Source organism: uncultured Aliivibrio sp., from assembly GCF_946479765.1.
GTDB lineage: Bacteria > Pseudomonadota > Gammaproteobacteria > Enterobacterales > Vibrionaceae > Aliivibrio.
This window is the reverse complement of sequence record NZ_CAMLHO010000004.1, coordinates 57,672-100,568: the sequence shown is the minus strand read 5'-3', so window position 1 is coordinate 100,568 and position 42,897 is coordinate 57,672. Positions and strand designations below refer to the sequence as shown.

Here is a 42,897-nt window from a genome sequence, read left to right as displayed (position 1 = left end):
ATCCCAGCGACAGCAAGCTGATCACTGGGTTTTCTCGCCTAACATGCTATAAAAAGAAAGGCGATGAAGTTTACCTCCATCGCCTTTTTTGTCTCTACACTCTATGGTTTACATCAATATTACTTATCGCCAAGTAATACTGAATCAAGCGCTATTAACATCATTTCATCAAATGTCGTGGCACGTTCATCTGATGTCGTTTGCTCACCTGTTTTGATGTGATCAGACACTGTACAGATAGCTAATGCTTTTGCACCGTATTCAGCAGCAACACCGTACATACCAGCCGCTTCCATCTCTACGCCTACAATGCCGTATTTGTCCATTAGGTCAAACATGCTTGGATCTGGTGTATAGAACAGCTCAGCCGAGAAAAGGTTACCCACTTTTACATCGATACCACGCGCTTGAGCAGCTAACTCCGCATTACGAACCATTTCATAATCAGCAATTGCTGCAAAATCATGATCTTTAAAACGAATACGGTTCACTTTTGAATCAGTACATGCGCCCATACCGATAACAACATCACGTAGTTTGATGCCATCATTCACCGCACCACAGCTGCCGACACGGATCACTTTTTTAACGCCAAAATCTTTCACTAATTCAGTCATGTAAATAGAGCATGATGGAATCCCCATACCATGACCCATGACTGAAATCTTACGACCTTTATAGGTTCCAGTGTAGCCAAACATATTTCGAACGTCACACACTTGAACTACATCATCAAGAAAAGTCTCTGCAATGTATTTCGCACGGATTGGGTCACCAGGCATCAGTACTACGTCTGCAAAATCACCCATTTCAGCATTAATATGTGGAGTAGCCATAATTTGTATCCTTTCTTTTAACTTTAAAATAGAAAAAAAGCAGCAGAGCGAACTCTACTGCTTATTGATTTTATAGGAATGATTTTCCATATTCCATATCAGAGATTTCAAAATACTCTGCGAGGGTTTGACCAATATCCGCAAACGTATCACGACGGCCTAATGAACCCGCAGGCACTTTGTGTCCATAAACAAGAACAGGGATATACTCACGCGTATGATCAGTCCCAGGCCATGTTGGATCACAACCATGATCCGCCGTTAAAATAAGAATATCGTCTTCTTTCAACATATCCATAATCTCAGGAAGGCGACCATCAAAATACTCAAGCGCGGCAGCATAACCCGCCACATCACGACGGTGACCATACGCTGAATCGAAATCGACAAAATTAGTAAATACGATGGTGTTATCACCCGCTGTTTCGATAGCTTCTTTTGTTGCATCAAATAGCGCAGGAATGCCTGTTGCTTTGGTTTTTTGGGTAATACCGCAACCTGCATAAATATCAGAGATTTTACCTATTGAATGAACGTGGCCATTCTTCTCTTCAACTAATTTTTGCAAAACAGTTATTGCTGGTGGCTCTAGTGATAAATCACGACGGTTACCTGTACGCTCAAATTTACCTTTGCCTTCACCAATAAATGGACGCGCAATAACACGACCAATATTGTAATCTTCAAGCTCTTCACGAGCGATTTGGCAAAGGGTTAGCAAATTATCTAAACCAAACGTTTCTTCATGACATGCTATTTGGAATACTGAATCTGCTGAGGTATAGAAGATTGGCATGCCTGTTTTCATGTGCTCTTCGCCCAAATCATCAAGCACTTGAGTTCCTGATGCATGACAGTTGCCTAAATAACCAGAAAGGTTTGCTCGAGCAAGAATACGATCGGTTAATTCTTTAGGGAAGCTGTTTGTTTTATCAGAAAAGTAACCCCAATCAAACAACACTGGAACACCGGCGATTTCCCAGTGACCTGAAGGCGTATCTTTACCTGAAGACAACTCAGCCGCATGACCGTAAGCACCAATGATCTCTGCGTTTGCATCTAAACCAGCAGCAAATTGACCTGTTGATTCTTTACCTGCCATCGCTAAACCAAGCTTAGACAGGTTTGGAAGAGTTAAAGGTCCTTTACGGTTGCTGTTGTCAGCTAGGCCTTTATCACACTGCTCAGCAATATGACCCATGGTATCTGAACCTACATCGCCAAATTTTTCAGCGTCGCCTGCGGCACCGATACCAAATGAATCTAGTACTAAAATTATTGCACGTTTCATGTTTTCTTCCTTACACATCTTCAGGGCGAATTTTGCGATAAATTTCCGGAGTCATTTCTGGTTGTTTATCACTAATCACGATTGCTGCTTTTACAGCATCCGCGGCTTGCTGCCATTGTTCTTCATTACGCGCGTGGATCATCGCTAATGGCTGTTCCGTATCTGCGGTTTGACCCAAACGGATCATATCACTTAAACCAACCGCGTAATCAATAGTATCGGTTGCTACACGACGACCACCACCCATACCAACGACTGCCATGCCTAAATCACGAGTATCCATCGCGTTAACAATACCTGCTTTATCAGCAAAAACAGGTTTAATAATTTGAGCTTTTTCTAAATGGTTATCGTAGTTTTCAATAATGTCACTTGGACCACCAAGACCACACACCATCTTACCAAAACATTCTGCTGCTTTGCCGTTATCTAGTACTGCTTGTAGTTTAACGCGCGCTTCTTTTTCATCTTTTGCCAAGTTAGAAATCACTAGCATTTCAGAACACAGCGCCATTGTTACTTCGTATAAACGAGGATTACGGTACTCGCCAGTTAGGAAACGAATCGCTTCACGCACTTCAAGTGCATTACCTGCCGTTGAAGCCAGCACTTGGTTCATATCTGTCAATAATGCCGTTGTCTTAGTTCCGGCACCATTAGCTACTGCTACAATAGATTTAGCCAGTTCTTCAGACGCTTCGTAAGTTGGCATAAATGCACCAGACCCTACTTTCACATCCATCACTAATGAATCTAAACCTGCTGCTAATTTCTTAGATAAAATAGAAGCTGTGATCAATGAAATATTATCAACCGTTGCCGTAACATCACGAGTGGCGTACACACGTTTATCAGCAGGGGCTAAATCACCGGTTTGACCAATAATTGCCACGCCCGCTTCTTTAGTTACTTTTCCAAAAATCTCATTGCTTGGCATAATATTGTAGCCAGCAATAGATTCTAGTTTATCCAACGTACCGCCAGTGTGACCTAAACCACGACCTGAGATCATTGGAACATAACCGCCACACGCTGCCACCATAGGGCCAAGCATCAATGAAGTCACGTCACCAACACCACCTGTTGAATGCTTATCAACAATAGGTCCGTCAAAGTTCATGTAACTCCAATCAATCACCATTCCTGAATCACGCATTGCACACGTTAATGCGATACGTTCTGGCATTGTCATTTCATTAAAATAAACTGCCATTGCAAAAGCAGCAATTTGACCTTCAGAGACGGTATTTTTTGCAACACCTTGAATAAAAAAATTAATTTCTTCTGTTGTTAGTACTTTATTGTCGCGTTTTCTACGAATAATCTCTTGTGGTAGATACATTAGTGCCTCCCCAATCTTGGTTGGGTAATTAATAATAGGTAGGGTTGAGGTAGGTGAGACGGATAATGCCCCACCTAAGTCGATTTATTTTTTGTTATAAATCAAGTAACAAGAAACTAGTAAGCTGATGGGTCAGCTGTTTCTTCTGTTACTTCTAATGTATTTAAAAGATTAGTTAGCAAGCTTGATGCACCAAAACGGTAATGCATGTTATCAGCCCAATCGCCACCTAAAATATCATCAGCCATTGCTAGGTATGCTTGCGCATCTTCAGCAGTACGAACGCCACCAGCAGGTTTAAAACCAACTGTTTTTGCTACGCCCATATCACGAATTACTTCTAGCATCATGCGTGCATATTCAGGTGTTGCGTTAACTGGCACTTTACCTGTTGATGTTTTAATAAAGTTAGCGCCTGCTTCGATACATATTTGAGATGCTTTCTTAATAAGTGCTTCTTCTTTTAGTTCACCCGTTTCAATGATAACTTTAAGCAGAATGTCGCCACACGCTTCTTTACATTGTTTAACCAGTTCAAAACCTACCGTTTCATCACCAGCAATCAATGCACGGTATGGGAATACCACATCAACTTCATCTGCGCCGTAAGCGACAGCGGCTTTAGTTTCAGCAACAGCGATAGCAATATCATCATTACCATGGGGAAAGTTAGTAACTGTTGCAATGCGTACTTCTGGTGTTCCTTGCTCACGCAGCGTTTTCTTAGCGATAGGAACGAAACGTGGATAAATACAAACGGCAGCAGTATTGCCTACCGCAGTTTTTGCATTCTTGCATAACGCGATTACTGCTTCGTCTGTGTCGTTATCGTTAAGAGTCGTTAAGTCCATTAATTTTAATGCACGTAGTGCTGCTGCTTTTAGATCGCTCATTGTTATCTCCAAAATAGAATAAATTTTTTGATAGTTTTGCTGCTCATGTATTAAGTTCAACAGCAAATGAGCGGACTTGATTCCCTGAAGACTTGAGCGAAATTACACTCAATCAATATCCATTTTGCCGCCAGTACTTACTTCATACGATGAAAGAGTACCGCTATTCTGTTTGCCTCATATTTCATTATGAGACACCGTTGAAACATACTTTATTTTACCAATACTTCTTCAGAGGCACTAGTGAAAGTATGTTTCCATATAAAGACACTGGGATTATGAAAAGAAACGCTCAATAATCCATTGATAGCCCACTGCACCAAGATAAACACCGACGATACCCATAACGCCAGATAATACAGGTGGCGCAGGAATTGGTAATTTAATCGCTGAAAAAACAACACCAACAATTAAACCAGCTAAGATAGATAACAATACTTCATTCAACATAATTCACTCTCAAATTGCTTTGTGTGTGTGTATTAAATGTAGTTTAATTTTCAAAATCTAGCTGTCTTTCTCCTTGCTATGGATCTCATTATATCAAGATTAATTCTATGTAATGTTTCTATCTGGTAACGCAATCGGTTTGCATCTCAAACTTTTTGCTTAATATTCGTGAAATAAATCCATTTTTCATTGCTGCTAAATATTTTTGACACGCATAAAAAAAGCCCGCTGTATAAGCGGGCTTTTTATCATCTAACTTACTCTATAATGATTATAGAGATAGGAATAGACCTGCGATTGTTGCAGACATTAGGTTTGATAATGTACCAGCAGCAACGGCTTTCATACCCATCTTAGCGATGTCATGACGACGTTCAGGAGCAAGGCTACCTAAACCACCAAGTAGGATTGCTACAGAAGAAAGGTTAGCAAAACCACATAGTGCGAATGAAATGATTGCTTTCGTTTTATCAGAAAGAATAACTTCAGCGCCTTCAGCTAGGTATGGTGCAAAGTTTAAGTAAGCAACGAATTCGTTAACTACTAATTTTTGACCTAAGAAAGAACCTGCAATTGTAGCTTCTTCCCACGGCACACCGATTAGGAAAGCAACTGGAGCGAACACGTAACCAAGAATAAGCTCTAGCGTAATTTCTGGCATACCGAACCAACCACCAACACCACCTAGGATACCGTTGATTAGAGCGATTAGACCGATGAATGCAAGAAGCATTGCACCTACGTTTAACGCAAGTTGCATGCCTGTTGCTGCGCCAGCTGCTGCTGCATCGATTACGTTAGCTGGTTTGTCAGCACCTTCATTATCAAGTGCATCAAATTGGTCAATCGGTGTTTCTGTTTCTGGTTTAAGAATTTTAGCAAATAAAAGACCACCAGGAGCCGCCATGAATGACGCTGCGATTAGGTATTCTAGAGGCACGCCCATAGAAGCATAACCAGCAAGTACACCACCAGCAACAGAAGCTAGACCACCACACATTACAGCAAACAATTCTGATTGAGTCATTTTTGGAATGAATGGACGAACAACTAGAGGTGCTTCTGTTTGACCAACGAAAATATTCGCTGTAGCAGAAAGAGATTCAGCACGAGAAGTGCCAAGTGCTTTTTGTAGAGCACCACCTAAGAAGTTAATCACAACTTGCATGATACCAAGGTAATAAAGTACCGCAGTTAATGATGCAAAGAATACGATTACAGGAAGTACACGCAGTGCGAATACGAAACCGCCGCCACCAAATACTTCGAACATTTTATTCGATACTAAGCCACCGAATAAGAATTCGATACCTTTGTTACCGTAGTTGATTACATTAGCAACCGCTTCAGATGCCCCTAACAGTACATCACGACCTACAGGTACGTATAGTATGAATGCACCTAGAAGAAATTGAATGGCAAAAGCGCCACCGACAGTACGTAGATTGATTGCTTTACGGTTATCAGATATTAGAACTGCAAATGCAAGCAGTGCTACAATCCCAACCAAGCTCATTAACAGGCTCATAGTTAAAAGTTTCCCTAAAATTGATTGTTGGCGTGTTTCAAATTAGCGGAGGCGATTATACTCATTGAATCACTAATAAAGTAATACTGTTGTCACATAATCGTCCCCCATACATCATGTATTCACTCATAATTGTGAACTTTATCACTAGTTGCAATCTAAATATTCATCAATTGCATCTAAAGTAATGACCAGCAACTCAAATATCGAACAAATGATTAGTATTTCTACAAACAGTATTTGCAATCGTTTCCCTTGACTCTTTTCTCAACAAAATTAAACATTCTAGAATATTTTGTATTTTATCTGGTGAGTTAGGTACCCCCTGAAAACCAGATAATGGCATGTCAGGCGCGTCTGTTTCTAATATTAAATGCTCTAAAGAAAGCTCAGAAATTGTACGTTTTGTTTTAATCGCTCGCTCATAACTGATCACACCACCAACACCAATATAGAAGCCCAAGTTAATAAATTGATTAGCTTGTTGTAAGCTGCCACTAAAGCCATGGATAACGCCACCTTTCTTTGGCTTTATTTCTCGCAGTATTTTTAAAATATGATCGTGACTTTTTCGGCTATGTACAATTAAGGGAAGTTGGTAGGTTTTAGCTAATAAGCATTGCTCTCGAAACACATGAATTTGGATATCGCGATTGCATTCAGAACCCAAAAAATCTAACCCGCACTCACCAATAGCAACGCACTTATCTCGATGCTTTTGAACGAACTGCTTCAAAAGTTCTATTTCATTCTGATAATCATCTAAGATAAATAGAGGGTGGACACCCAATGCATAATAAATCGATTCATACTGTTGTGATAACGATACGACACGAGTCCAATTCGATTGATTTACACTAGGTACAATAAATTTACTCACGCCTTTCTCTTGAGCTTTCTGAAGATAATAGGCCTCATTACCCGCAAAAGGAGAAAAGTCCAAATGACAATGAGAGTCGATAAGTTCAAATGACATTATTTGCGTTCCACATTAAAGCTCTCCTGTTGCTCTTATATCGACAATATAAACTTAGCATAATTATTTGTTCAGACAGCAATAAACTATAGATACAAAAACGGAGTCCGCTAAGACTCCGTTTCATTTATTTGATAAACAGCTAATTAGTGTTCGCGAGTTGCTCTGAATTGAACCTCAGGGAAACGCTCAGACGCTAAATTCAAATTAACCATTGTAGGAGCAATATACGTTAAGTTATTGCCACCATCTAACGCTAGGTTACTTTGGCTTTTACGCTGGAAGTCATCCATTACCTTGCCGTCAGAACATTCAACCCAACGAGCGGTTGCTACACTGATACCTTCATAAATAGCTTCAACGTTATATTCAGATTTCAAACGAGAAACAACCACATCAAACTGAAGTACACCAACCGCACCAACAATCAGATCGTTGTTTTGCAGCGGACGGAATACTTGTACCGCACCTTCTTCAGAAAGCTGAACAAGACCTTTAAGCAGTTGTTTTTGCTTCAGAGGATCTTTTAGACGAATACGACGGAATAATTCAGGAGCAAAGTTTGGAATACCTGAGAACTTCAAGTTTTCACCTTGCGTGAAGGTATCACCAATTTGAATCGTACCATGGTTATGTAAACCGATGATGTCACCTGCATAAGCCGTTTCAGCACGAGAACGATCACCCGCCATGAAAGTTACCGCATCAGAAATACTGACGTTTTTACCGGTACGAACGTGGTTCATTTTCATACTTTGAGTATAAGTACCCGACACGATACGCATGAAAGCAATACGGTCACGGTGCTTAGGATCCATATTTGCTTGGATCTTAAATACAAAGCCAGAGAACTTCTCTTCTGTTGCTTCAACTGGACGTTCAATCGCTTCACGCGTTTGTGGTGCAGGAGCCCATTCAGTCAAACCTTCAAGCATATGGTCAACACCAAAGTTACCTAATGCTGTACCAAAGTAGACTGGCGTTAGCTCTCCCTTAAGGAATAACTCTAAATCAAACTCATGTGCAGCACCAATAACCAGTTCAAGTTCTTCTCGAACACTGATCGCAAGTTCGTTACCGATTGCAACGTCAAGTTCTGGGTTATCAAGACCTTTAATCGTACGCACTTCTTGGATCTCATGGCCATGGCCAGATTGATACAAGATCGTTTCATCACGGTGAATGTGATAAACACCTTTAAATTCTTTACCACAACCAATCGGCCATGAAATAGGAGCACAAGCCATACCTAGCTCGTTTTCTACTTCATCAAGCACTTCCATTGGGTCTCGTACTTCACGGTCCATTTTATTCATGAAGGTTACGATTGGTGTATCACGTAAACGCGTTACTTCCATCAATTTACGCGTACGGTCTTCGACACCTTTCGCGGTATCGATAACCATCAAACAAGAATCTACCGCTGTTAATGTACGGTAAGTATCTTCCGAGAAATCTTCGTGTCCAGGAGTATCAAGAAGGTTAACAAGGCAACCGTTAAATGGAAATTGCATTACAGACGTAGTTACCGAGATACCACGTTCTTTTTCCATTTCCATCCAGTCTGATTTTGCGTGCTGGTTTGAACCACGACCTTTTACCGTACCCGCTTTTTGAATCGCGTTTCCGAATAATAATACTTTTTCAGTAATGGTTGTTTTACCCGCATCCGGGTGAGAAATGATGGCAAACGTTCTACGTTTACCCACTTCTTGTAAAAAAGACATAAGCGTTGATAATCCTGTAAGATTTCAGAAAGGATGTAATTAGGCGAGATTATACTCAAAGACGTTCATTATCTAAAGCGCCGAATTAAAAGAATATATAACTCATGATAATTGCGTCTTCTTTACCATTAGCTGTTGGGTAGTAATCATGGCGACGAGTGACTTCATTAAAGCCTTCAGACTCATACAATGAAATGGCTGCGATGTTGCTTTCACGCACTTCAAGCCAAGCCGATTCTGCTTTTTGGTCCATACACATATCGATAAAAAATTCAGTTAACTTGCGACCAAATCCTTTTCTTTGATAAGCAGGGTCAATAGCCACATTAAGTAAGGTAACTTCACCCACTACGTTTTGAGCATAGAAATAGCCTACAACTTGATCGTTATCTAGCATGACTCGATGTTGTGCACAGCGACTATTTAAATCGCGGATCATTGACTCTGCCCAAGGGTGTGAATGTGCAGATCTTTCAATTCGCCAAATATCATCAAGGTGAACATCTGAAATAGGTTGAATATTAATGGTCATAGGAACAAATCTGTCGCCATAAATCGCGTCGTGATTGAGTATTGGTGTGCATTTCAGAAAGAAGTGGCGAGCTCAATGCTCTAACCTCTTCCAGTTCAGTGACAGAAACACCAGAAAACCAACACCATGTTAAATGATGTTCAGCTAGATACTCTAACGACTCAGAAGGAAGAAATAACGCCTGCTCTGGTAATAATTTCATACTCGCAAGAACTTTTCCAAATAGAAAAGCATCACGCTCAGTAGGAACCGTAGGAGCGACGAAAAGTAACTGACAAGTTTCAGGTAACGATATGGTTTGGGTTTCTAGTGCTGAAAAGTACTCTGGTTGTCGTACTTGCCAAACTGAAACATCCATTTCATTTAAAAACTGTAACGCTTGCTTTGGCATATCAATTCACCTGTCAATTTAAGGTAGAGGATATTATCAACATTCTAGGTGGGATGCTACTTGATGGTGCCTTACATGAGAGATATTGAATGGTACAAAAGAAGAAATGTAAATCAGAACTCAAAAGCTAATTAAATATGAATGCTCATCATCAAAAATGAGCACTCTATCGATACATTACAATGAATCAAATTCAGGGCAATATTCAATCAAACCCGTTTTCCCTTCAATAAACTCAGGAGAACATGCTTTGATCATAAATGCACCTTCTGGGGCTTCCCACTTACATGTCATACCGTATTTGGTCGCTGATTCAAAACCAAAGCGTTGGTAGTAAGCTGGGTCACCTAAGACGACAGAAACGGGATAACCTAATTCGGCCAGTGTTTCTAATCCTTCCTTAACTAAAGCTTGAGCAATGCCTTGTTTTTGGTACTCACTTTGAACACACAAAGGAGCAAGTCCTTGCCAATTAAAGTCTTCACCATTAAGCATAACTGGACTAAATAGGCAGTGTCCGACAACTTCACCTTCATCAGTGCAAGCCACTAATGACAATGTTAAGTGACTATTTTCACGTATAGACATCACCAATTTTGCTTCAGCTTCTGTTTCAAAGGTTTCACGAACTAATCGATCAATCGTTAAAATATCCGCTGGAGCTTCAGTTCTAATAAGCATTTATCGTCTCTTTTACTTCAGGCTTTTGCAAACCTTGTTGGACAAAATTAGCCAACGTCATTAATGCTTGGTTTAAAGGTTTTGGTAATGAATCAAGATCGACACTGTCCATTAAGTTTTTCACTTCAAGCCCAAGCTCTGTATCACCTTCTATTTTCAGGCGACGTTGAAAAAATAGAGTATCAGGATCTTCTTTACGGCCAGCAATCAAAATTAAATCATTTAGCGGGCCACTAAAGCTTACATCTTCATTCTCTGTTTTATTTGAGACTATCAGTTTTTCATCTTGATAGCTGATAAACCAGTGTAATTCGAGATCAAGGATTGAAACTTTTAGCCATTTATCTTCTAAGAATTCAAAATCACCGTCTTCAAGAGCTTCATGAAAAACTTGTTTTAATCCTTCGAGTAATACCTTCTGCTGCATTGAAACAGGAACTAACTTTGCTGGTGTTTTTAAGATCGATGCCGCATTTTTTACTAATGTTGAACGAATTTGATTAATCACGCTTAATTTCCATTACATTTAGTCGATAACTATAGGCAAGTATAAATTGATTGTCCGATATCTAACCTGTTTCTTATCAAAAAAAGCACTTATTACAATTTAGGGTAGAAAGTAGGGATTAATTCAATGTATATTTTGTTGTTCGACTTATAAATACTGATAATTATTATTAATTCTGGAAGTTATTTGTCTTCTTTTACTAAAAAGCGGTAACACTATGTCTCTCTCTCAAATACAACATTGGTTTCCTTTACTAACAGATAACAGTCCATTTCTGTTTGCTATTCTGGACTCGGATCATAATTATGTGACCGTTAATAATCGTTACTGTGAAATAAGTGGATTAAGTAGAGAAGAGTTATGTGGACGCTCAGACTCTGAGATTTTAGGCAGCCATTTCTATGCCTCACTCAAAAACTATTACATTAGAGCTCTCGAAGGCGAAAAGATTGAAGCTGAAATCACCTTAGACGATCACCGCTTTGATACTAGCCTTCATTTTAGTTTATTCTCTATCGAACAAGACAATAACACCTATCTCGTTTTTCATGCTGCCGATACCTCCGAACGACAACAACTACTCAGCTCTTTAAAAGAAAGTGAATCCAAATACCACAAACTCACAGAGCTAATTAATGACGCCGTCTTCTTAATTGAAGGAGATATAATCGTATCAGCAAATACCGCATCTGCGAAAGTGCTTGGTTTCAATAAAGCGAGTGAATTTATTGGTGAAAGTATTGAACAATTATTAAGCCCTGCAAATGAAAATCAATCCTTATTAGACATAATTATAAATTTAGCATCCGACCAACAACTAACTGTAAAAACAACAGTGAACTGCGGAATACGCACCGAACTAATCTTAACCGTTGAAGAAACAAACATTTTAGGCAGTCCTGCTCATTTAGTGGCCCTAAAAGAACATAAAAAACAAATTGAAGTAACAAACAAAGTTGCCGCATCACAAATCGATTTATTGACGGGGATCTATAACCGACACGGTTTCACCCATGTGATTGAAAAAACGATTAAAAATAACATTCCTTTTTTCATGTTTTATTTAGACATCGATAATTTTAAAAATATTAATGACTCTTTAGGCCATCATATTGGTGACCGTGTATTAAAAGAGATCTCTACTCGTTTACAAAAATTACTACCAAAACACGCTATTGTCGGTCACTTAGGGGGCGATGAATTTGGTATTATTTTCCCAAAACCTGAACACAATCAAATACTCGATCAATTGGCTGACAAAATCATTGCTTTAATAAACCAACCATTTGATTTAGTACATTTTTCGAAAAGACTAGCCTGTTCAATTGGCAGTGTTCAATACCCAATAGATGGTACTGATGCTCGAAGCTTATTACAAAATGCCGACACCGCTATGTATGAAGCAAAAGATCGAGGTCGCAATCGTTTAATCAAGTTTCATGACCAAATGAACAAAGAAGCTAGAATGCGATTATGGTTAGAAATCGAACTTCAAAAAGCATTACAAAATAATGGCTTAGAAGTTTGGTATCAACCAAAAGTAAGCGCTCGTGATTTTAGAATCAATGGCGCAGAAGCCTTAGTTCGATGGAAGCACCCTGTAGAAGGCTACATTAGCCCTGCTCGCTTCATCCCTGTAGCTGAACGCTCTGGCTTGATTGAAACCCTAGGAAAAGTGGTCATGCGTGAAGTTTTCCAGACAGTTAAAGAATGGAAAAACCAAGGGCTTTTACCGGGTCGAATTGCCATCAATCTGTCTCCTGAGCAATTTGGTAACCCTCAACTGCTTGAATATATGGAGCGATTACTAAAAACGACTCAAGTGGATCCAAACGACATCACACTCGAATTGACTGAAAGCGCTGTAATGAGTGATGGTGAGCATGCTATTCAAATGCTTGATGCCATTAAAAAATTGGGCTTTACCCTCTCAATTGATGATTTCGGTACGGGTTATTCCTCGTTAGCTTATCTTGCTCGCTTCCCACTTGATGAATTAAAAATTGACCGTGGCTTCATTAGTGAAATAGATAGACTACCAAAACAAATAACGATTATTGAAAATGTAATTAACTTAGGGAAAAGTCTTGATATGGACATTGTGGCGGAAGGGGTTGAAACAAGGCAACAAGCAATGCTGCTCTCCAGCCTAAATTGTGATTCAATCCAAGGATTCTATTTCCACAAACCTCAGCCAAAACATGAGATTGAAGCGCTATTAGTACAAAACAAACGCTCAAGATAACCAAGAAAAAAAGAACTTAATACCTAGAATACATACACCACTTTCTAGGTATTACAGTCTCTTAAGCATGAATAAACCTCTAAAACATCTATTTTTTATAATTCTAACTCAAGTCTTCATTTAGAAAACAAAACAACCAAAAACCTGCCTTAAATCAAGTTTCAAAATTATCTTATCATTATCATAGACCATCAGATTTTTTGTAACTAGGTATTCTTATGGAACTCCTCTGCCCAGCCGGTAATTTACCTGCTCTAAAAACCGCGATTGATTGCGGTGCCGATGCCGTTTATATCGGTTTTAAAGACGATACGAATGCTCGCCATTTTGCAGGCTTAAACTTCACAGGTAAAAAACTTGAGAAGGCTGTGCAATATGTTCATGACAACAATAAGCATATTCATGTTGCATTAAACACCTTTGCTCATCCTGATGGTTTTAACCGTTGGACTAAAGCTGTTGATAATGCCGCAGCCATGGGAATCGATGCATTAATCATTTCAGATATTGGTGTATTAGAATATGCAGCAAATACTTATCCCGACTTGGAGCTTCATTTATCAGTTCAAGCGTCTGCAACCAACGTAGCGGCAATTGATTTTTATAAGAAAAACTTCAATATTAAGCGAGTTGTATTACCTCGTGTATTATCAATTCACCAAGTAAAACAGTTATCACGTAATCTAACTTCTGATGTAGATTTAGAAGTATTTGCGTTTGGTAGCTTATGCATCATGTCAGAAGGTCGCTGTTACTTATCGTCTTATATGACGGGTGAGTCACCAAATACCGTCGGTGCTTGCTCTCCAGCAAAATACGTTCGTTGGCAAGAAACAGAAAATGGTCTTGAATCTCGACTCAATAATATTTTGATTGATCGCTATGGTGAAGGCGAGAACGCAGGCTACCCTACACTCTGTAAAGGACGCTTCGATGTAGAAGGGAAGATATTCCATGCATTAGAAGAGCCGACCAGTTTAAATACTCTGTCTCTTGTTCCTGAGTTGTTTGCTGCTAATGTGGCCTCGGTTAAAATAGAAGGCCGCCAACGTAGTCCTGCTTATGTAGAGCAAGTGACTCGTACTTGGCGTGCAGCGATTGATCGCTATAAAGCAAATCCTGACAGTTACTCTGTTGAACCAAAATGGGATGCAACATTAGCAAACGTATCTGAGGGGACTCAAACCACCCTTGGTGCTTATCATAAGAAATGGCAGTAGGAGAACATCATGAAATACGCATTGGGTCCACTGTTATACTTTTGGTCTAAAGAAAATATCGAATCGTTTTATCAAAAAGCGACAAACAGTGAAGCTGACATCATTTATTTGGGTGAGAGTGTTTGTTCAAAACGCCGAGAAATGAAAGCAAAAGATTGGTTTGAGATAGCTAAAGAACTGTCTAACTCCGGTAAGCAAGTTGTATTATCGACGATGGCGTTGTTAGAGGCCCCTAGCGAAGTCAATGCGATGAAAAAATACATTGATAACGGTGACTTCATTATTGAAGCTAATGACGTATCAGCGATTCAATTGGCTTCAGAAAGCAAAGTTCCTTTTGTGGTTGGCCCAGCAGTTAACTGCTACAACGCCCAAACGCTAAATTTATTTTTAAAGCAGGGCATGACTCGTTGGTGCATGCCTGTTGAGTTGTCACGTGAATGGCTACAAAATGTGTTAATTCAATGTGATGATTTAGGCATTAGAGGGAAATTTGAAACTGAAGTCTTCAGTTATGGTTACTTGCCACTCGCTTATTCAGCTCGATGTTTTACTGCAAGAGCTGAAAACAAAGCAAAAGATGAATGTGAGACTTGCTGTATCAAATACCCAAATGGTATTACAGTAAACAGCCAAGAAGGACAAGAAGTCTTCACCTTAAACGGCATTCAAACTCAATCAGGCTATTGCTATAATTTAATCAATGATTTATCAAGTATGAATGACTTAGTTGATGTGGTTCGCTTAAGTCCATTAAGTGTTGAAACTTTTAGTGAGGTTTCTAAATTTAAAGCCAATGAAGTCGGTATTGAAAAGTTTTCATTAAAAGATGCACGTCAATGCAATGGCTATTGGCATAATATTGCAGGACTCGATGTACACATCTAATTATTAGTATGGTAATTATTCCGTTTAATAAATAGAAAAAAGCCCTTACTTATCTTTAGGTCAGGGCTTTTTCGTATGCGGATAAAAATAACCTTATTCAGCTAGAGCTTCTTCTTTTAACGCTTCTTTTTCAGTACTTTCAGATACTGGTGTTTTTTTCGCTTCTAGTGCTTGTTGCTCTTTTATCTTCTGCTCTTGTAACTCACGCAGTGATCGGAAGATCTTACCAAGCTCGACGAACGAATAACGATGCTCAACAAACTCATACACGTTACCAGCCATCGCTAATTTGTATAAAGCTATAGCATTTGGGTAATCACCGTCATTCTGATAACTTTTCGCTAAGTAAAAATAACCTTCCGTTAGTTTTTCCGCTAACACGACATTATTACGTGTCGTAATTAATATCTTTTTAAAAAATTCGTCTTCTGTGGTTTCTTTTAAGATAACACCTGCAAGCTCCCAACCAAAATCATCATCTACACGTTGCTGATATTGAACTTTGAATTCTTCTGTCGCCTTAACTGAATCAATCTCAAGACCTATCCAATATAGCCAAATTGCACGATACGGATCTGTCGGCGCATCGTTGTAATGTTTTTTTGCAATTTCATACGCTTGATCGTAGCGCTCACCATAATAAAGGGCTATCGCTAAATTTCGTTCTGCAAATTGATTATTCGAGTCTAACTCTAATGCAGAATCTAACGCTTCATAGGCTCCGTCAAAATCGGTATTTTGTGTGTAATAAACACCTAATATGTTAAATACATCACTTTGATCTGGCTTCAAGTTTAAGGATTGAGTGAAATCAACACGCGCTAAATCACGTAATCCCAAGCTGTCATTAATTAACCCACGCTCATAAAACATTTTCGCACGAGTCATATCATCAATATTAGGACGCAGTAATAATTGATCCAAACGAGATAGCTGTATCTCTTGTTGAATACTTGCTTGTAAAGGCACTGCCATTGGAGGGTAACTCCACCCTGACGTGTTATTTGTTGATGCACAGCCTGATAGGGCCATGACTGCGCCTACTACCGCAACTCGAATCCAATTCACTCTTTCTCTCCTAATAATAAACCTAAATCTTTCAGTAAGAGCTTTCTCATACCAAAAGAAAAGGGAGCATTTCTGCTCCCTTTATAACATGCTTTAAATCAAAAGACTGTAATCAATCAGATTATTCTGCGTCTTTTACTTCAGTCGCTGCTGCTGGGTTTAACTCAGCAGTTGCTTCTTTGATACTTAGACGGATACGACCTTGACGGTCTATTTCTAGTACTTTAGTTTGAACTTCTTGACCAACTTGTAGGTAGTCAGCTACTTTCTCAATACGCTCTTCAGCGATTTGAGAAATATGTACTAGACCTTCTTTAGGACCAAGAACCGTTACGAATGCACCGAAATCAACGATACGCATAACTTTACCTGGGTAGATTTTACCCACTTCAACTTCAGCAGTAATTTCTTCGATACGACGGATAGCTTCTTTAGCAGCAGCACCTTCAGTCGCAGCGATTTTGATTGTGCCGTCGTCTTCGATTTCAATCGTTGTACCAGTTTCTTCACAAAGAGCACGGATAACCGCACCGCCTTTACCGATAACATCTTTGATCTTATCAGAGCTGATTTTCATTGTGTGGATACGTGGAGCGTATTGTGAGATATCTTCACGAGCGCCAGAGATTGCTTTATCCATAACAGTTAGGATGTGCTTACGCGCACCTTGTGCTTGGTTTAGAGCGATCTGCATGATCTCTTTAGTGATACCTTCAATTTTGATGTCCATTTGAAGTGCAGTGATACCTTCATTAGTACCCGCTACTTTAAAGTCCATGTCGCCTAGGTGATCTTCGTCGCCAAGGATGTCAGAAAGAACAACGAAATCATCGCCTTCTTTAACAAGACCCATTGCGATGCCAGCAACAGACGCTTTAATTGGAACACCAGCATCCATAAGAGCTAGAGATGTACCACATACAGAAGCCATTGAAGATGAACCATTAGATTCAGTGATTTCCGATACTACACGTACTGTGTATGGAAATTCTTCAACAGAAGGCATAACTGCTGCGATACCGCGTTTAGCTAGTTTACCGTGACCGATTTCACGACGCTTAGGAGAACCAACAAAGCCAGTTTCACCTACACAGTATGGAGGGAAGTTGTAGTGTAGAAGGAAGTGATCTTTCTTCTCACCCATTAGGCTGTCGATGATTTGAGCGTCACGTTGTGTACCAAGAGTTGCAGTAACAAGCGCTTGAGTTTCACCACGAGTGAATAGAGCTGAACCGTGTGTACGAGGAAGTACACCAGTACGTACGTCTAGCGCACGAACCATGTCTTTTTCACGGCCATCGATACGTGGGTGACCAGCAATGATACGGCTACGTACTACGTTTTTCTCTAGAGAACCAAGCATGCCACGGATTTCGCGTTCATCTAGTTCTTCATTTTGAGCTAGAAGTGCTGCCACTGTTTCAGTTTTGATTGCGCCAACTTGCTCGTAACGTGCCATTTTCTCAGTGATTTGGTACGCTTCAGAAAGACGAGTTTCTGCAAGTTCAGCAACTTGTGCTTTAAGCTCTGCATTTACTACAGGTGCTTCCCAGTTCCAAGACGGAGTTGCAACTTCAGCAGCAAATTCGTTGATTGCTTTGATTACTACTTGTTGTTGGTCATGACCAAATACAACAGCAGAAAGCATTTCTTCTTCAGATAGGTTATCTGCTTCAGATTCAACCATTAGTACCGCAGCTTCTGTACCAGACACTACTAGGTCTAGTTTAGAGTTTGCAAGCTCAGTGTTTGATGGGTTAAGAACAAGCTCACCGTTGATATGACCAACACGTGCAGCACCGATAGGACCATTAAATGGAACACCAGCGATAGAAAGCGCAGCAGACGTTGCGATCATAGTGATCATGTCTGGGTTTACGTCTGGGTTGATAGAAACAACCGTTGCGATAATTTGAACTTCGTTTTTAAACGCACTTGGGAAAAGTGGACGAATTGGACGGTCTATTAGACGAGCCGTTAGTGTTTCGCCTTCAGAAGGACGACCTTCACGCTTAAAGAAGCCACCAGGGATTTTACCAGCAGCATATGTACGCTCTTGGTAGTTCACTGTTAGAGGGAAGAAATCTTGACCCGCTACTGCTTCTTTCTTAGCAACAACAGAAACGAATACTGATGTATCGTCCATGCTTGCCATTACAGCAGCAGTTGCTTGACGTGCCATTACGCCCGTCTCTAGAGTTACGGTATGGTTACCGTACTGGAATGATTTTACGACTGGTTTCTCGAACATTTGTTTTCCTTCATTCTTAATTATCAGGGGGTTTCTGACTGACATTAAGAAAAATTAAGTGATAATTCAATCTATTACCAATCGCGACTAGTACAAATTTACTTAGTTGAAGATAACTTGTAATAGTCGCGACCTAGTGGCCGACTTCGGTGACTGTAATAGCTGAATGAAATTATAGCGTTAAGCACGCACACTGCGATTTTAACCGCTATAGTATACCCCAATCAGGGCAATATGCGAGGTTCAGAAATGAAAAAGAGGAATTGCAGGCACAAAAAAAGGAGCGATAAACGCTCCTTTTTGTCAAACTGTCTTTACAGACATCGCAAATTAGCGACGTAGGCCTAAACGTTTGATTAGATCTTGGTAACGAATACTGTTTTTACCTTTAAGGTAATCAAGAAGCTTACGACGGCTAGAAACCATACGTAATAGACCACGACGGCTGTGGTGATCGTGCTTGTGATTAGCAAAGTGACCTTGAAGGTGGTTAATAGAAGCAGTAAGTAATGCTACTTGTACTTCTGGTGAACCTGTATCGTTTTCACATTGTGCGTATTCTGCAACGATTGCTGCTTTAGTTTCTGCATTCAGAGACATAAATCTCTCCTGAGTAAGAGTGTTTAATATTTGCAGCAGCCAATCTCTGATTCAGCCACTACGCGAATGGCGAATTATACGGATGTACAATAATAAAGCAATAAAAAAAAGAGCAAAACCGCAAGGCTTTACTCTTTCTCAATCAGATCACTTCAACGTGTTTATTTATCTTCTTCGACTTCATCTCGAAAAACAACTAAACGCTTTGGTGCAACACGACCGTCATCATCAATATGTCCAATACCAATAAATAAACGCTCTTCACCAGAAGTCATTCGTACAATGCCTTCTTGTGGCGCACCAAATACTTGAACAGGCTGACCATGTAAAACATGATCGGCTAATTCGGTGATCATATTAACTTCAGGCAAATCTTGTACTGCTGAATCCATCGGCATCAATAGTGGGTCAAGTAACTCACGAGGAGCTATCTCTTCACGATGCGCTTTTTCTAGCAGAGCTTCAAGGTGTTCAATCGTCACCATATTTTCATATGGGTAATTTGATACTCCAGTACGACGTAAGTACGTTACGTGAGCGCCACAGCCCAGCATCTCGCCAAGATCATCCGTAATAGTACGAATGTAAGTACCTTTAGAGCAATGTACTTCCATCTCGACTTCGTGGCCTTCAAAACGAATTAATTCAATTGAATAAACCGTGATTTTACGAGACTTACGTGGAACTTCAATGCCTTCACGTGCGTATTCATACAAAGGGCGACCTTCATGCTTTAACGCAGAAAACATTGATGGAATTTGATCTGTTGTGCCACGAAATTTAGCAATACAACGCTCAAGCTGACCACGGTCAACCTTTACTTCGCGAGTTTGAACTACTTCACCATCAGAATCTGACGTGTTAGTACGTTCACCAAGTTTCGCAACTACACGATAGCGTTTATCAGAGTCTAATAAGAACTGAGAAAACTTCGTCGCTTCACCAAAACAAAGAGGCAACATACCTGTAGCAAGAGGGTCAAGTGCACCAGTATGGCCAGCTTTCTCTGCAAAGTAGATGCGTTTTACTTTTTGCAATGTATCGTTCGACGTAATTCCAGCCGGTTTATCAATTAAGATAACACCATCAATAGGACGACCCTTACGACGACGAGCCATTACTCTTCCCCTTCGTCAGATTCAGTACGGCCTGATTCTGCCATTTTACGCTTATCTGTGTTTACAACGTCAGACACTAAGTTAGACATACGCATACCTTCAACTAATGTGTTGTCGTAAGTAAAACGTACTTCTGGAGTCAAACGGTGACGGATACGCTTACCAAGAAGCATACGAACAGGAACTTCATGTTCTTTCAATGCCGCTAGACATGTTTCAGGCGTTTGCTCACCAATACAGAAGAAAGTAACGAAAACCTTTGCGTAGGCAAGGTCACGCGATACTTCAACATCTGAAATAGTAACCATACCAATACGTGAATCACGAACTTCACGTTGTAGGATTACCGCTAATTCTTTTTGTAGTTGTTGCGACACACGTTGTGCGCGGCTAAATTCTTTTGACATATCATTTCTCACTTAGAAAGATGGGGGGCGTGGTAATAACCAGCCCCCCATGGTGTATTTAACAACCGATTACCCTATTACTTTATTGAATAATAGGCGTAATTATAGTCAATTAATCAAGAGTACGTTGAATTTCAACAATTTCAAATACTTCGATTTGGTCACCAACGCGAACATCATTATAGTTCTTAACGCCGATACCACATTCGTAGCCATTCTTAACTTCTGGCATGTCATCTTTAAAGCGACGTAGTGATTCTAGTTCACCTTCGTAAATTACGATATTGTCACGTAATACACGAATTGGGTTGTTGCGCTTAATAGTACCTTCAGTAACCATACAGCCAGCAACAGCACCTAGTTTAGGTGACTTAAATACTTCACGTACCTGAGCAAGACCAATGATTTCTTGTCTAAATTCAGGAGCAAGCATACCGCCCATCGCTTGTTTAACTTCGTCAATCAATTGGTAAATGATTGAGTAGTAACGAAGATCTAAGTTTTCATTTTCAATCATACGGCGAGCACTTGTATCAGCACGTACGTTGAAGCCTAGAAGGATAGCATTAGAAGCCGCTGCAAGTGATGCATCAGTTTCAGTAATACCACCAACACCAGAACCAATGATATTAACTTTCACTTCATCAGTAGATAGTTTCAATAGTGAATCAGCAATCGCTTCAACAGAACCTTGAACATCCGCTTTAAGTACCACGTTACATTCAGCAACTTCACCAGCTTCCATGTTTGCAAACATGTTTTCTAGTTTCGATTTTTGTTGACGTGCTAGTTTAATATCACGGAATTTACCTTGACGGTAGTTTGCAACTTCACGTGCTTTACGCTCGTCACGAACAACTGTTGCTTCATCACCTGATGCTGGAACACCAGAAAGGCCAAGGATTTCTACCGGAATAGATGGACCTGCTGATTCAATGTCTTTGCCGTTTTCATCGCGCATAGCACGAACACGTCCATACTCTTGACCACAAAGTACGATGTCGCCTTTGTTTAGAGTACCTGACTGTACAAGAACAGTCGCAACTGGACCTCGTCCTTTATCAAGACGAGATTCAATAACAACACCTGATGCCATACCTTCTTTAACTGCTGTTAATTCAAGCACTTCAGATTGAAGAAGGATAGATTCTAAAAGACCATCGATGTTAGTACCTTGCTTCGCAGAGATATGTACAAAGATGTTCTCGCCGCCCCACTCCTCAGGAATAACGTCGTATTGAGCAAGCTCATTTTTAACGTTGTCTGGGTTAGAGCCTTCTTTATCAATTTTGTTTACCGCAACAATTAGAGGTACACCAGCCGCTTTTGCGTGTTGGATAGCTTCGATTGTTTGTGGCATAACACCATCATCTGCTGCAACAACAAGTACAACGATATCTGTCGCTTGAGCACCACGAGCACGCATAGCGGTAAACGCTGCGTGTCCAGGAGTATCAAGGAAAGTGATCATGCCGTTGTCAGTTTCAACGTGGTATGCACCGATGTGTTGTGTAATACCACCAGCTTCCGCGTCTGCAACGTGTGCGCGACGGATGTAATCTAGTGTAGAAGTTTTACCGTGGTCAACGTGACCCATGATAGTAACAACAGGTGCACGGCCTTCAACCGCAGCATTATTATCACGATCAGAAAGTACCGCTTCTTCTAATTCATTTTCTTTACGAAGAACCACTTTATGACCCATTTCTTCAGCAACTAATGCCGCTGTTTCTTGGTCAATAACTTGGTTGATAGTCGCCATAGCGCCCATCTTCATCATAACTTTAATAACTTCAGTTGCTTTAACTGACATTTTGCTTGCCAGTTCAGAAACAACAATTGTTTCGCCAATCGCAACAACTTGCTTAGCAACAGTTGCTGACTTATCAAAGCCATGTTGCATAGAGGTTGGCTTATTTAGTAGAGACTTGCTGTTACGGCCGCCACGTTGGTTACGACCACCGCGGTTGTCAGCAGGTTTTGCTTTTTTCTTACGACGACGAGGTTGTTGCTCATCTTTACGATCTGCTGCATCTTCCGCTTCACGAGCGTGAGTAGATGTTGTTACATGATAATCGGCAGTTTTTTCAGCTGCTGATTTTTTCTGCTCTTCTTCTTTCCAACGGCCTTCATTTTCTTCAGCCAGTTTACGAGCGTCTTCAACCAGTTTTGCAGCTTCTGCTTCTGCTTTACGAGTTGCTTCTTGTTCTTGACGAAGTTTTAGTTCATCAGCTTCTTTTTTTGCTTGATCATTTTTAGTAGTCATTTCTTTTTTAGCCTTTTCAGTCTTAGTACGTTTCGCTGCTTGTTCTGCATCACGCTTTACTTTGACTTCTGCTTCTGCTTCACGTTTAGCTTTTTCTTCCGCTTCACGCTTAGCTTTTTGTTCAAGTTCGCGAACAGCAGCTTCCTCTGCGTCACGTTTGGCCTTGTCTTCAGCCTCTACTTTCATTTGCTCAGTTTTTTTCTCTTCTTCAAGCGTGCTCGCTTTTACATAAGTGCGTTTTTTTCGCACTTCTACTTGCACATCTTTACTTTTGCCGCCAGTACCCGCAACACTTAATGTGCTACGAGTTTTGCGTTGAAGAGTAAGACGGGTTGGTGAAGCACTTTCATCAGCACTACCATGCTCTTTCTTTAAGTGAATTAGCAATGATTGCTTTTCACCTTCAGAAACAGAATCGCCATCTTTTTTATTAATACCAGCATCTGAAAATTGCTGAAGTAAGCGGTCAACTGGAGTTCCAATGTCTTCACTAAGTGCTTTTACCGTAAGCTTTGTCATACCGCGTCTCCTTGCTGAAATAATTATGCTTCGTCGCTAAACCAACAAATATTACGTGCAGCCATGATTAATTCACCAGCACGTTCTTCTGTAAGGTCTTCAATATCAGATAACTCATCAATACCTTGATCCGCAAGGTCTTCAAGAGTAACAACACCTTTAGCTGCAAGTTTAAACGCTAATTCGCGTTCTAAACCATCCAGAGCAAGTAAGTCTTCTGCTGGCTCAATACCATCAAGAGATTCTTCTTGCGCTAGTGCAAGTGTTGTTAAAGCTTCCTTCGCGCGAGTACGAAGAAGATCAACACTCTCTTCGTCCAAAGCGTCTACTTCTAGTAGTTCGTTTACAGGAACGTAAGCGATCTCTTCAAGCGTAGTGAAGCCTTCTTCAACTAATAGTTGAGCAAAATCTTCATCGATATCTAAATGCTTAACAAATGCATCAATAGAACCTTGCGCTTCTTCTTGGTGCTTCTTGTTTAGATCAGCAACTGTCATTACGTTAAGTTCCCAACCAGTCAGTTGAGATGCTAGACGTACGTTTTGACCACTACGGCCAATTGCTTGTGCTAGGTTATCAGCTTCAACAGCAACATCCATCGTATTATTGTCTTCATCTACAATAATAGAAGCAACTTCTGCTGGAGCCATTGCATTGATAACAAACTGTGCAGGATTATCATCCCAAAGTACGATATCGATACGTTCGCCACCAAGATCATTTGAAACAGCTTGAACTCGAGCACCACGCATACCAACACACGCACCCACAGGGTCAATACGTTTGTCGTTTGTTTTCACTGCGATTTTAGCACGAGAACCTGGATCACGAGCAGCTGCTTTAATTTCAATCAGTTCTTCACCAATCTCTGGCACTTCTACGCGGAACAATTCAGTCAGCATTACGCCTTTTGAACGAGTCATGAATAACTGGAAGCCTTTAGCTTCTGGTTTCACTGCGTATAGAAGACCACGAACACGGTCACCTGGACGGAAGTTTTCACGAGGAAGTTGGTCTTCACGTAAAATCACCGCTTCAGCGTTGTTACCAAGATCAACAATAATAGCATCACGGTTTACTTTTTTAACGATACCCGTGATTAGCTCACCTTCGTTATCAATGAATTGTTCAACAATCATTGCACGTTCAGCTTCACGTACTTTTTGTACGATTACTTGTTTCGCTGTTTGTGTCGTAATACGGTCAAACGTTACTGATTCGATATCATCTTCAATAAAACCACCGATTTCGATTGTTTCATCTTCAAATTGTGCCGCTTCAATAGAAATTTCTAATGTAGGATGCTCAACTTGAGCAACCGCAACCCAACGACGGAAAGTTTCAACAGCACCTGTTTTGCGATCAATCGCTACACGTACTTCAATTTCCAGCGTAGCTTTTTTCTTTGTTGCTGTTGCTAATGCGATTTCTAATGCTTCAAAAATTCGTTCACGAGGAACAGCTTTCTCATTTGATACTGCTTCTACAACAGCTAAGATTTCTTTGTTCATTTTAGCCTCTTCAGCCTTAAAATTTAGGAACTAAGTTCGCCTTTGAAATGTTGCTTAACGCAAATTCTTCATTGTTACCATCAACTGTAACCGTAACAATCTCACCGTTAATGTCTAGGATATCTCCCTTCCACTTACGACGGTTATTCATCGGCATTTTTAATACAAGGCTGACCTCGTGACCAACAAATTGTTGATAATGTGCTGCTTTAAACAGTGGACGTTCAAGACCTGGAGACGAAACCTCTAGGTTATATGCTACTGTAATTGGATCTTCTACATCCATTACTGCACTGATTTGACGACTGGCTTCTGCACAGTCCTCCACAAAGATGCCATTTTCATGATCGATAAATACACGTAGCGTTGAGTGTTCACCCGCACGAATAAACTCTAAACCGACCAATTCATAACCTAAAGCACCAACAGGAGCCTCAAGCATTTCTGTTAGTTGTCTTTCTAATCCTGTCATTGATATCCCCTGAAAACAAAAAAAGGGCACTAAAAGGCCCAATTCTTAAAAAACAGTCTGTTTCAGATAGCAAAAAACCCCGATAATTGCGGGGTTTAGTACTGCTGGACCCTGAATGCCACTTACGTAGCTTATCTAATAAGAGCAATTACTTTTATTAGATAATTGGTTGCGGGAGCCGGATTTGAACCGACGACCTTCGGGTTATGAGCCCGACGAGCTACCAAACTGCTCCATCCCGCGTCCGAAAAGAACAAAGAAAGTATAGTTTCTTTATCCTTTTATTACAAGAATCAGATTCTTGTCTGAATATGGTGCCGAGAGAGGGACTTGAACCCTCATGCCCTAGAGCACTAGCACCTCATGCTAGCGTGTCTACCAATTTCACCATCTCGGCTAAAGTCGTTTAAAGAGGTACGTCGCTGTTTTCAGTAGCAGGAACATCACTCGTATTATCAATTACTTGTTCTGTAGCTTGTTGATCTAACTTAAGATCAAAACCTTCAGATTTATGCGTAGACATATTGCCAAGCGCTAAGCTGATAATAAAAAATACTGTTGCACAAATTGCGGTCATTCGGGTTAAAAAGTTTCCAGAGCCACCAGAGCCAAATACTGTATTTGATGCTCCAGCCCCAAATGAGGCTCCCATATCTGCGCCTTTACCGTGTTGTACCAATACTAGGCCAATTACACCGACTGCGGCAATCAGATAAATCACAAGTAGAATCGTATGCATTCCGTCACCCATGTATCTAATTAATGTACCGGTAGCCTATTGGCAACACCAGCGCGCTCTCAACGAAGAGGCCGAGGGATATTAACCAAACTAGGCTACTATGACAAGTTAAAATTAACAAAAAACGTTCAATTTCATTTAATTGCTTAAATTAACAGCTTTCTTTTACTGCATCTGCAATTTGAAGAGCGTATTGCTGAACAAGGTCTGCATTCTCACCTTCAACCATAACGCGAATTAATGGCTCTGTACCTGACTTACGCAATAATACTCGACCATTATCACCTAATTTAGCCTCAACATCAGCTTGAGCCGCTTTAACTGCATCAGAATCTAATGGATTATTATCACCAACAAAACGAACATTTTCCAACACTTGCGGGAACATGCTCATTCCGTTACACAAATCTTTCAATGACATTTTACTACCAACAATAGAAGCGATCACTTGAAGCGCAGCTACAATCGCATCACCCGTTGTTACTTTATCCAAAAGAATAACATGACCTGAATTTTCAGCGCCGATTAACCAATTATTTTCTAATAGTTTCTCCATCACATAACGGTCACCTACATTAGAACGAACAAATGGAATACCAAGGTTACGTAACGCAACTTCCATACCCATATTACTCATTAGCGTTCCAACAACACCGCCTTTCAATTCACCACGACGTAACGCATCACGAGCGATAATATAAGCGATTTGGTCACCATCAACCTTGGCACCAAACTCATCAACCATAATAATACGGTCACCATCACCATCAAAAGCAACACCAAAGTCCGCTTTTTCTTCAAGTACTTTTGCTTGCAAGGCACGAACATCCGTTGCCCCTACTTCATGGTTGATATTGGTACCGTTTGGCTCACAGCCAATAGTAATTATTTCAGCACCTAGCTCTTTAAATACATTAGGTGCAATATGATACGTTGCACCATGAGCACAATCGACAACCATTTTAACCCCCGCTAAACTCAATTCTTTAGGGAAGGTGCTCTTACAAAATTCGATATAACGACCAGCCGCGTCATTTAGACGAGATGCCTTACCCAACAACGCAGATTCAACACACGTCATTGGTTTCTCTAGTTCAGCTTCTATCGCCAATTCAATATCATCAGGAAGTTTTGTTCCTTCAGATGAGAAAAATTTAATTCCATTATCATAATAAGGATTATGAGACGCTGAAATAACAATCCCCGCTTCTGCACGGAATGTTTGCGTTAAGTAAGCAACAGCAGGGGTTGGCATTGGCCCTGTAAATTTAGCTTTAAGGCCAGCAGCAGCTAAACCCGCTTCTAATGCTGATTCCAACATGTAACCTGAAATACGTGTATCTTTACCGATAATGACTTTTTTCGTTCCTTGTTTAGCAAGAACTTTACCCGCAGCCCAACCCAACTTCATAACAAAATCAGGAGTAATAGGCGCTTGCCCTACCAACCCACGAACACCATCAGTTCCAAAATATTTACGTTCAGCCATGTTGTACTCCATGTTTTATTTTTAATAATTTATTTTAAAATGAACAATTCTTTATTGAGATATTTGTTCTAACGTTGCTTGGCAAACTTTAACGACATCCATTGTTTGCTCAAAATCATGAACTCGAATAATTTGTGCACCTTTCATTACTGCAATCGTCGCGCATGCCAAGCTCCCTGAAGTCGCCTGCTGAGGTTCAACATCAAGTAATTTAAAAATCATTGATTTACGAGACATTCCCGCCAATATCGGCAAACCTAGCTGGTGGAAACGTTCTAATTCTGCAAGTAGTTGGTAATTATGCGCCAAGGTTTTACCAAATCCAAACCCAGGATCAAGAATTAACTTATCTTTTGCGATACCAACCGATTGGCATGCCGAAATTCTTTCTTTTAAAAAATGGGTTACGTCTGCAAACAGTTCATTATAAGTAGGGTCCGATTGCATCGTACGTGGCTGCCCTTGCATGTGCATTAAACAAATAGGCACATTCGCTTTGGCTGCAACCTCTAAAGCATTAGGTTCTTGTAATGCTCGAACATCATTAATTAAATCTGCTCCCGCATTTACCGCCTCATCCATCACTATCGCTTTACTAGTATCAATTGATATCCAAGTATCAAAGCGTTGATGTATTGCTTCTATAATCGGGATGACTCGGTCTAATTCTTGCTGAAGACCAACATCCGGCGCTCCAGGTCTGGTTGACTCACCACCAATATCAATAAAACTAACGCCAGCATTCACCATTTTCTCTGCTTGTTTTAAAGCAGTATCCAGATGCGTAAATTTACCTCCATCAGAAAAAGAATCAGGCGTAACATTAAGAATCGCCATAACATGAGAGCGGTCCAATATTAATGTCTTATCTTTACTTATCAACTTCATGTTCAGCTCTTTTTAAATACAAAAACCCCGAGCATAACTCGGGGTTTATTTTTTACTTAATTCATCTTATTTTTCTGATGAATCTGAATCCGGTTTAGTCTCTTCAGTTGCTTGAGGTTTTTCTTCCTCAGGCTTCTCTTCAACTTTTGATTCTTCTTCCGCTGCTGGTTTTTCGCTTTCCTCTTCAGGTTTGGCTTGATTATCATCGCCCCACCCTTGAGGTTCACGAATTTCAGCTTTACGTTCCATTAGATCATCAATTTGACCCGCATCAATGGTTTCAAATGTCATTAAGGCATCTTTCATTGAATGCAGTACATCCATATTGTCTTCAAGGATCTGTCTAGCGCGAGCATAGTTGCGATCAATGATAGTACGGATTTCAGCATCAATCAGTCTCAACGTTTCAGGAGAAACATGCTTAGATTGATTTGAGCCGCCATGACCTGAGAACGGGTCACCTTGATCTTCTGCGTATAATAGTGGACCCAAAGCTTCAGAAAAGCCCCATTGAGTTACCATTTTACGAGCAATATCAGTGGCTCTTTCGATGTCGTTTGATGCGCCTGTTGATACTTTATCTACACCGTAGATTAGCTCTTCAGCCAATCGACCGCCGTACAAGCTTGAAATCATAGATTCTAAATGCTGACGATTCATGCTGACACGATCTTGCTCTGGTAAGTACATTGTTACACCTAGCGCACGGCCACGTGGAATAATAGATACTTTATAAACAGGATCATGCTCAGGAACTAAACGTCCAACAATGGCGTGACCAGCTTCATGGTAAGCAGTAGACGTTTTCGTTTCTTCTGTCATTACCATTGATTTGCGCTCAGCACCCATCATGATTTTATCTTTAGCAAGTTCAAACTCAACCATTGAAACGACACGTTTATTAGTACGAGCGGCAAACAATGCTGCTTCGTTAACTAAGTTAGCTAAGTCAGCACCAGAGAAACCTGGAGTACCACGTGCAATTAATGATGGTTCAACACCACCAGATAATGGCACTTTACGCATGTGTACTTGAAGAATTTGCTCACGACCACGGATGTCAGGTAAACCTACAACAACTTGGCGGTCAAAACGGCCTGGACGTAATAACGCAGCATCCAGAACATCAGGACGGTTCGTCGCAGCAACAACGATGACGCCTTCGTTACCTTCAAAACCATCCATTTCAACTAGCATTTGGTTCAATGTTTGTTCACGTTCGTCATTACCGCCACCAACACCCGCGCCACGTTGGCGACCTACAGCATCAATTTCATCGATAAAGATGATACAAGGTGATGATTTTTTCGCTTGCTCAAACATGTCACGCACACGAGATGCACCAACACCAACAAACATTTCAACGAAATCAGAACCTGAAATTGAGAAGAAAGGTACTTTCGCTTCACCAGCGATTGCTTTTGCAATCAATGTCTTACCAGTACCAGGAGGACCAACCAATAGAACACCTGTTGGAATTTTACCACCCAATTTCTGGAAGCGACTTGGTTCACGTAAGTAATCAACCAATTCCTTAACGTCTTCTTTTGCTTCATCACAACCAGCAACATCATCGAATGTTGTGTTGATCTGCTCTTCGGTCATCATCTTAGCTTTGCTTTTGCCAAAGGACATTGCCCCTTTGCCGCCGCCGCCTTGCATCTGACGCATGAAGAAGATCCAAACACCAATAAGAAGAATCATTGGGAACCACGAAATGAAGATAGACTCAAGTAAACTCTGCTCTTCAGGTGGAGTACCTTTAACGATTACGTTTTGGTTAATAAGATCATCAAGCAATTTAGGATCCTGGAATACAGGCATATACGTCACATAACGGCTACCGTCACGCTTCGTTACCTTTATTTCACGATTATTAAACGTTGCTTCTTGAACTTGACTATTACCAACTTCTTTAACAAAAGTGGTGTAGTCAATCGAACGGCCTGAGCTATCACTCGGACCAAAGCTTTGGAATACCGACATTAAAACAACCGCGATAACCAGCCATAATATTAGATTTTTTGCCATGTCACTCAAGGTGTTAACCCCGCGTTAACTAAATAGATGAAAGATAGAGTACTACAGTTTATAAGCTGTAGCTACTACGTACGACTTAACCTTTGTAACCAGTGGCTACAATATACACTTCACGAGAACGTGCACGTGATGAATCTGGTTTACGGATCTTAACGACTTTGAATAATTTACGTACTTCTTGTAAATAAGCATCAAAGCTTTCTCCTTGGAACACTTTCACTGTAAAACTACCATTTGGAGCCAATACTTGACGGCACATATCTAACGCTAGTTCAACAAGATACATTGACCTTGGTTGATCAACCGCTGGGTTACCACTCATGTTTGGTGCCATATCCGACATTACTACATCTACCATATCTGGTTGTATGCGTTCAAGCAATGCGTCTAGTACCGCTTCTTCCCTAAAGTCCCCCTGCAAAAAACTAACACCTGCAATTGAGTCCATCGCCAAAATATCACAAGCAATTACTTGACCAGAATCACCCACTTGTTCAACCGCGTATTGTGACCACCCACCAGGAGCTGCACCAAGGTCAACAACCGTCATTCCTGGTCTTAATAACTTATCTTTATTTTGAATTTCTTCAATCTTAAAAATAGCACGAGAACGATAACCTCTTTTTTGCGCTTCAAGAACGTATTTATCATCAAAGTGTTCTTTTAACCAGCGGCCAGAGCTTGCTGAAAGTTTATTCTTACTCATGCATTACCTAAAAATACTTAATTTAAATTAGAAGACTGAAAACAAAAATAGTCTTCAGGGATAGATGGCGTTAGAATAGGCTGTTTTCAACCCTTAATATAGAAAAAATCGGGTATATATGAACCTAAGCACAAAACAGAAGCAACACCTTAAAGGTCTTGCTCACAATTTAAAACCCGTTGTAATGATGGGCTCAAATGGTCTAACTGAAGCTGTAGTCGCTGAAATTGAGATGTCTCTTAGTCACCACGAACTTATCAAAGTTAAGATTGCGTCTGAAGACCGTGACACTAAGCTATTGATTGTTGATGCAATCATCCGCGAAACAAACGCAGAAAAAGTACAAGTTATCGGTAAGACTCTTGTTCTATACCGTGCTAGCGAAGCTCGTAAAATTGAGATCCCTAGAAAGTAATTTCTGCATACATTTTGTAAGAAATTAAAAAGGCCGTCTTAGTTCTCTTTTTAAAAGATAACTACGCGGCCTTTATATTTTATATCAATAGTTACAATTAAACGTACTCTACTTCTTCAATTTCAAATTCTTTGGTTCCGCCGGGCGTTTGAATGTTCACTTCATCACCAGCTATCTTACCAATAAGACCACGAGCAATCGGTGAATTTACTGAGATACGACCTTCTTTGATGTTTGCTTCATCATCTGCAACGATTTGATATTTCACTTCATCGTCAGTATTTATGTCAATCAAAGTTACCGTCGAACCAAAAATAATCTTGCCAGTGTTTACCATTTTAGTTACGTCAATTACGTGAGCTACAGACAACTTATATTCAATATCACGTATCTGCGCTTCACAAATGCCTTGGTCTTCACGTGCTGCATGATATTCAGCATTTTCCTTCAAGTCACCCAACTCACGAGCCTCGCCAATCGCTTTTGAAATCAAAGGACGACGCTTTAATAACACTTCTAGCTCATCACGCAGTAACTTTTCACCACGTACCGTCATTGGTACCTTATTCATATTTTCTACCTCTAAAGCTGAAATTACAAATTCAGCAAATAAAAAACCCACCAAGGAGGACTTATAGTGAGTATTCACTCATAAGTTCTTTATCCTAAGTGTTTCTGTATAAATTTAATTTCCCCTAGTGTAAACAAAGAAATGTTTTTTATCACCTATTCTATTGTGAGTTTTTGCCATTTGTTTTTTGTAATGGCAATAACACAAATAAGAAGTTCATCTCAAAAATCAAATAAGCCCAGAAAATACACTATAAATAAATGCAAAGTGCGAGTTTCATCACATTACTTTTATAGTTAAAGCTAAAAAAAACATAAAATTCCCTCTAATGCAAAATGTAAGCAAACTTTAGCCAAAAAACATAAACATCTGATTATTAATGACAAGGTTCACAAAAAAATAATTAAAAACAGCGTTCAATTGCAGTTTTTAGATTGTTTTACTAACCTTTTATCCGCAATACCCCTGAAAATATAGCTATCAAAACAGTGAAGCCAAGTGATAACTACTCTTAAACATAAGAAGTTATTCATTATGTACTTCATTTAAAATGGACGTAATCTCCTCCACCCTTATAGGAATTAGAATAATGATGAATAAAAAATTATTGGCTCTAGCAGTAGCAGCAATTACTTCAGCTGGCGCAGTAAATGCAGCAGAAATCTACAAAGGCGCAGACCAAACTCTAGAAATGGGTGGCCGCGCAGAAGCAACAATGACAGCTAAAGATGGTGATGTAACAGATAACACTCGTGTGCGTTTAAACTTTAAAGGCACAACTCAAATTACTGACGGTTTATACGGTGTTGGTTTCTACGAAGGTGAATTTAAAACGGCAGATGCTACAGCTACAGCTGCTGATAACGGTTCAACTCTTGACAACCGTTACACATACGCTGGTATCGGTGGTAACTTCGGTGAAGTAACTTACGGTAAAAACGACGGCGCGTTAGGTGTTATCACTGACTTTACCGATATCATGGCATACCGTGGTAACTCAGCAGCAGACAAAATTGCTGTTGCAGACCGTACAGATAATATGCTTGGTTACAAAGGCACATTTGGTGATTTCTCAGCTAAAGTAAACTACCGCTTTGATGATGCGCAACCTGGCGAAAACTCTAATGATGGCTACGCACTATCTGGTATCTATGCATTTGGTGATTCTGGCTTTAAACTTGGTGGTGGTTACGCAGATCAAGGAGCATCAAATGAAATGATGTTTGCTGGTTCTTACACTATGGGCGACCTATACTTTGCTGGTACATTTACTGACGGTGAAAAACAAGTAGGTACGACTAAAAACTCTGTAGACTACACAGGTTATGAAGCAGCTGTAGCTTATACTATGGGTAAAACTGTATTCACGTCTACATACAACAATGCAGAAACAAACAGCGATACTTCAGCTGATAACTTTGCGGTAGATGCTACATACTTCTTCAACTCTAATTTCCGTACGTATATCTCTTACAACTTCAACTTAATCAGTGAAGGCGACAAGTTTGGTTCAACGGCTGGCGGTATTAACGGTACTGCATCAAGTGCACAAGCTGAAGATACTCTAGATTTAGGTCTACGTTACGACTTCTAATCAGTCTTAACTCTACTTAAATAAAGCGCTCACCTCGGTGGGCGTTTTTTATTTGTGACATTCCATTAATTTTTTCCTATTCATTACACATCACAGGCTGCAAACGATAAGATACGCCTCAGTTATCTTTATATTGAGTTCGTTATGTCTTTTTCTCGTTTTACCCTTTTAAGTCTCGTTTTATTTTCAAATGCTAGCTTTGCAACTATCCAAAATACACTTAACAACCTTCCTTCAGGAAGCCGAGCAGCCATTACTGTCGAATCAATATCATCACACGATATTGAATACCAACAAAAACAAGACGAACTACTGCCACCCGCAAGTACCTTAAAACTGGCGACCGCACTAGCAGCAAGATTAGCCCTTGGCAAAGACTTCACCTTCTCAACAACTCTTTACGAACAAAGTAACGATATCGTTCTTACTTTCACTGGTGATCCTTCTCTTTCAAGAAAGCAGCTATCTTCTCTTTTTGATGACAGTGACTTAAAGACAATTCAAGGTGATCTGTGGATCGATGGAAGTATATTTACTGGTTATGAGCGCGCTGTCGGTTGGCCATGGGATATTCTGGGCGTTTGCTATAGTGCGCCATCAAGTGCATTAAGTATTGATGAAAACTGCGTACAAGCGTCTATCACAACCCATGATGATGGTACAACACGAGTTTTTGTTCCTATTCATCAGCCTATTTCCTTTTCAAGTAATGCTAGGAGTGTGACTCGTGAAGAACAACAAGCCTCATTTTGTGATTTAGAATTAACAACTCAAGGCAATCATTATCAGCTTAATGGCTGTTTGGTTAATCGCAATAAACCATTACCACTCAAATTTGCAGTACAAGACACTCAAGATTTTACTCAACAAACCATCAGTAAGATTTTAAGCGAAAATAATATCAACCTAAAAGGTAAGGTTCGCTTTGGTAAGCCAGAAGAAGCACTAAAATTATCTAATCAATTAGCTCAGCATAAATCCAAACCATTAATGGAATTATTGGATCATATGCTTAAAAAATCGGACAACCATTACGCCGATAACTTAACGAAGATGTTAGGCCATATGAATTATCAGCAAGCAGGTAGCTTTACTAATGGCACCGCTGCTATTAAAGATATTCTATTAAAACAAGCAGACATTGATTTGAGTAATGCTGTATTAGTTGATGGGTCAGGGCTTTCTCGCAATAACCGTATGACCGTGAATCAAATGAAAGCCATTCTACAATTTATCTATAAATACGATCATGAGTTGGGATTGATCGCTTTATTGCCGACATCAGGTGTTGATGGCACACTGAAGTATCGTAACAGTATGAGAAAAGAGCCAATTAAAGGCAGTATGAAATCAAAAAGCGGTTCACTGTTTGGCAGTTATAATATGGCGGGCTTTGTCGGTTTAGAAAATAAAGATCCTCAATTATTTGTTCAGTTTGTTGCTGATTATCACCCAGTTGCAGCAAAAGAGGGAACGGCTCCTGTTGAACGCCCTATTGATACCTTTGAGAAAAGCTTTTACCAAGAATTAATTAAACTCTCCAAAGATTAGGATCTCTTTTTCTAATTGATTTCATTAGATTAACTAGAAAAAATAAATGAAAAAATCCCGAAGAACTCTCATTCTTCGGGATTTTTACTGTTACTTAGCTAACATTGCTATTAAGCGTATTTAGCCGCTACTCTTGCGTGCAGTTCTTGTAGAGAGTTAATCGTATTACGATCATCCGCTTCATGAGCTAGACAACTTGCAAATGCAGCATTTAATGTTGTTGTGTAGTTAACCTTACCAGCAAGCGCACCGCGACGAAGAAGTTTAGAGTCTTCAATCGCTTGACGACCAGAGGCCGTATTTACAATGTAGGTGTATTCGCCATTCTTAATACGGTCAAGAATGTGAGGACGACCTTCGTGTACCTTGTTTACTAGGCGAGGGTTGATACCTGCTTCACCAAGAATCACAGCTGTACCGTGAGTTGCATCGAGTTGGTAACCAATCTTAACAAGGTGCTTCGCTAAATCAACAACACGCTTCTTATCACCATCACGAACAGAAAGTAATGCACGACCGCCTTCTGGATACTCTTTACTGCATCCTAATTCAGCTTTAGCAAAGGCTTCTGCAAACGTATTACCAACACCCATCACTTCACCTGTTGAGCGCATTTCAGGACCTAACAGTGGGTCAACACCTGGGAATTTGTTGAACGGTAATACCACTTCTTTTACTGAGTAGTATGGTGGGATAATCTCTTTGGTAAAACCTTGAGACTCTAGAGATTGACCCGCCATTACACGCGCTGCAATTTTAGCAATTGGAGCACCTGTCGCTTTAGATACGAACGGGATCGTACGTGCGGCACGTGGGTTCACTTCAATTAGATATACTTTGTTATCTTTAACAGCAAATTGTGTGTTCATTAAGCCACGTACACCTAGCTCAAATGCTAGCTTACGTACTTGATCACGCATTACGTCTTGGATTTCTTCACTTAATGTATAAGCAGGAAGAGAACATGCTGAGTCACCAGAGTGAACACCTGCTTGTTCGATGTGCTCCATAATACCAGCGATAACCACTTGCTCACCGTCGCAGATAGCATCTACATCGACTTCGATGGCATCATCTAGGAAGCTATCAAGTAGAACTGGTGATTCATTTGAAACGCTTACTGCTTCGTTAAAGTAGCGACGCAAGTCTTGCTCATCGTATACGATTTCCATCGCACGACCACCAAGAACATAAGAAGGACGAACAACTAATGGGAAACCTATTTCTCTTGATTTCTCAATCGCTTGTTCCATTGCCGTTACCGTTGCATTTTCTGGCTGTAGAAGGCCTAGACGGTCTACTGCAACTTGGAAGCGCTCACGGTCTTCTGCACGGTCGATAGCATCAGGGCTTGTACCGATAATCGGAACACCGGCAGCTTCAAGAGCACGAGCCAGTTTAAGTGGTGTTTGACCACCGTACTGAACGATAACGCCTTTTGGTTTTTCAATACGAACGATGGCTAATACATCTTCCAGTGTTACTGGTTCAAAGTACAAGCGGTCAGACGTATCGTAATCAGTAGAAACGGTCTCAGGGTTACAGTTAACCATGATAGTTTCGTAGCCATCTTCACGAAGTGCTAATGATGCGTGTACACAACAATAATCAAATTCAATACCTTGGCCGATACGGTTTGGACCGCCACCTAAGATCATGATCTTATCATTGTCGGTTGGATTCGATTCACATTCTTCATCATACGTTGAATACATGTAAGCAGTATCCGAAGAAAATTCAGCCGCACACGTATCTACACGCTTGTAGACAGGATGAATATCATGCTGGTCACGAAGACGACGGATTTCACTTTCAGCAACACCTAATAACTTAGATAGACGAGCATCAGCAAAGCCTTTACGTTTTAATTGACGAAGGCTATCCGCAGTTAAGCTAGCGAAACCGCCCGCTTTAACTTCTGCTTCCATCTTAACTAAATCTTCGATTTGAACTAAGAACCAACGGTCAACATTCGTTAGGTTAAATACACCATCAACAGACATGCCAGCACGGAATGCATCAGCGATATACCAGATACGCTCAGCACCTGCGTCTTTTAATTCATGACGGATCTTTGTTAATGCGTCAGGCGCATCAAGATCAACCATTTCATCAAAACCGTCAGCACCGACTTCTAAGCCACGAAGCGCTTTCTGTAGTGATTCTTGTTGGTTACGGCCGATAGCCATCACTTCACCAACTGATTTCATCTGTGTTGTTAGACGATCGTTAGCCCCTGCGAATTTTTCGAAGTTAAAACGAGGGATCTTAGTGACAACATAATCGATTGTTGGTTCAAATGATGCTGGCGTTGCACCACCAGTGATGTCATTCATTAACTCATCAAGCGTATAGCCAATCGCTAATTTTGCGGCGATTTTTGCAATAGGGAAACCAGTTGCTTTAGACGCTAGAGCTGATGAACGTGATACTCGAGGGTTCATTTCGATAACAACCATACGGCCGTCTTTCGGGTTGATACCAAACTGTACGTTTGAACCGCCCGTTTCAACACCAATCTCACGCAATACTGCTAGAGAAGCGTTACGCATTAGTTGGTATTCTTTATCCGTTAACGTTTGAGCAGGAGCTACCGTGATTGAATCACCAGTGTGAATGCCCATTGCATCAAAGTTTTCAATCGTACATACGATAATGCAGTTGTCGTTTTTATCACGAACCACTTCCATCTCGTACTCTTTCCAACCGATCAATGATTCATCGATTAAAAGCTCGTTGGTTGGAGAAAGATCCAAACCACCGCGACAAATTTCTTCAAATTCTTCTTTGTTATACGCGATACCACCACCCGTACCACCCATCGTAAATGATGGACGAATGATACAAGGGAAACCCACCATTTCTAAAACTTTATAAGCTTCTTCCATTGTTTTTGCGGTATCAGCATTTGGACATTCAAGGCCAATTGACTTCATTGCTTTATCAAAACGTGAACGGTCTTCTGCTTTATCAATCGCATCCGCCGTTGCACCAATCATCTCAACACCGAACTCAGCTAGAACACCGTGTTTTTCTAGTTCAAGCGCACAGTTCAATGCCGTTTGGCCACCCATTGTCGGCAGTACCGCATCTGGACGTTCTTTTTCGATGATGTTACGAACCACTTCCCAATGGATAGGTTCAATGTAGGTTGCATCAGCCATGTCTGGGTCAGTCATGATTGTTGCTGGATTAGAATTCACAAGAATAACGCGGTAGCCTTCTTCACGAAGTGCTTTACACGCTTGTGCACCAGAGTAGTCAAATTCACATGCTTGGCCGATTACGATTGGGCCTGCACCTAGAATTAGAACGCTTTTAATGTCAGTACGTTTTGGCATTTTATTACTACTCCGAGTTAAGCTTTATGCTGCTGAATCAATTCAATGAAATGGTCAAATAATGGCGCTGCATCATGTGGACCCGGGCTTGCTTCAGGGTGACCTTGAAAGCTGAATGCTGGTTTGTCTGTACGATGAATACCTTGCAGCGTGCCATCAAACAATGATTTGTGTGTTGCACGAAGGTTCTCAGGTAGTGTTTCTTCATCCGCCGCAAAACCGTGGTTCTGTGCAGTGATCATAACCACATCACGATCCAAGTCTTTAACCGGGTGATTTGCGCCGTGATGACCAAACTTCATTTTTACGGTTTGTGCACCAGAAGCCAGAGCCAAAATTTGGTGGCCTAGACAGATTCCAAAGATTGGTAACCCTTTTTCTAGAAACACTTTTGTTGCTTCAATGGCGTAAGTGCATGGTGCAGGGTCGCCAGGACCATTTGATAGGAATATGCCATCTGGATTCATTGCTAACACTTCTTCAGCAGAAGTTTGTGCAGGAACGACGGTTAGACGACAACCACGGTCTACTAACATACGTAGGATATTACGTTTTGCACCGAAATCGTAAGCAACAACGTGGAATGGTAATTCACTGTCCGCTTTTTCTTCTGGCAGACCGCCAGTCAGTGTCCAAGAACCTTGCTTCCATTGGTAAGCTTCAGAAGTGGTTACTTCTTTCGCTAAATCCATTCCCTTAAGACCGGGGAACTCTTTTGCTTGAGTAAGTGCAAATACTTCATCTAAGTCGCTTTCTTTTGTAGAAGACCCAGCAACGATACAACCATTCTGAGCACCTTTTTCACGCAAAATTCGAGTCAGCTTACGCGTATCGATATCAGCAATGCCGACGATATTTTGAGATTTAAGATAATCAGAAAGAGTTTGTTCACTGCGGAAGTTTGAAGCTAAGAGAGGAAGATCGCGAATCACAAGGCCTTGAGCGTGGATGGAAGAAGATTCTTCATCTTCGGAATTGATTCCGGTATTGCCAATGTGAGGATAAGTAAGAGTAACGATTTGTTGAGAATAGGAAGGATCAGTGAGAATTTCTTGGTACCCCGTCATCGAGGTATTAAAAACGACTTCACCAATGGCCGAGCCATCTGCTCCAATCGATTGACCGCGGAACACTGTCCCATCTTCTAGGACTAACAGCGCTGATTTACTCAAGACAACCTCCAAACATAATAAATATTCAACTTTACAGCATGGTAATGCAAAGTTGTTTTTTTAAACCCAAAACTCGAACTTCAAGGTCGGATTTTGACAAATTGGCGAAATTTTAGAGATCTATAGGGTAAGTGTCAACATAAAATACATTATAAAATAACCTTTTTAGACAACTCATACCAAAAAAACAATTTTTACAATAAAAACTCAAACTATTACTATCAATATGTCTAATATTTACCCACGAGCTACTTTTTTGCATATTCAATCTTTTTTCATCAAAAAAAATTACTCACAAAAATAAAGCAAACGTTAAAATAGCAACCAAACACAAACAAATAAGAGACTGGACAATAAATCGATAGATAAGCATTAAAAACAACAAAAAAGTAAGCATGATAATTCTAATCAACAATAAGAAAATATAGCCTATAAAATGTCTAACCTTATAAATACAGTTCACCATACGTGCATAAATCATGATTACGTATTTTCTTATCGTAAAAAAAAGCCCGAACCAATAAATGATTCGGGCTTAATTAAAAATTAAAGCTTATCTAATTCTAAAACATCATTCATGGTATAGAAACCAGGGGGCTTTTGATGCAACCAATAAGAGGCCCTCACAGCTCCATTTGCAAACGTCATGCGATCAGTTGCTTTATGGGTGATTTCGACACGCTCACCAATATCTGCAAACATGGCAGTATGCTCACCAACAATGTCACCAGCACGAATGGTTGAAAATCCAATCTCATCTTTAGTTCTTTCACCGGTAATACCTTCACGAGCATATACGGCAACATCATCTAATTTATTGCCCATTGCACCCGCAATCGCTTCTCCCATCCCAATAGCAGTGCCAGAAGGCGCATCTACCTTATAACGATGGTGTGCTTCTATGATTTCGATATCACAATAATCACCCATTACTTTTGCGGCTTTCTCTAGTAATTTAAATACTACGTTTACGCCAACACTGTAATTTGGTGCCATCACGATAGGGATCTCTTTCGCGGCTTGATCGATTAACTCTTTGCCTGGTTCACTAAACCCAGTAGTACCAATGACGATCGCTTTTTTATTTTCTTGGCAAAGTTCAACATTTTTAAGCGTCGAAATAGGAAGAGTAAAATCAATAATGACATCAAAATCATCAACGGCTTTAGTTAAGTCATCAACAATAAATATACCCGACTTACCTAAACCAGCAATCTCACCAACATCAACACCAATTAAGCTTGATTCAGGATGTTCACTCGCTGCTGTTAATACTGCAAACTGAGAGTTATTTACCGCTTTAATTAAATTACGGCCCATTCTTCCTGCTGCGCCAGCAATTGCTACTCTTACCATCTTATTTCTCACTCCTTTAAATGCATATCTTTGCACTCTATCTTAATTTTTCCAGTTCGACTATGCGAAGATTTAAGACACCGTTTTAATTTGCAGCTCTTTTGGTACTTCAAAGAACATGTTTTCTTCACGGCCATTTAACTCTTCAATCGTTGTACCACCAAAGATTTTTACTTGTTCAATTATTTGATTCACTAATTCTTCTGGGGCCGATGCTCCGGCTGTTACACCGACTTTAGCTTGGTTGGTTAACCATTCTTCTTTTAGCTCTTCAGGGCAATCAATCAAATAACTCGTTGTACCTAATTTTTCAGACAATTCACGTAAACGGTTTGAGTTAGATGAATTTTTAGAGCCCACAACTATCATCACATCAACTTGACTTGCCATATCTCGCACTGCATCTTGACGGTTTTGCGTTGCATAACAAATATCATCTTTACGCGGCCCTTGGATCTCAGGGAATACTCGGCGTAATTCATCAATAACATCTGCGGTTTCATCAACCGATAAGGTCGTTTGACTGACATAATGCAAATTACTTGAGTCACGAACCGTTAATTTATCAACATCCTCAGGGGTTTCGACTAAATACATCCCCCCAGCTTCACTTGCATATTGCCCCATCGTCCCTTCAACTTCTGGGTGGCCCGCATGACCAATCAATACCACTTCGATATTTTTCTTACTTGCGCGAGCAACTTCCATATGAACTTTAGTGACCAATGGGCAAGTTGCATCAAATACCGTTAATGCTCGTTCTTTTGCCTCTAGACGTACCGCTTGAGAAACTCCGTGAGCTGAGAATATCACGATATTATCGTCAGGAACTTCACTTAGCTCTTCAACAAAAATAGCACCGCGCTGCTTTAAACCCTCAACAACAAAACGGTTATGTACCACTTCATGGCGAACATAAATAGGCGCTTCATACAATTCAAGAGCTCGTTCAACAATGCTAATGGCACGATCAACACCGGCACAAAATCCACGAGGGTTCGCTAATACTATTTTCATTTTTTATCTCTATGTCTTGTTGGATTAACCAACCGCTACAATTTCTACGTCAAAGATAACATCTTGACCCGCTAATGGGTGATTAAAATCAACCGTCACTGAATCACCAGCGATCTCGGTAATAATACCAGGGATATCCATACCATCAGGTCCACTGAACGCCATGATAGTACCGATTTCAGCTGCAGCATCACCCACGAAGCGATTACGATCCATATGATGAATATTATCAGGGTTTGGCAAACCAAAGGCATCAACCGCATTCAGTTCAATACTTTTTGATTGTTCAGATTCTAAA

Annotated in this window: 37 protein-coding genes and 2 tRNA genes (1 of these 39 cut by a window edge); 6 read left to right on the top strand and 33 right to left on the bottom strand. The window is 40.4% G+C overall.

What is annotated here, in order from left to right:
* Window positions 1-119: 119 nt before the first annotated feature.
* From deoD to Q1K78_RS03605, 12 genes are all read right to left on the bottom strand, one after another.
* Window positions 120-836 (bottom strand): purine-nucleoside phosphorylase, encoded by a 717-nt coding sequence (gene deoD, locus Q1K78_RS03660; protein WP_065594305.1) that lies wholly within the window; start codon window positions 834-836, stop codon window positions 120-122.
* Window positions 837-906: 70 nt separating this feature from the next.
* Window positions 907-2,127 (bottom strand): phosphopentomutase, encoded by a 1,221-nt coding sequence (locus tag Q1K78_RS03655; RefSeq protein WP_300174556.1) that lies wholly within the window; start codon window positions 2,125-2,127, stop codon window positions 907-909.
* A 10-nt stretch (window positions 2,128-2,137) separates the two neighbouring features.
* Window positions 2,138-3,469 (bottom strand): thymidine phosphorylase, encoded by a 1,332-nt coding sequence (gene deoA / locus Q1K78_RS03650; RefSeq protein ID WP_300174554.1) that lies wholly within the window; start codon window positions 3,467-3,469, stop codon window positions 2,138-2,140.
* A gap of 116 nt (window positions 3,470-3,585) precedes the next feature.
* The gene (gene deoC, locus Q1K78_RS03645) at window positions 3,586-4,362 is read right to left on the bottom strand and encodes a deoxyribose-phosphate aldolase (RefSeq protein WP_300174552.1); all 777 of its coding nucleotides are present in this window, start codon (window positions 4,360-4,362) and stop codon (window positions 3,586-3,588) included.
* A gap of 276 nt (window positions 4,363-4,638) precedes the next feature.
* Window positions 4,639-4,809, bottom strand: coding sequence for a DUF1427 family protein (locus Q1K78_RS03640; RefSeq protein ID WP_300174563.1), 171 nt, complete (start codon window positions 4,807-4,809; stop codon window positions 4,639-4,641).
* A 274-nt stretch (window positions 4,810-5,083) separates the two neighbouring features.
* Window positions 5,084-6,340, bottom strand: a complete 1,257-nt coding sequence (locus Q1K78_RS03635; protein WP_300174550.1) for a NupC/NupG family nucleoside CNT transporter — start codon at window positions 6,338-6,340, stop codon at window positions 5,084-5,086.
* Between the two features lie 199 nt (window positions 6,341-6,539).
* Window positions 6,540-7,316 (bottom strand): TatD family hydrolase, encoded by a 777-nt coding sequence (locus Q1K78_RS03630; protein WP_300174548.1) that lies wholly within the window; start codon window positions 7,314-7,316, stop codon window positions 6,540-6,542.
* Window positions 7,317-7,462: 146 nt separating this feature from the next.
* Window positions 7,463-9,043 (bottom strand): peptide chain release factor 3, encoded by a 1,581-nt coding sequence (gene prfC / locus Q1K78_RS03625; protein ID WP_300174546.1) that lies wholly within the window; start codon window positions 9,041-9,043, stop codon window positions 7,463-7,465.
* An 85-nt stretch (window positions 9,044-9,128) separates the two neighbouring features.
* Window positions 9,129-9,575, bottom strand: coding sequence for a ribosomal protein S18-alanine N-acetyltransferase (gene rimI, locus Q1K78_RS03620; protein WP_300174544.1), 447 nt, complete (start codon window positions 9,573-9,575; stop codon window positions 9,129-9,131).
* Entirely contained in the window at window positions 9,565-9,966 is a 402-nt protein-coding gene (locus tag Q1K78_RS03615) for a DNA polymerase III subunit psi (protein WP_300174542.1), read from the bottom strand. Before Q1K78_RS03615 ends, rimI begins: the two co-directional genes overlap by 11 nt.
* Before the next feature lie 177 nt (window positions 9,967-10,143).
* The gene (locus tag Q1K78_RS03610; RefSeq protein ID WP_300174540.1) at window positions 10,144-10,647 is read right to left on the bottom strand and encodes an N-acetyltransferase; all 504 of its coding nucleotides are present in this window, start codon (window positions 10,645-10,647) and stop codon (window positions 10,144-10,146) included.
* The gene (locus Q1K78_RS03605; protein WP_300174538.1) at window positions 10,637-11,155 is read right to left on the bottom strand and encodes an SCP2 domain-containing protein; all 519 of its coding nucleotides are present in this window, start codon (window positions 11,153-11,155) and stop codon (window positions 10,637-10,639) included. The genes Q1K78_RS03610 and Q1K78_RS03605 overlap by 11 nt, the downstream gene beginning before the upstream one ends.
* A 217-nt stretch (window positions 11,156-11,372) precedes the next feature.
* On the opposite strand from Q1K78_RS03605, the gene Q1K78_RS03600 reads away from it, so the two are divergent.
* The 3 genes from Q1K78_RS03600 to Q1K78_RS03590 all read left to right on the top strand — a co-directional run bounded on the left by Q1K78_RS03600 (window position 11,373) and on the right by Q1K78_RS03590 (window position 15,508).
* The gene (locus Q1K78_RS03600; RefSeq protein ID WP_300174536.1) at window positions 11,373-13,400 is read left to right on the top strand and encodes an EAL domain-containing protein; all 2,028 of its coding nucleotides are present in this window, start codon (window positions 11,373-11,375) and stop codon (window positions 13,398-13,400) included.
* 218 nt (window positions 13,401-13,618) lie between these two features.
* Window positions 13,619-14,620, top strand: a complete 1,002-nt coding sequence (locus tag Q1K78_RS03595; RefSeq protein WP_300174534.1) for a peptidase U32 family protein — start codon at window positions 13,619-13,621, stop codon at window positions 14,618-14,620.
* A gap of 9 nt (window positions 14,621-14,629) precedes the next feature.
* The gene (locus Q1K78_RS03590; protein ID WP_300174532.1) at window positions 14,630-15,508 is read left to right on the top strand and encodes a U32 family peptidase; all 879 of its coding nucleotides are present in this window, start codon (window positions 14,630-14,632) and stop codon (window positions 15,506-15,508) included.
* A 93-nt stretch (window positions 15,509-15,601) separates the two neighbouring features.
* Here Q1K78_RS03590 and nlpI read toward each other — a convergent pair whose 3' ends face one another.
* From nlpI to rlmE, 15 genes are all read right to left on the bottom strand, one after another.
* Window positions 15,602-16,576: a lipoprotein NlpI gene (nlpI, locus tag Q1K78_RS03585; protein ID WP_300174530.1), complete on the bottom strand. Its 975-nt coding sequence runs from the start codon at window positions 16,574-16,576 to the stop codon at window positions 15,602-15,604.
* A 121-nt stretch (window positions 16,577-16,697) separates the two neighbouring features.
* Window positions 16,698-18,827, bottom strand: coding sequence for a polyribonucleotide nucleotidyltransferase (pnp, locus tag Q1K78_RS03580; protein WP_300174528.1), 2,130 nt, complete (start codon window positions 18,825-18,827; stop codon window positions 16,698-16,700).
* Window positions 18,828-19,157: 330 nt separating this feature from the next.
* Window positions 19,158-19,427 (bottom strand): 30S ribosomal protein S15, encoded by a 270-nt coding sequence (gene rpsO / locus Q1K78_RS03575; protein WP_300174526.1) that lies wholly within the window; start codon window positions 19,425-19,427, stop codon window positions 19,158-19,160.
* Window positions 19,428-19,588: 161 nt separating this feature from the next.
* Window positions 19,589-20,545, bottom strand: coding sequence for a tRNA pseudouridine(55) synthase TruB (gene truB, locus Q1K78_RS03570; RefSeq protein ID WP_300174524.1), 957 nt, complete (start codon window positions 20,543-20,545; stop codon window positions 19,589-19,591).
* Complete coding sequence (rbfA, locus tag Q1K78_RS03565; RefSeq protein WP_300174522.1) at window positions 20,545-20,952, bottom strand: 30S ribosome-binding factor RbfA; 408 nt, start codon at window positions 20,950-20,952, stop codon at window positions 20,545-20,547. The genes truB and rbfA overlap by 1 nt, the downstream gene beginning before the upstream one ends.
* A gap of 112 nt (window positions 20,953-21,064) precedes the next feature.
* Complete coding sequence (gene infB, locus Q1K78_RS03560; RefSeq protein WP_300174520.1) at window positions 21,065-23,737, bottom strand: translation initiation factor IF-2; 2,673 nt, start codon at window positions 23,735-23,737, stop codon at window positions 21,065-21,067.
* A 23-nt stretch (window positions 23,738-23,760) separates the two neighbouring features.
* Window positions 23,761-25,248, bottom strand: coding sequence for a transcription termination factor NusA (nusA, locus tag Q1K78_RS03555; protein WP_300174518.1), 1,488 nt, complete (start codon window positions 25,246-25,248; stop codon window positions 23,761-23,763).
* A gap of 16 nt (window positions 25,249-25,264) precedes the next feature.
* Complete coding sequence (gene rimP, locus Q1K78_RS03550) at window positions 25,265-25,720, bottom strand: ribosome maturation factor RimP (RefSeq protein ID WP_012549404.1); 456 nt, start codon at window positions 25,718-25,720, stop codon at window positions 25,265-25,267.
* Between the two features lie 166 nt (window positions 25,721-25,886).
* Window positions 25,887-25,963 (bottom strand) — tRNA-Met (locus Q1K78_RS03545).
* Window positions 25,964-26,032: 69 nt separating this feature from the next.
* Window positions 26,033-26,117, bottom strand: a tRNA-Leu gene (locus tag Q1K78_RS03540).
* 9 nt (window positions 26,118-26,126) lie between these two features.
* Window positions 26,127-26,459, bottom strand: coding sequence for a preprotein translocase subunit SecG (gene secG, locus Q1K78_RS03535; protein ID WP_130044302.1), 333 nt, complete (start codon window positions 26,457-26,459; stop codon window positions 26,127-26,129).
* Window positions 26,460-26,610: 151 nt separating this feature from the next.
* Complete coding sequence (gene glmM / locus Q1K78_RS03530; protein ID WP_300174509.1) at window positions 26,611-27,948, bottom strand: phosphoglucosamine mutase; 1,338 nt, start codon at window positions 27,946-27,948, stop codon at window positions 26,611-26,613.
* A 51-nt stretch (window positions 27,949-27,999) separates the two neighbouring features.
* Complete coding sequence (gene folP, locus Q1K78_RS03525; RefSeq protein ID WP_300174507.1) at window positions 28,000-28,836, bottom strand: dihydropteroate synthase; 837 nt, start codon at window positions 28,834-28,836, stop codon at window positions 28,000-28,002.
* Window positions 28,837-28,902: 66 nt separating this feature from the next.
* Window positions 28,903-30,867, bottom strand: a complete 1,965-nt coding sequence (gene ftsH, locus Q1K78_RS03520) for an ATP-dependent zinc metalloprotease FtsH (RefSeq protein ID WP_300174505.1) — start codon at window positions 30,865-30,867, stop codon at window positions 28,903-28,905.
* Between the two features lie 85 nt (window positions 30,868-30,952).
* A complete protein-coding gene (rlmE, locus tag Q1K78_RS03515) occupies window positions 30,953-31,582 on the bottom strand; it encodes a 23S rRNA (uridine(2552)-2'-O)-methyltransferase RlmE (protein WP_300174503.1) in 630 nt (209 codons plus the stop codon).
* 118 nt (window positions 31,583-31,700) lie between these two features.
* Here rlmE and yhbY point away from each other — a divergent pair, with 118 nt between their 5' ends.
* On the top strand, window positions 31,701-31,997 hold the full coding sequence (gene yhbY, locus Q1K78_RS03510) for a ribosome assembly RNA-binding protein YhbY (protein WP_300174501.1): 297 nt from the start codon (window positions 31,701-31,703) through the stop codon (window positions 31,995-31,997).
* 97 nt (window positions 31,998-32,094) lie between these two features.
* Here the strand turns inward: yhbY and greA are convergent, their stop codons facing one another.
* Entirely contained in the window at window positions 32,095-32,568 is a 474-nt protein-coding gene (gene greA, locus Q1K78_RS03505) for a transcription elongation factor GreA (protein ID WP_300174499.1), read from the bottom strand.
* A gap of 592 nt (window positions 32,569-33,160) precedes the next feature.
* Here greA and Q1K78_RS03500 point away from each other — a divergent pair.
* Window positions 33,161-34,162: a porin gene (locus tag Q1K78_RS03500; protein WP_300174561.1), complete on the top strand. Its 1,002-nt coding sequence runs from the start codon at window positions 33,161-33,163 to the stop codon at window positions 34,160-34,162.
* 144 nt (window positions 34,163-34,306) lie between these two features.
* Window positions 34,307-35,713, top strand: a complete 1,407-nt coding sequence (gene dacB / locus Q1K78_RS03495) for a serine-type D-Ala-D-Ala carboxypeptidase (protein WP_300174497.1) — start codon at window positions 34,307-34,309, stop codon at window positions 35,711-35,713.
* A gap of 110 nt (window positions 35,714-35,823) precedes the next feature.
* On the opposite strand, the gene carB is transcribed toward dacB, so the two are convergent.
* The 5 genes from carB to fkpB form a co-directional block, all read right to left on the bottom strand.
* Window positions 35,824-39,054 carry a carbamoyl-phosphate synthase large subunit gene (gene carB, locus Q1K78_RS03490; RefSeq protein WP_300174494.1) on the bottom strand — a complete coding sequence of 1,077 codons (3,231 nt, stop codon included), beginning with the start codon at window positions 39,052-39,054 and terminating at the stop codon, window positions 35,824-35,826.
* Window positions 39,055-39,071: 17 nt separating this feature from the next.
* Entirely contained in the window at window positions 39,072-40,226 is a 1,155-nt protein-coding gene (carA, locus tag Q1K78_RS03485) for a glutamine-hydrolyzing carbamoyl-phosphate synthase small subunit (RefSeq protein ID WP_300174492.1), read from the bottom strand.
* 546 nt (window positions 40,227-40,772) lie between these two features.
* Complete coding sequence (gene dapB, locus Q1K78_RS03480) at window positions 40,773-41,582, bottom strand: 4-hydroxy-tetrahydrodipicolinate reductase (RefSeq protein WP_300174490.1); 810 nt, start codon at window positions 41,580-41,582, stop codon at window positions 40,773-40,775.
* A 72-nt stretch (window positions 41,583-41,654) separates the two neighbouring features.
* Entirely contained in the window at window positions 41,655-42,599 is a 945-nt protein-coding gene (gene ispH / locus Q1K78_RS03475; protein ID WP_300174488.1) for a 4-hydroxy-3-methylbut-2-enyl diphosphate reductase, read from the bottom strand.
* A 24-nt stretch (window positions 42,600-42,623) separates the two neighbouring features.
* Window positions 42,624-42,897 carry the 3' portion of an FKBP-type peptidyl-prolyl cis-trans isomerase gene (gene fkpB / locus Q1K78_RS03470; RefSeq protein WP_300174486.1) on the bottom strand. Its footprint extends 158 nt past the window's final position, so the window shows 274 of its 432 coding nt (coding positions 159-432); its start codon lies beyond the right edge, outside the window; it ends in the stop codon at window positions 42,624-42,626.

What these genes read in the sequence shown, in the direction of transcription:
- deoD (WP_065594305.1), bottom strand. Translation starts at nt 836, where the DNA reads ATGGCTACTCCACATATTAATGCTGAAATGGGTGATTTTGCAGACGTA.
- Q1K78_RS03655 (WP_300174556.1), bottom strand. Translation starts at nt 2,127, where the DNA reads ATGAAACGTGCAATAATTTTAGTACTAGATTCATTTGGTATCGGTGCC.
- deoA (WP_300174554.1), bottom strand. Translation starts at nt 3,469, where the DNA reads ATGTATCTACCACAAGAGATTATTCGTAGAAAACGCGACAATAAAGTA.
- deoC (WP_300174552.1), bottom strand. Translation starts at nt 4,362, where the DNA reads ATGAGCGATCTAAAAGCAGCAGCACTACGTGCATTAAAATTAATGGAC.
- Q1K78_RS03635 (WP_300174550.1), bottom strand. Translation starts at nt 6,340, where the DNA reads ATGAGCCTGTTAATGAGCTTGGTTGGGATTGTAGCACTGCTTGCATTT.
- Q1K78_RS03630 (WP_300174548.1), bottom strand. Translation starts at nt 7,316, where the DNA reads ATGTCATTTGAACTTATCGACTCTCATTGTCATTTGGACTTTTCTCCT.
- prfC (WP_300174546.1), bottom strand. Translation starts at nt 9,043, where the DNA reads ATGTCTTTTTTACAAGAAGTGGGTAAACGTAGAACGTTTGCCATCATT.
- rimI (WP_300174544.1), bottom strand. Translation starts at nt 9,575, where the DNA reads ATGACCATTAATATTCAACCTATTTCAGATGTTCACCTTGATGATATT.
- Q1K78_RS03615 (WP_300174542.1), bottom strand. Translation starts at nt 9,966, where the DNA reads ATGCCAAAGCAAGCGTTACAGTTTTTAAATGAAATGGATGTTTCAGTT.
- Q1K78_RS03610 (WP_300174540.1), bottom strand. Translation starts at nt 10,647, where the DNA reads ATGCTTATTAGAACTGAAGCTCCAGCGGATATTTTAACGATTGATCGA.
- Q1K78_RS03600 (WP_300174536.1), top strand. Translation starts at nt 11,373, where the DNA reads ATGTCTCTCTCTCAAATACAACATTGGTTTCCTTTACTAACAGATAAC.
- Q1K78_RS03595 (WP_300174534.1), top strand. Translation starts at nt 13,619, where the DNA reads ATGGAACTCCTCTGCCCAGCCGGTAATTTACCTGCTCTAAAAACCGCG.
- Q1K78_RS03590 (WP_300174532.1), top strand. Translation starts at nt 14,630, where the DNA reads ATGAAATACGCATTGGGTCCACTGTTATACTTTTGGTCTAAAGAAAAT.
- pnp (WP_300174528.1), bottom strand. Translation starts at nt 18,827, where the DNA reads ATGTTCGAGAAACCAGTCGTAAAATCATTCCAGTACGGTAACCATACC.
- rpsO (WP_300174526.1), bottom strand. Translation starts at nt 19,427, where the DNA reads ATGTCTCTGAATGCAGAAACTAAAGCAGCAATCGTTGCAGAATACGCA.
- truB (WP_300174524.1), bottom strand. Translation starts at nt 20,545, where the DNA reads ATGGCTCGTCGTCGTAAGGGTCGTCCTATTGATGGTGTTATCTTAATT.
- rbfA (WP_300174522.1), bottom strand. Translation starts at nt 20,952, where the DNA reads ATGTCAAAAGAATTTAGCCGCGCACAACGTGTGTCGCAACAACTACAA.
- infB (WP_300174520.1), bottom strand. Translation starts at nt 23,737, where the DNA reads ATGACAAAGCTTACGGTAAAAGCACTTAGTGAAGACATTGGAACTCCA.
- nusA (WP_300174518.1), bottom strand. Translation starts at nt 25,248, where the DNA reads ATGAACAAAGAAATCTTAGCTGTTGTAGAAGCAGTATCAAATGAGAAA.
- rimP (WP_012549404.1), bottom strand. Translation starts at nt 25,720, where the DNA reads ATGACAGGATTAGAAAGACAACTAACAGAAATGCTTGAGGCTCCTGTT.
- secG (WP_130044302.1), bottom strand. Translation starts at nt 26,459, where the DNA reads ATGCATACGATTCTACTTGTGATTTATCTGATTGCCGCAGTCGGTGTA.
- glmM (WP_300174509.1), bottom strand. Translation starts at nt 27,948, where the DNA reads ATGGCTGAACGTAAATATTTTGGAACTGATGGTGTTCGTGGGTTGGTA.
- folP (WP_300174507.1), bottom strand. Translation starts at nt 28,836, where the DNA reads ATGAAGTTGATAAGTAAAGATAAGACATTAATATTGGACCGCTCTCAT.
- ftsH (WP_300174505.1), bottom strand. Translation starts at nt 30,867, where the DNA reads ATGGCAAAAAATCTAATATTATGGCTGGTTATCGCGGTTGTTTTAATG.
- rlmE (WP_300174503.1), bottom strand. Translation starts at nt 31,582, where the DNA reads ATGAGTAAGAATAAACTTTCAGCAAGCTCTGGCCGCTGGTTAAAAGAA.
- yhbY (WP_300174501.1), top strand. Translation starts at nt 31,701, where the DNA reads ATGAACCTAAGCACAAAACAGAAGCAACACCTTAAAGGTCTTGCTCAC.
- greA (WP_300174499.1), bottom strand. Translation starts at nt 32,568, where the DNA reads ATGAATAAGGTACCAATGACGGTACGTGGTGAAAAGTTACTGCGTGAT.
- Q1K78_RS03500 (WP_300174561.1), top strand. Translation starts at nt 33,161, where the DNA reads ATGAATAAAAAATTATTGGCTCTAGCAGTAGCAGCAATTACTTCAGCT.
- dacB (WP_300174497.1), top strand. Translation starts at nt 34,307, where the DNA reads ATGTCTTTTTCTCGTTTTACCCTTTTAAGTCTCGTTTTATTTTCAAAT.
- carB (WP_300174494.1), bottom strand. Translation starts at nt 39,054, where the DNA reads ATGCCAAAACGTACTGACATTAAAAGCGTTCTAATTCTAGGTGCAGGC.
- dapB (WP_300174490.1), bottom strand. Translation starts at nt 41,582, where the DNA reads ATGGTAAGAGTAGCAATTGCTGGCGCAGCAGGAAGAATGGGCCGTAAT.
- ispH (WP_300174488.1), bottom strand. Translation starts at nt 42,599, where the DNA reads ATGAAAATAGTATTAGCGAACCCTCGTGGATTTTGTGCCGGTGTTGAT.